Origin of the sequence: Ruegeria spongiae (assembly GCF_023502395.1) — a bacterium.
Taxonomy (GTDB): Bacteria; Pseudomonadota; Alphaproteobacteria; order Rhodobacterales; family Rhodobacteraceae; genus Ruegeria_C; species Ruegeria_C spongiae.
Map to the genome: position 1 here is coordinate 1 of NZ_JAMFMB010000030.1, position 45,470 is coordinate 45,470.

The window sequence follows — 45,470 nt, forward strand, 5'->3', positions numbered from 1 at the left end:
ACGGACATTTTAGGTCTTTGACGTGAGTACAACGTTGATACAATACGATTCCAAGTACTGAGGATATTTCATTGGTCACCATCTCGATCAGACGGGCGGAACCTTCAGAAGCACCTCTCGTCGGGAATCTTGTTCACGACCTGCTCGATGAACTGTCTGATGAGAAAGGCAGTTCGATAGATACCGTCATCGAAGCCGCCGATGAGGCACTGGCAGAGTCAGGCGTCATTGCCTTGATCGCATCCGATGGAGCCAAGGCAATTGGCGTCATGATGCTAAACGAGTGTTTTGCGATTTATGCAGGGGGCAAGTTCGCTGAGATATCTGAACTATACGTGCGTCCTGAATACCGCTCCAAGGGGGTAGCCGTCGACTTCTTGGAACATGCGCAATCCCTGGCAATTGACCGTGGTTGGCGGCGGTTAGAAGTTGGTGCTCCTGATCAACCCAGATGGCACCGCACGCTTGGATTTTATCTTCGAAATGGGTTTGAGGAAGTCGGTCCGAGACTTCGGAAGTTGCTGAGTTAGTTTCAGAGCCTCTCAACCCAAGTGCATTTTCGATGCTGATTGCGGACATTGGTGCACGGCGCAGAAACCGTCATACTGGGCTCGAAACCAGCCATCCATTGCTTTTTCCTGAAAGCAGGCTTTCACTGGAGATCGATTGGGTCAATCCGCTCTAACGCTGCAGGATCAGCGCACCGTTTGTGATCTGGACGCTGGGCAAGCGTTGCAGATACTCCATCCCCAGCAGCGACCGGTCCATCTCGCCTTCATTGACCCAGGCGGTCAGGTTGCTTTCGGTGAAGCCGTCCAGCCCGATGGTCTCGATCTCGACCGGGGCGGTGCGCACCTCGCCATTGGCGGTCATGGCGCGGCCGAAATAGTTCAGCGCGCTGGTGTCGATGCCCACCCGCTCGGCGTCGCGATGGCTCAGCACCACCTGGCTGGCGCCGGTATCGACCAGAAAATCCACCGGTTTGTCGTTGACCATCAGTTGCAGGTAATAATGCCCGTCCGGCGCGCGGGGCACTGAGATGCCGCTGTCGCTGACGCTCATGCGCAGGCCCGGATCGACGCTGCCGCGGATGTCCTCCCACAGCCCGTAGGCCGCGATCACGCCGATGAAGATGAACGCCCATGCCGCGATCTGTTGCAGTGTCTTGTTCATGCCCTGCCGGTTCTGGGTGAAGAACCAGAACAGCAAGACCGCCCCGAGCAGGGACAAATAAGCAAGCCGGGCAATGTTGTCGCCGTCCATACGCGCCACCTAAATCACTGATACGGGATCGATATAGGCGCTCAGCCCGCGAAACCAAAGTCCCGCAGACCATCGAGGATGAACTGCACCGCTAGGGCGGCCAGCAACATGCCCAACAGCCGCGTGACCACGTTCAACCCGGTCTTGCCCAACAGCCGCCCCAAAAGGTGGGAATTGAGGTTGAACACCAGCAGGATCGCCATCACCGCCAGCATCACCGCGATCACGGTCGCCAGCCCCTCTATCCCCGGGTTCTGCCCGGCCAGAAGGATGATCGAGGCGATGGCCCCGGGCCCCGCGATCAGTGGAATGGCGAGGGGAAAGATCGAGGGGTCGGGGTGTTCCTCTTCCTCGGCGCTGTTTTCGCGCCGTTTGGTGCGCCGTTCGAACAGCATGTCCATGGCGGTCAGAAACAGCAGCGCCCCACCTGCCACGCGGAAGGCCGACATCGAAATGCCCACAAAGCCCAGCAGCGCCTCGCCAAAGGCCGCGAACAGGATCAGGATCAGCGTTGCGGTGATGCAGGCACGGATCGCAATGCGCCGCTTGGTCTGCAGATCCATCTCATGGGTGATCGCCAGAAAGATCGAGGTTTGCGCGGGCGGGTCGATCACCACAAAAAGTGTGGTGAAGGCCGAGATCAGAAAAGCCGTGTCCATCATATCGCCTCTGCCGCTTCGAGTTTTTCCTGCGCTTTCAACCACATGGCCTCAGCTCGATCCATCGCCTCGGCGACTTCGGCGTATTTGCGGTTCCACACACTCAGATCGCCGGTCCTGCCGTCTTCGTAAAGCGCCGGATCGGCCAGTCTCGCGGCCAGTTTGTCTTGCATGTCGCTCAGCTTGCCAACCCGCTCTTCGCATTTGCGCACGTCCGAGCGCAGCGCCAGCAGCCGCTCGCGCGAGGGGCGTTTGGGCTTGGCGGCGCGGGGCTCTTTCGAGGTGGGTCTTTCGCGGGCCAGCAGCATGGTGCGATAGGCGTCCAGATCGCCCTCGAAGGGTTTGACCGTGCCGTCCGAGACCAGCCAGAGCCGGTCCGCCACCAGCCCCAGCAGGTGCATGTCGTGGCTGACCAGAATGACCGCGCCGGTATAGGCCGTGAGCGCCTCGACCAGCGCCTCGCGGCTTTCGATGTCCAGGTGGTTGGTGGGCTCGTCGAGGATCAGCATATGCGGCGCATCCAGCGTGGCCAGCAGCAGGCTGAGCCGCGCCTTCTGCCCGCCCGAAAGCCGCCCCACCAGGGTTTCCGCCTGATCGGCGTTCAGGCCAAAGCCCGACAGCCGCGCGCGCCATTTTCCGGGCGCTTCATTGGGGCGCAACCGGCGCAGGTGATCCAGCGGGGTTTCATCCACGCGCAGCTCATCCACCTGATGCTGGGCGAAGTACCCCACCCGCAGCTTGCCCGCCCGCGTGGTCTTGCCCGCCATCAGCGGCAACCGGTCGGCCAGCAGTTTCGACAGCGTCGATTTGCCCTGACCGTTCTTGCCCAGAAGCGCGATCCGGTCGTCCTGATCAATGCGCAGGTCCAGCCGCTTCAGCACCTCGGTCTCGCCATATCCCGTGACGCCGCCTTCGAGGGTGACAATGGGGGGCGACAATTCCTCGGGTTCGGGGAAGGTGAAGGCGCGCAGCGCGGCCTCCTGCGGGGTCGAGATCAGCTGAATCCGCTCGATCATCTTCAGTCGCGACTGCGCCTGCACCGCCTTGGAGGCTTTGTAACGGAACCGGTCCACGAAGCTTTGCAGATGGGCGATACGGGCCTTGGCCTTGGTATTCTCGGCCTGTGCTGCCGCCAGCTTCTCGGCGCGGCGTTCGGCGAATTTGTCGTATGGCACCGCGTAATAGCTGAGCTTGCGGTCCTCCAGATGCAGGATCGCGCCCACCGCGCGGTTCAACAGGCCCCGGTCGTGGCTGATGATGATGACCGTATGGGGGTATCTCGCCAGATAGCTTTCCAGCCACAGCGCGCCTTCGAGGTCGAGGTAGTTGGTCGGTTCATCCAGCAGCAGCAGGTCGGGCTGGGCAAAGAGGACAGCGGCCAGCGCCACCCGCATCCGCCAGCCGCCCGAGAAATCGGAGCAGGGGCGCAGTTGGTCAGCATCGTCGAATCCCAACCCCTTGAGGATCGAGGCGGCACGCGCCTCGGCCGACCAGGCGTCGATATCGGCCAGCCGTGTCTGGATATCGGCGATGCGCGCGGGGTCGTCGGCGCTCTCGGCCTCGGCCATCAGTGCGCTGCGCTCGGTGTCGGCGGCCAGCACCGTGTCGATCAGCGAGACATCGGAGGAGGGCACCTCCTGCGCAACGCCGCCGATGCGGGCCTGCCGCGGGATCGAGATGGCGCCTGATTCCAGCGCCAGCTCGCCCCGGATCAGCCGGAACAGCGTGGTCTTGCCGGTGCCGTTGCGCCCGACCAGACCGACCTTGTGACCGGTGGGAATGGTGGCGCTGGCGCCGTCAAAAAGCGGCCGTCCCTCGACCGCGTAGGATATGTCTTGGATCCGTAACATGCCCGGCTCTTAACAGAGCCTCCGGCGCGCCGCCAGCACCAAGCTCTGGTCAACATGCGACCCCCGTGCTAGCCGCGAGACATGGCCGAAACCCGTACCCCACCGCATCTGATCACACTGGTCCTTGCGACCGCGATCGGGGTGCTGTCGGTGAACATGTTCCTGCCATCGCTGCCCAACATGAGCGTGGCCTTCGGGGTCGATTACGGGGTGATCAACCTGTCGGTGGCGGGCTATCTGCTGGTCACGGCGGTGATGCAACTGGGGGTCGGGCCGCTGTCGGACAGGTTCGGACGTCGGCCTGCCATGCTGGGGGCCATGGGTATTTTTGCGCTGGCCTCGGTGGGATGTGCGCTGGCCGAGAGCATCGAGGTCTTTCTGGCCTGCCGCATGGTGCAGGGCACGGTTGTGGCCGGGCAGGTGGTCGCGCGCGCCGCCATCCGCGACATGTACCCGCCCAACGAGGCCGCCAGCAAGCTGGGCTATGTGACCATGGCCATGGCGCTGGCACCGATGCTGGGGCCGATGCTGGGCGGCGTGCTGGAGATGGGGTTTGGCTGGCGGGCATCATTCTGGCTCTACTCTGGTATGGGCTTTGGCATCTTGCTGTTGCTCTGGCTCGATTTCGGCGAGACCAATACCACCCAGCCAGCCACTTTTGCGGCGCAGATACGGCAATACCCCGAGTTGTTCGCCTCGCGCAGGTTCTGGGGCTACAGCCTGTGCGCGGCCTTCTCGATCGGCGGGTTCTATGCCTTCATCACCGGCGCGCCTCTGGTGGCGGCGGCCTGGTTCGATCTGAGCCCGGCACTGCTGGGGCTGGGCATCGGTATCATAACCGCAGGCTTCGTGGTCGGCAATTTCGTCACCGGTCTGATCGCCAAACGCACCAAGCTGATCTGGATGATCATCGCCGGGCGGGTGGTTGCGACGGCTGGCCCGCTGCTGGGGTTGATCCTGTTTCTGGCCGGGCAGGGCACCGTTTGGGTCTTTTTCGGCGCGGCGGTGTTTGTGGGCTTTGGCAATGGGTTGACCGTTGCCAACGCCACCGTGGGGCTGATGTCGGTGCGTCCCGCTCTTGCGGGCAGCGCTTCGGGGCTCTCGGGGGCGCTGGTGGTTGTGCTGGGCGCAGTCCTGACCTCGGCCACCGGCATCATGGTGACCCCCGAGACCGCGCCCTTCGCGGTTCTGGGCATGATGCTGGGCTCCAGCGCATTGGGGCTTTTGTCGGCGCTTTACGTGCTGCGCGTCGATCTGCGCGACCCCTTGCCGGACGCGACCTGAGCCTGCGCCCATCATAGCGCTTTTCACGCGCGGTTTCCCGTGTTAGGCGGCGCCCGGAACAATCCGGCGCGCGCCCGCGCCGTCAGAGCAAGGAGAGCCGCACATGGCACTGGAACGCACATTCTCGATCATCAAGCCCGATGCAACCCGCCGCAACCTGACCGGCAAGATCAACGCCAAATTCGAAGACGCAGGCCTGCGCGTCGTCGCACAGAAGCGTATCCACATGACCAAGGAACAGGCAGGCCAGTTCTACGAAGTGCACGCCGAGCGTCCGTTTTATGACGAACTGTGCGAATTCATGTCCTCGGCCCCGGTGGTTGTCCAGGTTCTTGAAGGCGAAGGCGCCATTGCCAAGAACCGCGAAGTGATGGGCGCCACCAACCCCGCCGACGCCGCCCCCGGCACCATCCGCGCCGAGTTCGCGGAATCGGTTGGCGAGAACTCGGTCCACGGCTCGGACGCGCCGGAAACCGCAGCGGTTGAGATCGCCTATTTCTTCTCGGGGATCGAACTGGTCGGCTAACCCCGCTTTTCGATCACCCCAATCGCATCAAGGGCCGCTTCGAAATCGGAGCGGCCCTTGTCGTATGACCCGGCCACCAGCGCATCAAAACGCGTGCGCAATTCGGCTTTTTCCTTGCCCTTGCAATCGTTCCAGGGACGCCCCTGCAAGGCCATGACCAGCACGTAATAGCCGATGAAATGCGGCCGCAATCCCGATTGCAGCAGGCGCGCATAGGCTGCATCTGCGCCCAATTCGCGCAGTTCTTCGGCACTGTGAATACCTGCACGCGCGCAGGATTGCTCGTAAGCGGGGCCAAGGTTGCGGATAGAGGAGATGGGGTTTGACATGGGTCGACCATATTTGGTGATGTCGGTCCTGTCACGTTCGGGTCGCGCCACGAAGAAAGTTCACCAAAAAACCCAGATTTCGCCTCGTTTTTGTTTCACATTATAGGCGAGTTGCGCGTATATGACTTTCGTAAATGTTGAAAAAGACGCTATCAAAAGCGTCGCGGAATATCTGGAGCAATTACTGTAATGGGTAATGCGGTTTACACACTAACCTCAACCGAAGTTTTTGACCCCTGGTTGTCCACCTATCATTGGGACCTCAAGGAAGCGGGGAAAACCTATTCCCAGTGGGCGACACCGACACTGAATGTGCTGGAATACAGCTTTCCCAATGCCTCGAACATGGCGCGAGCGTTTGATTTCGAACCGCAATTTAGCGGCTTGAAACCGACCACCGCAGAGGCGCGGTTGGCCGTTGACAAAACATTTGCCGAAGTAGCCAGTTTCACGAATATCTCGATCACTCAAAGCAACAGCACCAACGCCCCGATTCAAATCGCCATGGACCCATCGTTTGACGGCGGCTATGCGTACTTGCCAGGGAGTTTCCAACTGGCAGGCAATATCGCACTGGGGACGTGGGTGACAAATCCGGTTGCCGGGAACAGGGCGAATTTCGTCATCTTACATGAGATTGGCCATGCAATGGGGCTTCTTCATGGTCACGAACACCGAGACTTTGTCGTAAGCGAACTGGACAGCCATGAATACACCGTCGTGACCTATTCCAACTATGTGGGCGACAGGGAAACCTATTCCTTTGAAACCGGACCGATCGATTGGGCGCAATCTTTCATGCAACTCGATATCGCTGCAATGCAGTTCCTCTATGGTGCGAACTACGCAAGTTCCGGCGAGGTCTGGAGTGGCGACACGACCTATCGTTTCAATCCCAATACCGGTGAAATGTCGATCAACGGCGACGGGCAGGGCGTCCCTGCCGGGAACCGGATCTTTCGCACGATATGGGATGGCGACGGAAACGACACTTACGATCTGAGCAATTATGCGACCCATTTGCGGGTCGATCTGAGTCCCGGGGCGTTTTCGACCTTTTCCAAGGCGCAGCTGGCAGATCTCGATCGGTACTCGAACGATCCGGGCCGAATCGCGGCGGGCAATGTGGCCAATGCCCGGCTGGTTGACGGTGACGCCCGTGCGCTGATTGAAAATGTGGTGGGCGGCGGCGGCAACGATGTGATCGTCGGAAATTCAGCGGCCAATCAATTGGATGGCGGCGCCGGGAATGACGACATGAACGGTGGTGTGGGCAATGACAGGCTAATCGGCGGATTTGGCAACGACCGGCTTTTTGGCGCCGATGATCAAGACTGGTTGTCCGGTGGTGACGGGGCAGACAAACTGCATGGCGGCCTCGGAAACGATACGTTGCTGGGCGGCAGTGACGATGACGTGATCTTTGCCGGCACCGGGAATGACTCGCTTTATGGCGGCAACGGGAACGACCAGGTGTACGGACATCAAGGACGGGATCGCCTACATGGTGGCCTTGGAAACGACACGTTGCTGGCCGGCAGTGACGATGACATGATCTTCGCAGACGGTGGGAATGACTCGCTTTATGGCGGCAACGGGAACGACCGGTTGTACGGACATCAAGGGCTGGATCGCCTACATGGTGGCCTCGGAAACGACACGTTGCTGGGCGGCAGCGACGATGACATGATCTTCGCAGACGGTGGGGATGACACGCTTTATGGCGGCAACGGGAACGACCGGTTGTACGGGCATCAAGGAGGGGATCACTTCCATGGCGGCCTTGGAAACGACACGTTGCTGGGCGGCGACGGTGATGACCTGATGTTCGCAGGCGTTGGCGAGGATGACCTCTTTGGCGGTGCCGGGAATGACCGGCTTGTCGGTCTGCAAGGGCAAGACACTCTCAAAGGAGGAGCAGGGGACGACCTTATCATCGGAGGCCTTGGAGCAGATCAGCTTTATGGTGGCGCAGGGGCGGATCGTTTTCGGTTCAGTTCAGCTTCGGACAGCAACAGCGCAATTGGCGTCGACAAGATCCATGACTTCGTGAGCGGGATTGATGTGATCGAACTGTCCGGTCTGTTCGACGGTCCACCAACGCTGGCCCTCGAAGGGGATTTTGCGCAGGGTGCAGTATCGGTCCGTAGCTTCAGCAACGCAGGTGACACAATTGTCGAGGCCGATATCAACGGTGATGGCGATGCAGATTTCCGGCTGGAGGTTCTGAATTTAGCGCAGTTGTCCGAAGGGGATTTCCTACTGTAACCTACCCAAGGCGGCGCGTTTCGCGCGGTGCGGGAGAGCATGTGGGCTTAGCCAAAACGGATATCGAGAGGTTCAACCTGGCCCGTGCGCCGGTCGGTTTCCTGCGCGATCCGTTTGTCTACTTTGATGCTCTGCTGGCGCATGTGCCGGTTCTGCCGCAACCCGATGGGTCGGTTCTGCTGTGCCGTCACGCAGATCTGGATCGTATCTATCGCGACACGGTGCTTTATTCCTCGGACAAAAAGGCGGCGTTTGGTCCGAAATTCGGTTTGGACTCGCCGCTGTTTGAACATCACACCACCTCATTGGTCTTCTCTGACCCGCCGCTGCATACGCGGGTGCGACGGATCATGACCTCGGCACTGACCCCGCGTGCCATCGCGAAGATGGAGCCGGGGCTGATCGCGACGGTGGATCACCTGCTGGACGGGCTGGTGCGGCAGGGGCAAGTGGACCTGATCGAGGATTTTGCCGCCACGATCCCGATCCAGATCATCGGCAACCTGCTGGACGTCCCGCCAGAGGAACGCGCGCCGCTGCGCGACTGGTCGTTGGCCATTCTGGGCGCGCTGGAACCCAGCCTGACCGGCGATCAATTGGCGCGCGGCCATCAGGCGGTGACGTCCTTCAAGACCTATCTGGCCGACCTTGTCGCGCGGCGCCGGGCCGAACCGGGCGATCCGGAAACGGATGTGCTGACCCGGTTGATCCGGGGCGAGGGGGCGGATGCGCAATTGTCCGAGACGGAATTACTGCAGAATTGCATCTTCATCCTGAATGCCGGGCATGAGACCACGACCAACCTGATCGGCAACGGCCTGGCCCTGTTTCACGATCATCCCGATCAGCGCGCGCGCCTGCTGGCAGAGCCTGATCTGCTGGCCTCTGCCGTTGAAGAGGTGCTGCGCTATCGCTCGCCCAACCAGTTCGGCAATCGCGAGACCACCGCCGAGGTCGAGATAGACGGGCTGGTGATCCCGGCGGGCACCAACCTGCATCTGTGCATCGGCGCTGCCAATCGCGACCCGGCTGTGTTCGAGGACCCGACGCGGTTCGACATTACCCGCAAGCCGAACCGGCATCTGGCCTTTGCGGGCGGCCCGCATGTCTGTGTCGGGCTGACCCTCGCACGGCTTGAAGGGCGGGTGGCGATCGGTCGGTTCCTGCGGCGCTTTCCCGATTATCACCTGTTGCCGGGGCGGGTGCGGGGCGGTCGGATCCGGTTTCGCGGCTATGCGCACCTGCCTGCGGTGACGGGCTGACGGCGCATTAGCGCCCGGAGGCGCGAGAGAAGCTCAATTCGGCAACCAGGCCGGGCTGTGCATTACCCAGCGTCAGCGCGCCGCCATGCAGCCGCGCGATGGCCGCGACCAGCGCCAGGCCCAGACCGGCGTTTTTCTCGGTGCGGCTGGGATCGAGGGTGACGAAGGGCTGCGCCAGCTTGTCCAGATCGACCTCGGGCACACCGGGCCCGGCATCCCGGACGCCCAGCGATACGTGATCGACCCCGTCCGCCACCATGATCGCGATCTGCGACCCCTCCGGCGCATAGCGCAGGGCGTTTTCCAGCAGGTTCGACAAAGCCTGCGCGATCAATGTCCGATGGCCGCGCACCTGCGTGGCGGTCCCGGACTCGGCGATGGTGATCCCCTTGTCCAGGGCGACGGGCTCATAGAACTCCATCACGTCATGGACCAGCTGCGTCAGGTCCAGCGGCTCGAACTCTTCGCGGCCCAGGCCCGCCTCGGCGCGTGAAATCTCGGTCAGTTGCGAGAACACCCGCAGCAGATGGTCGACCTCGCCCATGGCGCGGGATGCATCCCCCTCGCGTTCTGCCGGGGTGCGATCGGGCGAGGTCAGCAACTCGACCCGCTGGCGCAGGCGTGACAGCGGCGAGCGCAGGTCATGGGCGATCGAATTGGTGGTCATGCGCAGATTGCCAATCAGTTGCTCGATCCGGTCCAGCATGTCGTTGAGGGTCGCGGCCATACGCTCGAACTCGTCATCCGAGCCGCGCAACGGTATCCGCCGGGACAGATCGCCCGACATGATCTCGTCGGCGGTGCGGGTGATATCGGCCAACCGCGAGAAGACCAGCCGCGTCAACAGCCATCCGGTCAGCAGGCTGAGCGCGACCGAGGCCAGCAGGGCCAGCCCCACCGATTGCAACAGCACCTGATCGAACTTGCGCGCCTCGGTCGTGTAGCGTCCCACCAGCAGTCTCTCGCCGCGGCGCAGACGGATCGAGGCCGCCGCGACCGGCAGGGTCTGGGTGGTATCGGGGCGTTGCAGGGTCAGTTCGACCCAGCCGCTGCCCGGCTCGACCGCCTCGGGCCAGTGGCTGAGATTGCCGGCCAGAACGCGACCATCGGTGCTGGTCAGCAGATAGATCGCGTCGCGCTCGGCGGCGTTCACGGTTCTGCGGTTGATCGCGGTGATCAGACCGATCATGCCCAGCCGTTCATATTCATCCGCAAGTCCCGCCAGTTCGGCGGTCACCACACTGCGGGTCTCACTCGAGATGGTGCGGTTGGCGTTGACATAGACCAGCGCAAGCACCGCCGCCGTCAGGATGGTGCTGAGCGCGATGCTGACCAGCGCCAGCCGGGTGCGCGCATTGCGAAAGACCGACAGGGGTTCAGCCATCGCGCATGATATACCCCGCGCCGCGCACGGTTTCGATCAGGGGGATGTCCGCCCCTTCATCAATCTGGCGGCGCAGTTTCGAGATATGCACATCCACGATGTTGGTGTTGGGGTCGAAGTGATAGTCCCAGACGCCCTCCAGCAGCATGGTGCGTGAAATGACCCGGTTCTGGCGGCGCAGGAAGAACTCCAGGATCTGGAACTCGCGCGGGGTCAAGGTGACGTCGCGCCCGTCGCGGGTGACCTTGCGCTTGAGCAGGTCCATCTCGAGATCGCGGCAGGTGAGCGTCGCGGTCTCTTCGGTATCCTGCGGGCGGCGCAGCAGTGCCTCGATCCTTGCGTGAAGTTCCTGAAACGAAAACGGCTTGACCAGATAATCATCAGCCCCGGCACGCAGACCCTTGACGCGTTCGTCCACCGCGCTCATGGCGGTGAGCATCAGGACCGGGGTTTGCAAACCCGCGGCGCGGATGGATTTGGTCAGCGACAGCCCGTCGAGACCGGGCATCATCCGGTCGACGATCACCACGTCAAACCCGCCATCGGTCGCGTGGTAAAGCCCCTCGCGCCCGTCTTCGGCGGTTTCGACCGCAAAGCCTTCTTCGGCGAAGCCTTTGGCAACAAAATCACGGGTTTCCGCATCATCTTCGACAATCAATACGCGTCTGCTCATGGGATCAATCCTGTGCTTGGGAAAAAGGTATAGGCCGGGTTTCATCGGATTGCACGCGCCGGGCGCATCTTGTTTGCGCCCGGCAGGACCGGCAGGTCGGGGACAGAAGTGACCCGTCGGACCTAACGCGCTTGCACCTCCCCAGGCAGCGCGTCGTTCTTTGGGTGGATCGTCTTACGCGATCCGCACCGGAACAAAGATCTGGCTGCCCGAGCGGTTGATCAGCAACAGCGCCGGATCAGTCTTTTCCGATTGCAGTGCGCTCATCAACGCCTCGGGCGTTTCGATCTCCTGATCGCCCAGGCGGACGATCACGTCACCGGCGCGCAGTCCCGCTTCGGCCGCAGGGCTGTCCGGGGCCAGCGATTTGATGATGACGCCGTTCACGTCCTCACCGACGCCGATCTCGGCCCGCGCGGCCTGATCCAATGGGGCCACGGTGACACCCAGTTTCGGGTCATCTGCCTTGTCGGTAAGGACATCCGCTGCGCTGGCGCTGTCCTGATGCGCACCCAGCGTGACCGTCATGGTCTGTTCCTTGCCGTCGCGGATCAGGGTGATCTCGCTGGCTTTGCCGCTTTGGGTGCCGCCCACCAGACGGGGCAGGTCCGAGCTGTCATCGACAGCGCTGCCGTTGAAGGTGGTGATGATGTCGCCGGTTTTCAGGATACCCTCTGACGGGCTGCCCTTGACCACATCCGAGACCAGCGCGCCCTGCGCGTCTTCCAGCCCCATCGCGGCGGCGATTTCGGGGTTCACGTTCTGGATCGACACGCCCAGCCAGCCGCGATCCACCTGACCGTCATCGACCAGATCGGCCACGATATCCTCGACGATGTTCGAGGTCACGGCAAAGCCCAGACCAACCGAGCCGCCGGTGGGGGAATAGATGGCCGAGTTCACGCCGACCACTTCGCCCTCCATGTTGAAAAGCGGTCCGCCCGAATTGCCCTTGTTGATCGCGGCATCGGTCTGCAGGAATTCCGCGTAAGGCCCAGCCGAGATGTTGCGGCCCTTGGCCGAGATGATGCCGGTGGTCACGGTCGAGCTCAGCCCGAACGGGTTGCCCACGGCCACCACGTCCTCGCCCACGCGGATGATTTCGCTGTCACCAAATGTCACCGCCTGCAGCGGCTCGTCGACCACGATCTTGAGCACGGCCAGATCGGTCAGCGGGTCGGTCCCGACAACTTCGGCCTCGTATTCACGGTCATCGCTCAGCCGCACAGTGATGCTGTCGGCGTCTTCGACCACATGATGGTTGGTCACGATCAGCCCGTCTTCCTCAAGCACGAACCCCGAGCCGAGACCGCTGCGTGGGCCGGGGGCGGGCATCGGTGTGCCGCCGAACGACCCTTCGGGCAGGTCGAAACGCTTGAAGAATTCATCGAAGCGGGGATCGGTCGCGCCGGGGTTCGGCGCGTTGGCGGGTTGCGGCTGGACCTTCTGCTTGGCCAGAATGGTCACCACCGAGGGCGACACCTCGTCGACCAGATCGGCCAGTACCGCGTCGGCGGCGGCAGGCAGCGCCGCGCCGGTCAGCAGCAGCGCGCTCAGGGCCGAGGCGCCAGCCCATTTCGAAAAGTTGGAAGGTAAGCCGGAATGGCTGCGATCACTCATGGTAGTCTCCTGTATAGGCGCCGGTTCAATCCGGGTCCGCACCTGAAATAGGCAAGGCGCCTTTCGGGATTCTTTTGGAGACATGAAGATTTCTTAATGCGCGTTAAGATTGGCGTCATCCGCCGCCGGTCGGGTCAACCCAATTGCAGCCCTGCCGTTCGCCTGTTGCAGTCCTGCTGCTGCAAGCGCCAGCACGATCAGCGCAGCGACCGCCCGGATCTGCGGCGATTGAAAGTGACGCGCTGGTCACCCGAATCGTGGTGCGTCAGACCCTGATTGTTCCCGTACATGGAAAAATACCTCGCTTTATCAGGTCATTGGTTCGACCGTTTTGGGGGATTGGGGCGAAAAAATGGCATCACTTTGACGTGTACAGTTCGGTTGAGTTGGAAGTGGGGTTGTTCTCGTTACGGCGACAAACGCGCCTCTGGTCTGGCGCATGGTGTGGTACGTGCCAGCCTTGCGAAACAGGCATGAAGGGCAGGTTGTCACTGTGGAGGTCAGGAAACAGTGATCAACCATTGGGCGAGGAGGCCTTGATCAGCGCACGGGTTAACCTCCGTACCTGAGATGTTTGGAAAGAATTTATGTGACATTTTTCCTTTTTTGAATGCGTGCTCTTCGCTATCCATAAAACAGCCCGACTGGGGGGCGGTTTGAGTTGGTCACGGGGGCGACCGCACAAAAACGCATCGAGAGATGCAAGAGGGGGGCGCGACGTCGCGAGCGGTATTTTTCGCCGTGTGACGAGTGCTTGACCGGTATGCCGCGTGGTGTGCCGGGTGTTAATTGGTATCGTTGTGTACCCCCTCTTGTTCGCTTTCGTCGTTGCGTGCGGCGTTGGATCGGGTCGGGCTGTCTTGCGGATGGGCTGAGGTTTCTGAGTGTTGGAGGCCAGCATAACCCATTGCGGAGACGAATATGACGCGCAGTCGCTACAACTCAGGCACGGAACGGATCGCGGGATTGCCGCGTGATGCCTCTGGCTTGGGGGCGTCTTGCGGTCTTGTGGGTAAGGTTTCATCGCAAACAAACAGTTTTGGCCGTATTCGGGGCAACCCGAATGGGGAGGCCGGGGTGTCGCATCGTGCTGGGGGTATTGGCACGGAGCTTGGCACCTCGACCGCCTTTCCGGCGGGGACTGGCAAGAGGTTAAGTGTTTGCGGGGGTATGGAATCCGGGCAAGGGGGCATGCAGCACGGTGTCAATGTATGCACTGACACCAGATATGAAGGACGTGTGACGAGCGACAGTAGGAATGCCGTTTTGAGTGGTGTGGGGACCGTAACGAGTGTCATCGGAGAGGGGGACGGCCTTGCGGCTGTCGCTGGTGACTATGGTGTTCGAGCTGGGGGCGCAACTGACACAACTTTCATTAGACGCCGGGCCGGAGAGGATGTTGACGGGCGGAATGCCCATTCGGCAGCGCTTTCCGGCCCGGTGTCGCAGTTTGCGAGGCCTGGCTGTGTTGTTGGTCAGCCCGTGTGTATCGATGGTTCAGCATAGTGGCTGAGAGTGGCGGGCTGGCGCCTGTATCGCCAGCATCCGTAACCCCGCCCTGAATATGGTTGAGTTGTGAAAGTGAGTATTGTGTGTCCTGTTTTACACCCGGAACCCTGATTGCCACGCCCAAGGGCGAGCGAAAGGTCGAAGAATTGCACGCCGGCGATCGCGTTGTGACGCGTGACAATGGTATCCGGACCCTGTCCTCGACCGGTCGGCGGCGGGTCTGGCCACATCAGATGGCCCACGCCGAACATCTGCAACCCGTGCTGATCCGTGCGGGGGCACTGGATTTTGATCTGCCCGAGCGTGACATGCTGGTCAGTCCGAACCACCGGGTTCTGGTCGCCAACGACCAGACCGCGCTTTATTTCGAAGAACGCGAGGCGCTGGCGGCGGCCAAGCATCTGACCGGGCTGGTCGGGATTTCGCGGGCCGGATTGCCCGAGATCAGCTATATCCATATCGCCTTTGACAGCCATGAGGTGGTGTTGTCGGATGGGACCTGGAGCGAGTGCTTTCAACCCGACGATCCATCCCGCACCGGGGTGGGTGGTGGCAACGCGCAACGCAATGAGCTTTTTGAGCTGTTTCCGGCGCTTAAGACGCGCCAAAGTTCTGTTTCGGTCCGCGAATCCGCTGCGGAAAACGGGGCCGATCTGCGTCTCATGACTTGATCTGAGGCATCACTGGCGGGCCAGCCAGTCGGACCAATCCTTTTCAGTATCCAGATCCCGGCGCGCATTGGTGCCGGGCAAGGGCACGCAAACGGTTCGCGCGGCGTGCAGGCGGGCCACGCTCTGTGCGCCCGCATCTCCGGTCAGCGCAAGGAGGTCGGGAAAAAGTTCGCGGGCGAAGATCACGGGATGGCCGGGTTTTCCGGCCTCGGTCGCACCGCGCCAGATCAGGGTATCAGTTTTTAGATCAACGGCTTGCAAGACATTTTTCAGATCATTTTTGGTAATATCCGGCAGATCAGCCAGTAGGATCATCACCGCAGGCGCGGAAGGTGGCAGCGCAGAGACCGCGCGGCGCAGGCTGGCATTCATCCCTTCTGCCGCGTCGGGTACGGGAACGATATGGGCATCAAGCCCTGCGACCGCGTCGTGGCGCGGATGCGGGGCGGGCGGCAGGGCGACATAAAGCGGCCCGGCACCGCGCGCGCGCCGCGCGGTGCGCCGCAACAGGGGTTCGCCGTCGATAGGGCGCATCAGCTTGTCTGCGCCCCCCATACGGCTTGAGGCCCCGGCGGCCAGCAGGATGATCGGGATCGTACTCATGCCGCCACCATGGCCATCGCGCGCGGCTTTGTCACCCGCGCAGGCGGGTACCGTCAGGATCGAAGAGCGGCTTGTCCAGAACACGCGCCTTGCACATCTGGCCGAGTATCTCGATCTCGACCTCGAGGCCGGGGGCAACACGTTCGCAGGGCAGGAATCCCAAGGCGATGGATGTCTGTGCATGATGCGAATAACCGCCAGAGGTGCAGAACCCGACCACAGCGCCATTCAGCCAGATCGGTTCATAGCCCTGCACATCGGCGTCCAGCGCCGCGACCTCAAACGCGCACAAGCGGCGCGCAGGGCCGGTTTGGCGTTCCGTTTCTGCAGCTGTTCTGCCAATGAAATCAACTTCTTTGCCGAAAGAGATAAACCGGTCCAGCCCGGTTTCCGCCGCCGTGTAATCGGGCGAGAATTCGGCCATCCACGAACCGAAGAACCGGTCCAGCCGCAGGCTCATCATGGCGCGCATCCCGAAGGGTGTGATGCCGTGATCCTGTCCCGCCTGCCACAGCGTCCACCAGAGTTGCCGTTGCGCCATTTGATCGCAATAGATCTCATACCCAAGATCGCCGGTATAGCTGACGCGCTGCACGATGCAGTCCGTCATGCCGATCACCATGGGGCGCACATCGAGAAAACGCAGGCTGCTCACGTCCTCGCGGGTACAGGCGGCAAGAACGTCGCGGGCCCGCGGGCCTGCGATCTGGAACCCGTTGCAGGTATCGCTTATATTCTGGATGGTTACGCCGCTAACTTCGTGCTTTTGAAACCAGCGCATGTGAAAGGCCTGCGCGCCGTATGAGGCGGTCAGCCGGAAGTCGCGCTCATTCAGGCAGGAGATCGTGAAGTCCCCGATCAGCTTGCCGTTCGGGGACAGCATCGGGGTCAGTGACAGGCGGCCGGGCTGTGGAACACGTCCCGCCATGATCCGGTCGAGCCAGGCCCGCGCACCGGCGCCCCTGATCCGGTACTTGCCGAAATTGTGGACCTCGTTGATGCCCACGCCCGCGCGCACGGCGCGCACCTCGCGGGCTGTTGCCTCAAACGCGTCCGAGCGGCGGAAAGACGGGGTTTCATAAGTCGGTTCTGCAACTTGGGCGAAGTAATTCGCCACCTCCAGCCCGTATTGCTGGCCCCAGACCGCGCCGAGATCGCTGAAGATATCATACATCGGCGTGGTGCGGTTGGGGCGCGCGGCGGGCAGTTCCTCGTTCGGATAAGAGACCGAGAAGCGTTTCTGGTAATTCTCGATCACCTTGGGCCGTGTATAGCCGGGGCTGATCCAGTCGCCGAAGCGAGCCACATCCATGGCAAAGACATCGCGTTCCGGCTCGCCCTCGATCATCCATTGCGCCAGCGTCAGACCGACACCGCCGCCCTGGCTGAAACCGGCCATCACACCGCAGGCCGACCAGTAGTTGCGAAGGCCCGGCACCGGCCCGACCAGAGGATTGCCGTCGGGCGCAAAGGTAAACGGCCCGTGGATCACCGATTTCACCCCGGCCTCGGCCAGAACTGGGAAACGTTTATACGCAAATTCAATGCTGTCGGTGATTTTGTCGAAGTTGTCCGGCAATAGCTCATGACCGAATTCCCAGGGCGTGCCATCCACCGCCCAGGGCTTGCAGGGTTGTTCATAAAACCCGATGCACAGGCCCCGGCCTTCCTGCCGCAGATAGCTTTCGCCCGCCGGGTCCATCACATGGGGATGCTCGCCGCCACCATCTATGATCGCTTCGATCTCGGGGATGTTATCTGTGACGATGTATTGATGCTCCATCGGGTGCAGCGGGAAATAGATGCCCGCCATCGCACCAACCTCACGCGCCCACAGGCCACCGGCATTCACCACATGCTCGGCATGGATCGTGCCTTTGTCGGTGACCACGTCCCAGCTGCCATCGGGGCGCTGGTTGGTCTCGCGTACCATGCAGTGGGTCTCGATCGTGGCGCCGCCCATGCGCGCCGCCTTGGCGTAGGCATGGGTGGTGCCCGACGGGTCCAGATGCCCGTCCAGCGGATCATACAGCGCGCCGAGGATACCATCCGTGTTGGTCACGGGGGCGATTTTGGCGATCTCATCGGGTCCGACGATTTCGGTTTCCAGCCCCATGAAGCGGTGCTTGGCCCGTTCGGCCAGCAGCATGTCGAACCGGTCCTGATTGTCGGCCAGGGTCACCCCGCCCACATGGTGCAGCCCGCAGGACATGCCGGTGATCTCTTCGAGTTCCTTGTAGAGCCGTATAGTATAGCCCTGCAGCGCGGCCATGTTGGTGTCGCCGTTGAGCGTATGAAACCCGCCCGCCGCGTGCCATGTGGACCCTGAGGTCAACTCCGAGCGTTCCAGCAGCATCACGTCCGACCAGCCCAGCTTGGTCAGGTGATAGAGGACGGAACATCCGACGACGCCGCCACCGATGACGGCCACTCTGGTGGTGGTTTTCATGCGCTAAACTCCGGTCATTTGGACCAGTTTGGGCGGCGTTGATCTCATGGGCTGTTCGGATTGCGACATCACCGTGTCGCGTCGGTCAGCCCGCGCACCATGAGGTCATCTCGGCCGTTTGCTGTTTCAGCCACAACACGTCGAACCCGGCGATGACCCGGTGGCCGCGTTCGAACAGCGCCGCCGCCTGCGTCGCGTTCAGCGCGGCACCTCCCAGGGGCAGCCCGGCGCGCAGCGCGGCTTCTTCGATGATCTGTTGGGCGCGCAGGTAATCGGGGTGGTCGAACTGGCCGCTGATCCCAAGCGAGGTGGTCAGATCAAACGCGGCCACCACCAGCAGGTCGATCCCGTCGACCGCGCAGATCGCATCGATATTCGCGACCGCTTCGGCGGTTTCGATCAGCAGGCAGCAGACCAGATGATCCTCGATTTCCGCGCGATAGCCGGTCAGGGAGGTGCCCCAGCGGGACTGCGCGATGAACGGACCAAACCCGCGTGTGCCGCGCGGCGGATAGCGCAGGCTGGCAACGGCGGCGCGGGCATCTTCGGCATCGCGGATCAGTGGAAAGACGATCCCCTCGGCCCCCATGTCGAGCACGCGTTTGACCTGCGCGGGGTCATTCTGGGCGACACGGACCATTGGGGCGCACTCAGTCCCGGCAGTGGCCGCGATCATCGCGTGGCATGTGCCATGATCCACCGCGCCATGTTCCATGTCGATCATGACGAAATCCATCCCCGACGCCGCAAGCGCCTGGGTCACGATCGCGGACGGGATGGTGCAGATCGCGGATGTGAGCCGGCGCGCCGGGTCGCTGAGTTTCCGTTTCAGGCTTGGCATAAGGGGTCCTCCTGTCGCCAAACTGACGCAAGCAAACCCGCCTGACCACTGAAATCACATTCGTGGAGGCTCAGCTCGCCAGGCGCAGGGGGCGGATCTTCAGCTCGGTCACCCGGTTGCCTTCGCGCGCGGTGACCTCGAAGCGGAAATCGTGGAACGCAAAGACCTGGCCCACGATAGGGATCATCTGCGCCTCGTGGATAACCAGACCGGCGACGGTATTGGCCTCTTCGTCGGGCAGATGCCAGTCGGTGGCACGGTTCAGGTCGCGGATCGTCATCGCGCCCTCGACCAGATACTGGCCGTCTTCGGCCTTCTGAATCTGGATCTCTTCGTCCAGATCGAACTCGTCGGTGATCTCGCCGACGATCTCCTCCAGAATATCCTCGAGTGTGATCAACCCGCGCAGCGAGCCGTATTCGTCCACCACCAGCGCAAAGTGGCTGCGCATGCGCAGAAATTCCCGCATCTGGTCGTCCAGCGTGGTGGTCTCGGGTACGAAATAGGGATCGTTTGATACTTTCGAGATGTCGAAGTTGCGCAGTTGATCGGCGTCACCACCCGCGCCGCCGACCTGCGCATACATGGCGCGGAACAGGTCCTTGGCATGGACCACGCCAATGATGTTCTCGGGCTCGTCGCGAAAGACGGGCAGGCGGGTATGAGGGCTTTGCAGGCATTGTTCCAGGATCGCCTCGGGCTCGGCGGCGGCGTCGATCATCTCGATATTCGAGCGGTGCAGCATGATTTCCTCGACCGCCCGGTCGTTGAGGTCGAGCGCGCCCAGAATGCGGTCGCGGTCCTCTTTCTCGACGACGCCTTCGGAATGGCCCAGTTGCAGCGCACCGGCGATCTCTTCGCGCACCGCAAGGATGCGACTATCCGGGTCGATCCGCACCCCGAACAGCCGCAGCACCCCGCGCACGAACAGGCGGACCGCGCTGACCATGGGGGCAAACAGCGTCACCACTATGCTGATCGGTCGCGACACCAGCGATGCGGCCTCTTCGGCATTGGTGATCGCATAGGTCTTGGGCAGCACCTCGGCAAAGATCAGCACCAGCAGCGTCATCACCAGCGTCGCCAGTGCCACGCCGCTTTCGCCGAAGATGCGGGTGAATAGCGCGGTGGCCAGCGAGGCAGCCAGAATGTTGACCAGATTGTTGCCCAGCAGGACCGAGCCGATCAGCCGCTCATTGTCATCGGTGATGTTGAGCGCCCGCTGCGCCCCGCGATTGCCCTTGTCGGCCTGCGCCCGCAGCTTGCCGCGCGAGGCTGCGGTCAACGCGGTCTCGGAGCCGGAAAAGAAGCCGGAGAGGATGAGCAGAAACAGGATTGCGCCAGAGGTGATCCAGAATGCGCTGTCGATCACGGAAGGGGTCGGGTCCATTGGTCCTAGACTATCATAGATACATGCCCGTTATGGGCACCATGTTCTGCTCGTTCAAGAGCTTAACGCGGTTTCTTCGACAGGGGGTGGTGATCCAGCACCAGCTCGGCCAGCCGTTCGTCCAGAACATGGGTGTAGATTTCGGTGGTGGCGACGTCTGCGTGGCCCAGAAGCGTCTGGATCGACCGCAGATCGGCGCCATTGGCCAGCAGGTGGGTCGCAAAGGCGTGGCGCAGGGTGTGTGGCGTGACCTTGGCCGGGGACACGCCGCCTGCAACGGCCAGTTCCTTGATCAGCAGATAGAACCGGTGCCGGGTCAGATGCCCCAGCTTGCCGCGCGACGGGAACAGAAAGAGCGAGCGGGGTTTGCCTTTGGTGGCGCCCAAGTCCTCGGCCTCGTCGCGCAGGGTCAGCCAGACGGCGAGCGCGTCGCGGGCGGGAGGGGACAGCGGCACCATGCGTTCCTTGCCGCCCTTGCCCCGGATCAGCAGCATGCGCGGGTCGCCGCGCGCAGCCGACACCGGCAGCGACACCAGTTCGGTCACCCGCATTCCGGTGGCATAGAGCAGCTCCATCAGGCAGGTGTTGCGCACGCGGTCCGCTTTGCCGCGCCCGGTCTCGCGGGCGGCGGCGAGCAACCTGTCGACCTCGACCACCTCCAGCGTCTTGGGCAGCGATTTCTGCCGCCCCGGACCGCGGATCTGAATGGCCGGATTGTCGCTGCGCCAGCCTTCCTCGAAGGCGAAGCGGTAGATTTGCTTGATCGCCGACAGCCGTCGGGCGCGGGTCGCGCGCGACAGGCCCTCGGCATCGCAAGCGATCAGATAGGCCTCGACCTGATCGCGTTCGGCGCGGGCGAAATCGAACTTCTTGCGGATCAGCCAGGCGGAGAAATCCTGCAAGTCGCGGCCATAGGCCAACAATGTGTTGGTGGCGGCCCCCAACTCGGCAGCCTGCGCTTCGAGAAAGCTGGATATCCAGAGGTCCTGTGTCTGCGGTGCTGTCATGGTCATCCCCGATCCAGCAGCATCAGCTGCAGGCCCGCTTGCCGCGCAGTGTCCTCCAGACCCACCGCGCGGAACAACGCGATCGCCGCCGTCAGATCGGCGGGGTTGCCGCTCGCGCCGTCCCCGAACAGGATCATCGCCTCGAGAATGGCCTCACCCAATCGCCCGCCATTGATCATGTCCTGCAACTCGGGGCGCAGCGGCGGTGCGGCGAACCCCTCGGCGATGGCCTGACCCGTGGTGTCGGGCGCGGTCAGGTCACGCGGATTGCCATTGGCGAGCGCGGCCAGAAACAACGAGGCCGCCGCCCCGTCCGAGGCCCGTGGCCGCGCGCCCGCAAGCAGCGCAATTTCCCAGGTCAGACGGGTGGCATCGGGGTCGGTGAACGCGATCTGATCCAGCTGCTCGGAGAACAGCTCGGCAAAGGGCACCTCAAGCTGGACCTCGCGCATGGCGGACCAGGCAGCGGGCAGGGTTTTGGCCACCGCTTCGGGGCTGCCGCTTTGCAGGGCCTTGTCGAACCGCCGCAGGGCATCCACCCGGTCCCAGACCCCACCCGAGGCCGAAGCTTTGCGTTCGGTATAAAGCCCCAGCAGATGGTTCGGTGTCAGCGCGCCGATCCGTGTCAGCCGCTCGGCGGCTTCCAGTTGCGCCTTCCAGCCCGCCACATCGCGCAGATCGGCGGTCGCAAAGGCGCGCGGCATCGGTGCGGTTGGCAACCGCTCGCCGATCGTCTCATAGAGGCGGAAGGTCAGCGGGTCGGGCGCATCGGGCCGGGGCAGGGGTGGTGCGCCCTCGAACAGGTCGGGGCTGAGGAACCGGTCCATCAGGTCTAGCCGGTCAGGTTCAAGCAGCTCAAGTGCGTGGGCGGCCTCCAGCGTCAGGGCGGCGGCTGGCCAGTCGCCGCGGCGCGCCTGACAGAAGATCAGCGCGCCATAGCCGGGCGACAGATGGGGGGCCGAGGCCAGCACCTCGCAACTGCGATCCTCGTCACCGGTCAGCAGTGTCGCGTCGAACCAGCGCCGAAAGCGGTCGGCATTCCGGGTCGCCCCGGCCACCTGCGCCAGATTCTGCGCTGGATCGGTCGCGCCCAGATACAGCAGCCGGTCAAGCCGGGCGAGCAGCAGGATTTCTTCGGCTCCGGTGCCCGCAGGGGCCGTCGCCTCGGTCAGCAAGAGCGAATAGAGCAGCTTCTGCATCGCCGGCGAGTTGCGCACCGGCACCTGCGCGATCAGTTGCGCCAGCCGCGCCGGATCGCTGCCGCGCCACAAATCCACTGGCAGGCCGGTCACCGCAGACGGCACCAGCCCGATGGCCGGGCTGGGCGCATCCAGTGGCCGCACCGCGATCTCAGGTTGCCGTCCCACAGTGGTCACCGGCGGTTCCATCAAAACCGTGCCCGGAAGCGTCACCGGGGGCGGGTCATTCAGCCACTCGATCGCGGACAGTGGATGTTGCGCCGATGCCAACACCGGCAGCGCGGCAAGGAGCAGCGCAAGTCTAGTTCGCATCCAGTGTCACCGGTTGTCGCACCTCGCTCTGCGGGGCGCTGAAATCCACACCGAAGAACGGGCCAAGATAGGCATATCCAATCAACCCGAGGAAACACAGGCAGATCACGTATAGCAAAAATTTAATCAGACGGCCCATAGCTGCAACTGCCTCTTTTCGTCGTTTTGCCCCAAGTTATAGCTAGCCTTTTTCACAAGATCACGTCATTCAAGGGCAAATGAGCGAAATTGAGCACAACCTGGCCAAATCTCCTTCGCATGGCGTATGGCGGCTGCACAAGACGGTGGTTATGGTCGGCATGATGGGAGCCGGGAAAACCGCTGTGGGCCGGGCGCTTGCGCAGCGTCTTGCGGTCCCCTTCCTGGACAGCGACGCCGAGATCGAATCAGCTGCAAACATGACAATACCCGAAATTTTCGCCCGTGACGGCGAGCCGTTCTTTCGCAGCAAGGAAAGCCAGGTGATCAGCCGGCTTCTGGAGGAAGAGCGCGGGATACTCTCGACCGGTGGCGGTGCGTTCCTGTCCGAATCCAACCGCGCGATAATTTCCGCGCGCGGTGTGTCGGTCTGGCTGAATGCCGAGCTTGGCGTGTTGTGGAACCGGGTGAAACACAAGGACACCCGCCCGCTGCTGCGCACCGACGATCCGCATGCGACGCTGGCCGCACTTTATCAGGCGCGGGTGCCGCTTTATGCCAAGTCGGATCTGAGTGTGGTGTCGGATGGCGAGGCCGCGATCGAACAGATGGTGGACCGGGTGATCGGGGTGCTTGAGACCCGGCCCGACGTGTTGGAACGGAACTGAATGCAAGAAACGGTGTATGTGGACCTGGGCGACAGGTCTTATGATGTTGTGATCGGCCCGGATCTGCTGGCCGAGGCAGGCGTGCGGATCGCGCCGATGCTGCGGCGACCGCGGGTGGCGGTTGTCTCGGATGAACAGGTGGCGGCACTGCATCTTGCAGGGCTGCGCGCCGGTTTGGCCGCAGCGGGGATCGAGATGGTCTCGCTGGAACTGCCCGCCGGAGAGGCTACCAAAAGCTGGCCGCATTTCGAACGCACGGTGGAATGGCTGCTGGGTGAGAAGGTCGAGCGCAACGATCTGGTCGTGGCCCTTGGCGGCGGTGTGATCGGCGATCTGGTGGGTTTTGCGGCAGCGGTGCTGCGCCGGGGCGTGCGCTTCGTGCAGATTCCAACCTCGCTGCTGGCGCAGGTGGACAGTTCGGTGGGCGGCAAAACCGGCATCAACGCGCCGCAGGGCAAGAACCTGATCGGCGCTTTTCATCAACCCTCGCTGGTGCTGGCCGATACGTCGGTGCTGCAGACTCTGACCCCGCGCGATTTCATCGCCGGTTATGGTGAGGTGGTAAAGTATGGCCTGCTGGGCGATGCGGCGTTCTTCGACTGGCTCGAGGTGAACGGACTGGCGCTGTCGGCGGGCGACATGGGTGCACGGGTGCAGGCAGTGACCCGCTCGGTACAGATGAAGGCCGATATCGTGTCCCGGGACGAGACTGAACAGGGCGACCGTGCGCTGCTCAACCTCGGCCACACCTTCTGCCACGCGCTGGAGGCGGCCACCGGCTATTCCGACCGTCTGCTGCATGGCGAGGGCGTTGCCATCGGCTGCGCGCTGGCCTTTGAGCTGTCGGCGCGGTTGGGGCTGTGCCCGCAGGAGGAGCCCAGCCGGGTCCGCGCGCATCTCAAGGCGATGGGAATGAAGACCGATCTGGTCGATATTCCCGGCGAGTTGCCCGGGGCCGAGGCGTTGCTGGAGCTGATGGCGCAGGACAAGAAAGTGATCGACGGTCAATTGCGGTTCATTCTGGCGCGTGGTATCGGGCAAGCCTTTGTCACCTCGGACGTGCCCGCCGATGCGGTGTATCAAGTGCTTGAAGATGCACTTGCAAGCCGTTGAAAATATTCAACGTCCCCGGATCACCATCAACTCGCCCACATTCTCGCGGGTGATATAGCCCAGCATGATGCCGTTGCTGGCGCAGACGGCAACCGCCGGGGCGCCTTCATGCAGTGCGGCCAGCACGGTGTCCAGCTTGGCGGTCAGGGCAACGCGGGGGATGTCCTGCTCCATCACCGAGCTTGCCGGGGTCGTGCGGGGCTGATCACTGGCCAGCGCCGCAAAGAGGCCCGCGCGGGTCACGAAACCCAGCAGCGCGCCCGACGTATCCACCACCGGAAATTCATGCTGCGTGGTGCGGATCACCGCCTGGGCTGCGGAATTCAGGGTATCTTCGGGTGTCAGTTTCTCGAAGCTGGTGATCATCGCATCGCGTGCCACCAACCGGCGCGAGATCGCACGCATGGCGACATCCTGGCTTTCCGCACCGGCCGCAAAAAACACGAAGACCGCAATCAGCACCAGAACCGGGCTGCCCGTGCTGAGCCCATAAAACCCCAGAGCAATGGCCAGACCCTGACCGGTGAGCGCCGCCACCCGCGTGGCCTTTGCCCGGTCCATCCACAGGCTGAGAGCGGCGCGGAACACCCGCCCGCCATCCATCGGAAAAGCCGGGAGCATGTTGAACACCGCAAGAAACAGGTTCACCAAAGCCAGACGGCTCCAGAAATCGGAACCAAGACTCTCGACACCGCTGAGCGTGTCAGGCCCGATCCGCGCGCCCAGCACGAACAGCAGCGCGCAGATCACCACATTCACTGCCGGCCCGGCCAGGGCCACTGCGATCTCTTCGCCCGGTTTTTCGGGCATCCGCTCCAGCCGGGCCAGACCGCCGATCGGCAACAGGGTGATGTCGGGGGTGCGGATGCCAAAGCGGCGCGCCATCAGCGCATGGCCGAACTCATGGGCCACAACACAGGCGAACAGCGCCAGCACGAAGAGTATGTTCCAGGCGGCGCCAAATGCGCCGCCGCTGCCATAAGCCGAAAACCCGACCCAGGCGATCAGCAGAAAGAACGTGACATGGACCCTGAGTTCCGATCCCAGCAGACGGCCTATCGGGAAGGACCATGTCACCTTTGTCGGGTCCTAGAACGGAATCTCGTCATCGTCGATCCCGCCCGAGGCCGGGGCAGGGGCGCTGCCGCCGCCACCGCGCGAGTCGCCATAGCCGCCGCCCTGCGGTCCGCTGTCATAGCCGCCCTGACCACCGCCATAGCTGCCACCACCACCGCCGCCGCCGCCTTCACCGCGGCCGTCCAGCATGGTCAGTGTCGAACCAAAGCCCTGCAGCACAACCTCGGTCGAATAGCGGTCCTGACCGGATTGATCCTGCCATTTACGGGTCTGCAACTGGCCTTCGATATACACTTTCGAGCCTTTGCGCAGGTATTGCTCGGCAACGCGGACCAGACCTTCGTTGAAGATCGCGACCGAGTGCCACTCGGTCCGCTCGCGCCGTTCGCCGGTATTGCGGTCTTTCCAGTTCTCCGAGGTGGCAATGCGCAGGTTGCAGACCTTGCCGCCGTTCTGGAATGATCGAACTTCGGGATCGCGGCCCAGATTTCCGATAAGAATGACTTTGTTGACCGAGCCTGCCATGGCTTTCCCCATCTGTTGTTTTGTCTTGGTGTCGCGAATCTGCGCGATCCGTCGCGGAGACCCTATACGGAGCGCAGCAGGCTTGGAACACCATATGCAGGGGTCGCGGACATCCAAGGTCACACCCTCGGGTGGCGCGGGGCGGATGCCTTCCAATTTCTCTGGGAATATGTATAGTCCCGCGTCGAGGTGTAGGTGACGGGCAGTGAGTATGCGCAGGTTTTTTTCGGGGCTTGTTGTTGTGTGTGTTGCGGTGTCGGCTGTGCCGGCGGCGGCGGACATGTTCGGAACCAAGAACCGCAGGGACCTGTTCAAGAACCAGGCGAAATTCCTCGATACACGCGGGGCCAGCCAGTACGAGAATTCGGTGCGTCTGCGACCGCCTTCGGCGCATAAAAGCTTCAATCAGCGCTATACCGGCAATTACCGGGGCCAGTACACCGCCATGGCACGGGATGCCGCGCGGCGCCACAATGTACCCGAAGAGCTGTTTCTGCGTCTGGTGCAGCAGGAAAGCAACTGGAACCCGCGCGCCAAGTCGCACAAGGGGGCGCTGGGGCTGGCTCAGCTTATGCCAGCGACCGCACGGTCCTTGGGCGTGAACCCGCATGATCCTTACGAAAACCTCGATGGCGGCGCGCGTTATCTGTCGATCCAGTTCCGCGAGTTCAAATCCTGGCGTCTGGCGCTGGCTGCCTATAATGCGGGGCCGAAAGCAGTTCAGAAGCATGGTGGGGTGCCACCGTACAAAGAAACCAAGAATTACGTGAAAAAGATCTGGGGCGGGTGACGCAGGTTTGCGTTGAATCAAATCCTGATTGATTTTATCTGGTATACCGAAGCCAAATTCTTATCGCTTCGGAGACCTTATCCTCATGCGACCGATTCTTATCGCCGTGATCTTTGGCCTGACCGCCGGGACGGTTCATGCCGAGCCGCAGACCAGTCTGGAAGCGCTGGGAGAGGCGCTGTTTTTTGACACCAACCTGTCGGCCAACCGCACCATGTCCTGCGCCAGCTGCCACGACCCGATGTCGGGATTCGCCGATCCGCGCGAAACCGATCTGGGCCGGGCGGTGTCGCTGGGCGATGACGGGCACTCGCTGGGCGACCGGAACGCGCCGACCGCCTCTTATGCCGCGCTGGTGCCGGGCCTGCACCGCACCAAGGATGGCGTCTGGGCCGGGGGGTTGTTCTGGGACGGGCGTGCAGCCACGCTGGAGGATCAGGCTGGAGGGCCGCCGCTGAACCCGATCGAGATGGGTATGCCCGACAAGGCCGCAGTCGTCGCGCGGTTGCAGGAGAACCCCGATTACGTCACCGCCATGCAGAGCCTGTTCGACGCGGCGGTGTTTGACGATGCGGAACAGGCCTATGCAGCCATGACCTCGGCCATTGCCGCGTTCGAGCGCACCGAGGTCTTCGCGCCGTTTGACAGCAAATATGACCGGTTTCTCAAGGGCGAATACCAGCTTACCCAGGAAGAGGAACTGGGCCGTCTGCTGTTCTTCTCGCAGCAATTCAGCAACTGCAACCAATGCCACCAGCTCAAGCGCAGCGAGATCGACCCAGGCGAGATCTTTACCAATCACGAATATCACAATATCGGCGTGCCCACCCACGCGGCGGTGCGCGCCCGTAACGGCGTACCGGCTGATCTGGCCGATGCCGGGCTGCTGGCCAATCCGGCGATTGACGATCCGGCGCAGGAGGGCAAGTTCCGGGTGCCCACCTTGCGCAATGTCGCGGTGACCGGGCCTTATATGCACAATGGAGTCTTTGAGGATCTGCGCACCGTTGTGCTGTTCTACAACAAATTCAACACCAAGGCCGCCGCCCGTCAGATCAACCCGGAAACCGGCGCGCCCTGGCGTGACCCGGAAGTGGCGCGAACCCTGTCGGTCAAGGAGCTGACCGACGCACCTGCACTGGACGATCAGCGCATTGATGCGCTGGTGGCGTTCCTGAAAACCCTGACCGATGCGCGGTACGAATATCTGATCGGATTTGAGGATGGCATGCAGTGCGGCAGTACCTGCGCGCTTCCGTCGCCGTAGAAGGATGGCGGTTTCAGAGTTGCGCCGCGGAGGGTAGCGCGGGCCGGGCAACGGGATTGGCGGCGCGCTGTTCGATCCATTCAAAGACGAGGTTGGGACCCCGTCGCGTGCTGGAGCGATCGCGCGACATGACATAACCGGCATTGCTGACCACAACATCCTCGGTGGCCTGCACCAGCAGGTTTTGCCGGCACAGCCCGTCCACCAGCCCCAGCCATCCCAGCGCAACGCCGTCCCCGGCAATCGCTGATTGGGTGACCATGTCGTAATTGTTGAAACTGATATAGTTCTTGGACCGCGCGCCCGAGATGCCCAGCCCGTCAAACCATCCCTGCCATGTCTGCCAATGCGCCGATGGCGGTTTGGACAGGCTGAGCAACTGCAGGTCCAGCAAATCCGCAGCAGCGGGGATCGGTCCGTTCCGGGCCAGAAAATTCGGGCTGCAGACGGCAGCAACTCGCTCGCGCAGCAGCGCCACCTGTCCTTTGCCGATCGTGCTGAAGGACTGGACATGGATATTGATATCCCAATCCTCGGCGCTTTTGTCAGGCGGGGATTGCGAGGCCAGAATCTGGATCTCGATCTCGTCGCCCAGTTCGTTGCGCAGTTCCGATAATTGCGGCAGCAGCCAGAAGGTCGCGAAGGCAAAATCCGACGAGATGCGCACGCGCGGTTTCGACTTGCGCTCCAGCAAGGCGGCGACCGAGTCGCCCATCTGCGTCATGGCAGGTCGAACCACTTTCAGCAGGCGCGCCCCTTCGTTGGTCAGGGTGACGCCGCGATGCTCGCGCTTGAACAGGGCGACGCCCAGCTCAACCTCCAGCCCCTTGATCTTCTGCGATATGGCAGATTGCGTCACCCCCAGCGCCTCGGCCGCGCCAGAGAGGTTTCCGAACCGCGCGACCAGCTCGAACGCATGCAGCGCGACGAGCGAATGGCCAAGTTTCCTATTAACCCTGCTAATGTCAGTCATAAACAATTTACTACTGCAAAAGCACACCCGACTGTTAATAAAATTCGCTAAGGTAAAAAAATTGCGTAAACTCTGTTACGTGAATAATAAAACTGCGAACAGAACAGGGAAGTTACATGTCAATCAAACCACCCTTAACAGACCTGCCCATCGGTGTTGCCGATGAAGGGTTCTATCGGGGCTTCAGCCACATCGTCACCATTTCGTCCAAGCTGGCGATTGGTGGGCTTGTGGTCTGGGCCATTGCGTTTCCGGAACAGTCGGGTGCGGTCCTGAATTCGATCAACGCGTTCATTCTCTCATCATTTGGCGCCTGGTATATCTGGACCGTGGCGCTGTTCATCATCTGCTGTATTGCCTTTGCGCTTTGGCCAACAGCGGGCCGATTGAAACTCGGACTCGATACCGATGAGCCGGAGTTTTCAAATTTCTCCTGGTTTTCCATGATGTTCGGGGCCGGGATCGGGGTGGGGATGCTCACCTGGGCCGTTGCTGAACCGATGTATCACTGGACCAATAACCCAGAGGTCATTCAGGGCATCACCGAGGGCAGTACGGACGGCAATGTCAGAATGGCTTATAAATGGTCATTCCTGCATTGGGGGCTTGGGGCCTGGGCATGCTATGCGATTGCCGGACTGGCGCTTGGTTTCTTTGCCTATCGTCGCGGCCTGCCGCTGACCATGCGGTCGTCGCTGACGCCGCTCTTTGGTGCGCGCCTGTCCGGTTCGCTGGGCCATGTCGTGGACATCGTCGCCGTGGTCGCGACCATTCTGGGTGTTGCGCAGACGCTGGGCTTTGGCGTCGAGCAGTTTGTTGCGGGCCTGACCCGGATCGGGATCGGCGGCCTGACCAATGCCGAAGGCACGGCCAACACCACCGGTGTGCTGATCGCCATCGTGGTCATCATGGCCGCCTCGACCGCCTCGGCGCTGTCGGGGGTTGGCAAGGGCATCAAGTGGCTGTCCAACATCAACATGGTGCTCAGCATTGCGCTGCTTACGTTTTTCCTGATCTTCGGCTCGACCTTCTTCGGGCTGCAGGCGCTGTTCCTGGGATTGTGGGATTACATAATCGCATTGCCGGACATGATGTTCCGTGTCTGGTCGGGTGACGGCAATCCCGACAGCATCGCCTCGAAGCTGGAAGGCTGGCAGGGCGGCTGGTCGGTGTTCTACTGGGCCTGGTGGATCGCGTTTGCACCGTTCGTGGGGCTGTTCCTGGCGCGTATCTCGAAGGGCCGGACCATTCGCGAGTTTGTGCTGGGCGCGATGTTCGTGCCGTCGCTGATGTGCTTTGTCTGGTTCACATGGGCCGGTGGCACCGCAATCAATCTGGAGATCAACGGCGCCGAGGGCATCATCAAGGGCGCGCCGGATGGCGACAAGATCTTTGCCATGGTGCAATACATGCTGACGCCGTTCCTCGGCTGGGCCATGTCGGTGATGATCGTTGTCCTGCTGATGACCTATCTGGTGACCACCGCGGACAGCGCCGTGCTGATCGTGAACACCATCAATGCTGCGGGCGACGAAGGCCCGAAAGCCCGCCCCCATATCATCTTCTGGGGCTTTGCGCTGGGGGCTGTGGTGACCGCGCTGTTGCTGGTTGGGGGCCTCAAGGCGATCCAGACTGCGATGGTGATCGGGGCCTTGCCGTTCTCGGTCGTGATGGTGTTGCAGTGTATTGCGCTGATCAAGGCGATCTACAATGACGGCAAACGCGAAAAGGCGGGGATTCCCACCACCGTGGCACAGGAACCGGCGGAGTAGGCGTCAAGACCAAACCGTCGCCGCCGAGTCCTGACAGCGGCGACGATCAAAGGGCTGGGCCGGTTGGCTCAGCCCTTTCTTTTTCGGGGCAAGTGGCTATTCGGCGGCGATCTTGATGACCGGCTGCATCCGGGCCAGTACCTCGTCGGACAGGTGGCATTTGATCTGATGCCCGTCCGCCAGAGTCTTGACCGGTGGCACGTCCTTGTCGCAAAGGCCGCCACTGACCTCGGTTTTCCAGCGGCAGCGGGTCTGGAACGGACAGCCCGATGGCGGGTTCATCGCCGAAGGGATGTCACCCTCCAGCACGATATGCTCTTTCTCGATCGAGGTGTCGGCGATCGGCACCGCGCTCAGCAGCGCCTCGGTATAGGGGTGATAGGGCGGGCTGAACACCTGATCGGTCGAGCCCAGTTCCACCACATGACCCAGATACATCACCATCACCCGGTCGCTGAGATAGCGCACGATGGACAGGTCATGGCTGATGAACAGCAGCGTGGTCTTATGCTCGCGCTGGATCTCCATCAGCAGGTCTGTCACCGCCGCCTGCACCGACACGTCCAGCGCCGAGACCGGCTCATCCGCGACCACGATCCTTGCGTCCCCGGCAAAGGCGCGGGCGATGCCCACACGCTGTTTCTGCCCGCCCGAAAGTTGTCGAGGCATGCGGTCGGCAAAGGCGCGCGGCAGTTTCACCAGATCAAGCAGTTCCAGCATGCGTTTCTTGCGCTCGGCTTCCGAATTGCCGATCCCGAATATCTCCAGCGCCCGGATGATCTGCCGCCCCACGGTCATCGACGGGTTGAGCGTGTCGAACGGGTTCTGGAACACCATCTGCACCTCGGACACGGTTTTGGTGTCGCGCTCTTCGATGGGCACGCCTTCGATATTGCGGTTGTCCAGCAGGATCTGCCCGTCGGTGGCTGTCTCAAGCCCCATCAGCACCTTGGCAAAGGTGGACTTGCCGCAGCCGGATTCGCCCACAATCGCCAGCGTCTCGGATTCGCGGGCCTCGAAACTGAGCGTCTCGTTGGCCTTGACCACCTTCTTTTCGCCGCCGCCGAACAGGGCATTGGCCGCGACCTCATAGTATTTCTTGAGGTTGTCCATCTTCAGGACGACTTTGCCGATCTCGCCCTTTTCCTTCTGCTCAGCCAGGGTGATCGGCGCGTTCCAGTCGATCTCCTTGTATTTCAGGCAGCGCGTGTGGTGCCGGTCATTGCCGGGCACCGCTTCCATCACGATGTCCTGTTTGTCGCAGCGGCCTTCCTCGAAATAGTCGCAGCGCGGGCCGAAATTGCAGCCCGGCGGGCGTTCATGGGGCAGGGGGAAGTTGCCCGGAATGGCCACCAGCGGACGCGCGTTCTTGTCCGCGCCCGGTAGCGGGATCGAGCGGAACAGCGCCTGCGTATAGGGGTGCTGCATCTCGTCGAAGACATCCTTGATCGAGCCGCGCTCGACCGCTTCGCCGGAATACATCACGCAGAGCCGGTCGCAGGTTTCCAGCACCAGCCCCAGATTGTGGCTGATGAACAGCATCGAGGTGCCGTATTTCTTGCCCAGATCACGGACCAGTTCGACCACCGCCGCCTCGACCGTCACATCCAGCGCGGTTGTCGGCTCATCCAGGATCAACAGCGCGGGTTTCGACATCAGCGCCATGGCGATGACGATCCGCTGCTGCTGCCCGCCCGAAAGCTGGTGCGGAAAGGAATTCAGCATCCGCTCGGGGTCGGGCAGGCGCACATCGGTGACCACCTCAAGCGCGCGGGCACGGGCCTCTTTCTCGCTGACGCCCTCGTGGATCATCGGCACTTCCATCAGCTGTTTGCCGATTTTCATGGCCGGATTCAGCGAGGCCATCGGTTCCTGATAGATCATCGCGATCTCGTTGCCGCGAATGTCGCGCAACTCCTCTGCGCTCATCTCGGCCAGATCGCGGCCCTTGAACTTGATCGTGCCGCCGACGACACGGCCGTTCTTGCCCAGATCCTGCATCACGCCCAGCGCCACGGTGGATTTGCCGCACCCGGATTCGCCCACCAGCCCGACCGCCTCGCCGGGCTGCACCGTGACCGAGAAATCCATCACCGCCGGTATTTCCCGCAACCGGGTGAAGAAGGAAATCGACAGCTTGTCGATCTCCAGAATGGGCCCGTCATATTCCGCCAGTTTGCTCATCTTGTCATCTCCTCGCGAGAGTCAGGGCGTCCCCTTCATCTAGCTAAAATCGGTTGCAGGCCGGGGGCTGCCCCCGGCCTCGATCACATCAGTCCTTCAGGCTCTCTTCGCGCAGCCCGTCCGCCAGCAGGTTCAGTCCAAGAACTATGGTCAGCAGCGCCAGCGCGGGCGGTAATGCGGGATGCAGATAGACCGAGAGCAGCTTGCGCCCCTCGTTGATGGTCGAGCCCCAATCCGGGCTTTCCGGTGGCAGGCCCAGGCCGAAGAAGCCCAATGTCCCCAGAAGGATCGTGGTGTAGCCGATGCGCAGGCAGAAATCGACGATCAGCGGCCCGCGCGCGTTGGGCAGGATCTCCCACAGCATGATGTACCAGGGGCCTTCGCCGCGGGTCTGGGCGGCGGCCACATAGTCACGTGTCTTGATGTCCAGCGTCAGGCCACGCACGATGCGGAACACCGTGGGCGAGTTGACGAAGACCACCGAGACGAACACCACCAGCACACCGCCGGGAATGTCGAACAGATCCAGAATGCCGGGGATGCCCGGTATCCAATAGGTGTCGGTCGCGACAATCGCGCCGTCATTGGAGATCAGCGACAGGTACAGCCAGATCGCAACCCCAAGCACACCGATCAGAAGCGGTGTCCGGAACTTCGGCTGCGTGTAGAACCGCGAGTTGAGCAGTACGGCCAGAAACACGATGGGAAACACGAACAGCACCGTCGCCATGTAGTTGGGGACGCCGGTTGCCACGATCTCGGGCGTGACCAGCAGGTAGAACAGCAGGATCACAGGGAAGGCCAGGATCAGGTTCGACAGGAAGGACAGGAGCGTATCCAGCCGCCCGCCATAATAGCCTGCGGGCAGGCCCAGCGTGATCCCGACCATGAAGGCAAAGACAGTGGCCAGCGGCGCGATCTGCACCACGATCCAGGCCCCTTTGACCATGCGGCTGAACACGTCGCGCGCCAGATTGTCGCCGCCCAGCAGATACCAGGCATACTGGCCTTCTTCCGCGCCGGAGATCGGCGTTCCCGGTGGCTTGTTCTTCATGCCAGAGACCTGCGACAGCGCATCCTGCGTCACGATCAGATCCATGGCGCCGAAGATGCCGGTAAAGACCCAGAACATGACAAGGCCAAAGCCGATCATGCCGATGGGACTGTCATAAAGCTTGCCATAAAGCCCCAGCCGCCGCTTGAACGCCATCGAGACGGCAAACAGCAGGATCAGCGCAACCCAGACCGAGGTGAACTGATAAAACATGCGGGCAATGATTCCGAATGTTGTGAGAGGTTCCATGCTCAATTTCCTCTCTTAAGCAATTCGAATACGCGGGTTCAGATAGACATAGCCGATATCCGATATCAGCTGTGTCACCAGCACCACAATGACCGACACCACCGACACCGCCAGCAGAAGCTGGATGTCGTTATTGCCCGCCGCCTGCACCAGCACCCAACCGAAACCCTTGTAGTTGAAGAGCGTCTCGACAATCACCACGCCGTTCAGCAGCCACGGGAACTGCAGCATGATGACGGTGAAAGGGGCGATCAGCGCGTTGCGCAGCGCGTGTTTCATCACGATGTTGGGAAAGCTGACGCCTTTCAGCCGCGCGGTGCGGATATACTGCGCCGTCATCACCTCGGTCATCGAGGCGCGGGTCATCCGGGCGATATAGCCCATGCCATAAAGCGAGATGGTCAGGACCGGCAGAAAGAAATTCTCGAACGTGGCGTGTTCCATCGCCGAGGTTGCGGTGCCCTTGAACCATTTCAGCCCAACGGCAGACGAGGCAAAGACCGCGATGAAGATCACGCCGGACACATATTCCGGTGTTGCCGTCGTGGTGATCGCGAAGGTCGACAGGGTCCGGTCGGTTTTCGATCCCTCCTTCATGCCCGCCAGAATGCCCAGCAACAGCGCTGACGGGACCATCAGCAGCATCACCCAGAACATCAGCTTGCCGGTCAGCGCCAGCCGGGTCGAGACGACGCCGGCGACCTCGTCCTTGAAGACGGTGGAATAGCCCCAGAACCCTTGCAGGATGCCGCAGAATTTGGGCGATTCCTCTGCCGTCTTGCCGGGCAGGATGCACCGGCCCTGAACGCTGCCATCTTCATTGGTATGCCGGTAAGAGGGCAGAACACCCAGCCATTCACCGTATTTGATTGGTATCGGCTGTAGATATCCGCCCTTTTCCAGAAAACTGCTGACCTGCTCATCCGACATCCGGAAATTGCCCTGCGTCTTGGCGAGCTTTTCCAGGTTGGGGTAGAGGTTGGTCAGAAAGAAGACGAGGAATGTCAGGCATAATGCGGTCAAGATCATGACGCCGACACGCTTTAAAATGAATAGTCCCATAGGTGCCCCTGTTGGTGGCCGGTGCGAGGCTATTCAGGCCTCGCGCATCGCTGTTTTTTGTTCGCCGCTGATGGACGAAAAAGCCGCGCCCGGGGGCGCGGCCTGTTTGGTTTTTGCGTTTAGCCGATCAGGCCGAACTTGTAGATTTGCGGCAGATCGGCGATGTGCTTTTCGACGCCTACCATATTGTCGCGGTGATGGCGCATCGCCGTCCGCCAGTAAGGCTGGATGACGACGCCTTCGTCGATCATGATGCCTTGTAGCTTGCCCATCACCTCGCGGCGCTTGTCCACATCCGCGATCGAGTTCGCCTCTGCCAGCAGCGCATCGAATTCCGCGTTCGAAAACCCGGTTTCGTTCCACGCTTCGCCGCTTTTATAAGCCAATGCCAGAACCTGGGTACCCAGCGGGCGGTGGTTCCAGTTTGTCGATGAGAAGGCGTATTTGTCCCAGTCGTTCCAGAAGGTCGACCCCGGCAGCACCGTATGCTGCGCCTTGATCCCGGCATCGTTGAGCTGGGCAACAACAGCCGCAGTTGTGTTGCGGCGCCAGTCATCATCGATCGATTTGACCTCGTGTTCGTAATCGCCCAATCCGGCCTCATCCATCAGGGCCTTGGCCCGTTCCGGGTCGAAGGGCAGACGTTTGACGGTGGAATCAAACTCGGGATGCATCGGGCCCACATGGCAATTGTCAGCCGGGATGCCGTAACCCGCCATGCCAAGTTCGAGGCAAACCTCGTTGTCCACGGCCATGGCAATCGCCTGTCGCACCCGCCGGTCGGCGTAGATTTTGTTGCCATCGGCGTCTTCGGCCAGCTGGTTGGTGCGGATGACGATGGTAAAGCCCGACGGGATTTCCGAGCGGGTCAGGCCGAGACCGTCGAAAATGTCGACAAACTCGCCCACCGATTCCCAGTTCATGTCGATCTCTTCGGCCTCATAAGCCGCCAGGAACGCCGCGGGATCGGTGCCGTAGTCGATGAACTCGATCCGGTCGATATAGCCACCCTTGCCGGCAGCATATCCCCACCAGTCATGGTCTTCGTTGCGGACCAGAACACCTTTGACGCCAACTTCGTGGCTTTCGGGAAGCATGAAGCCGGTGCCGATCGGATTGTCCAGCATGCTGTCCGGGTCGTGGCTGCTGTGCACGATCGCTGCCGGATAGTCCGACATGCCGGGAATGATGGTGATGTCGGGGCTGCTGCTCTTGAGCTTTACCGTGTGGGTATCAACGACCGTGATCGCGCCCTCGGCGGCTTTCTTGGTCTCGGGATCAACCAGTGAGGACATGCGCGAGGCCATCGAGTTGCCCTCGACCGAGCCGTCGCACCACATGGTGATGTTGCGGGCCACGTCCTCGGCGGTGAAGTCCTCGCCGTTGTTCCATTTCACGCCCTGACGCACATTCAGAGTGTGCTCGGTCGCATCGTCATTGGTTTCCCAGCTTTCAAGCAGCATCGGCTTGAACGAGCCGTCATTGTTGTACTCGACCAGATATTCCAGCCAGCCAGCGGTGAAGGTCGCGATCTGGTTCCAGTCATAGGTGCGCGGGTCTTTCAGGCCCCGCACTTCCATCTGGAAGCGGATCGTGCCGCCTTTTTCGGGCTCCTGGGCCTGTGCGGGCGAGGCCAGCCCGATCATGCCGTAGGCCGTGGGTACGGCAACACCCAGGGCGGTGACCCGCGCCATGAATTCGCGCCGGCTGAGCTTGCCATCGCGATATTCCTCGGCGTGCATCTCGGCCGCCGGGTGCACCGGTTTTCCGGTCAATGTCTTGTTGGTCATTTAATTCTCCCCGTAAGTGAGTTTGTTTTTGATTGTGATCGGGAACGGCTGCGCCGGAGGTTATCCTGTGGCGCGCCACAGGCGCGATGGTCCTTTCAAGTTCCCCATGCCAATATACGGCAACAGAAAATCCCGGGCGTCAACGATTGGTTTCGCCTTTTCGAGGATCAAAAACGACATCGTGATGATTTAAAAACGACTTTCGGGCAAAGCTCGGCTTGGAGGACCTGCAGGCTGGGCTTATGCCGCACTGCGGCGGATCGCCGACGGGGCAAGGCCGGTATGGTGCTGCATGAAGCGGGTGAAATAGGCCGCGCTGCTGAAGCCGAGGTCTTTGGCGATATGGCTGGCGGGGCGATTGCTCTGGACCAGGGCGGCGCGCGCTTCGTGCAGAACCCGGCCGGTCAGCAGGGCCGCCGCCGTGCGCCCGGTCTGCGATTTGCAGACCCGGGTCAGGTGGGTCGGCGTCACGCCCAGCGCTGCGGCATGGTCGGCCATGCTTGCGCCGGTGGCATGGGCGTGGACCAGCCGGTCGAAATAGCGGCGCGCCAGCCGTCGTGCGGCGCTGGCGCGGGTTGGGGCGGGCTCGGTCTCGATCACGCGCTGCAACCAGATCGCGGCCAGTTCGCAATAGGCCAGAACCGCCTTTGAGTTCAGGCTCTTGCCGTTATCCTGTTCGCGGGTGATCGCGTCCAGCAACCCGGCCAGTTCGTTCTGCGTTGTGACATCGCGTACCCGCAGATGCACCGGGCGGTCGGGCAGCGAGGGTGCGCTGCCAACCGGCAACACCAATGCCTGCCCAAAACACTGCCGTCCCAGGTCAATGGCCAGTAGCTGCCGTGCGGGGACAAAAATGGCGTTATGCGTTCCGATGCCCGCGCGCGCGCCATCAAACAGCGCCACGCCCTGACCGCGGGTGACCCAGAGCAGCAGATGGTCCGCCCGGTCATGGGGCAGTTCCAGTTGCCAGCGCCCGAGCGGCGCAAGCTGCGGCAGGCTCAGCAGCCGCACGTCATTTGCCTGATTGGGTCCGCTCGTCATAGGTTGGGTCCGGTAGGAAACACTCTGTTCGCGCCATTTACACCATGAAAGCGATGGCCGGACAACCAGCCGCGCCGATCAAAGGTCGGGCCGCAGCCTGTGCCACCCCGCCATCCGCGCCCGGAACCACGTGCGCTGACGTTTGGCGAATTGCCGCGTCGCGATGGTGGCGTGCTCGCGGGCGGTCTCAAGCTCAATGTCGCCGTTGAGATAGGCGATGATCTCGGGCACGCCGATGGCCTTGCAGGAGGGCAGGGCGGCATCGTAGCGGTCGCGCATTGCCGCCACCTCCTCAAGCGCGCCACCTGCCAGCATTGCGTCAAAGCGACGGTTGATGCGGCCCAGCAGCCAGTCGCGGTCGTTTTCCATCACGATCGGCACGGTCTGGCTGAGCGGCAGGATCGGCGCAGAGGTCTCGGCCTGCCAGTCAGCCAGCGGGCGGCCCGTGGCGCGCAGTACCTCCCAGGCGCGCTGGACCCGCGCGCGGTTTTGCCGGTCGATTCCCTGCGTGGTACCTGAATCCAGCCCGGCCAGAAGTGCCGCAAGGGGCAAGGCATCGCCTTCGGCGCGAATCTCGGGCGGTGTTGGCGGGATGTCGGCGAAACCTTCGGTCAGCGACCTGAAATAGAGCCCGGTGCCTCCAACGATGATCGGGCGCTGCGGGCCGGTCAGCAGCGGTGTCACCTCGCGTAACCAGTGACCCGCCGAATAGGCCACGTCATAGGGGACGTGACCATAAAGCAGGTGCGGCGCGCGCGCTTCTTCCTCGGGTGAGGGGCGCGCGGTGATCACGCGCCAGCAGTCATAGACCTGGCTGGCATCAGCGTTGACGATGGCACCGCCATGGCTTTCGGCGATCTGCAGCGCCAGTTCGGACTTGCCCGAGGCGGTTGGACCGGCGATCAGAACCGGCAGATCCTCGGGGATGTCAGGCAGTTGCGCGGCAAGCCTCATGTGACGGCCCACCCGTGCGGCAAATTCCTGACTGTCTGGTGCCTGACCCGCATTGAACCTCGCTGCGTTTTGCTTCATTTTGCGCCGCAATTAAACTGGTGCCGCAGCGGAGCGCAACATGACCTCTCTTTCCCCCGAATTCGTGACGCAAGCCAAATACAATCGGGTGATGCTGAAAATATCCGGCGAAGCGCTGATGGGGGATCAGGGGTTCGGCCTGCATCCGCCCACCGTGCAGCGCATCGCCGAAGAGGTCAAATCGGTTCACGACATGGGCGTCGAGATCTGCATGGTCATCGGCGGCGGCAATATCTTCCGGGGTCTGCAGGGCTCGGCCCAGGGGATGGAGCGCACCACCGCCGACTATATGGGCATGCTGGCCACGGTGATGAACGCGCTGGGAATGCAATCGGCGCTGGAAGAGCTGGGCGTGTTCACCCGGGTGATCTCGGCCATTCCGATGGATCAGGTTTGCGAGCCCTACATTCGCCGCCGCGCGGTGCGCCACCTTGAGAAAAAGCGGGTCTGCATCTTTGCCGCCGGTACCGGCAACCCCTATTTCACCACCGATACGGCGGCAGCGCTGCGCGCCAGCGAGATGGCCTGCGAGGCGATCTTCATGGGCAAGCAGGTGGACGGTATCTATGACAGCGATCCCAAGACCAACCCCGATGCCAAACGCTTTGACCGGATCACCTATAACGAGGTGCTGACCAAGAACCTCAAGGTGATGGACGCCTCGGCCATTGCGCTGACGCGGGACAACAACATGCCGCTGATTGTGTTCTCGCTGGACGAGCCGGGCGGGTTCCGGGGCATTCTGGCGGGTGAGGGCACTTATACCAAGGTGATGGGCTGAGCCACCTCGTAAATGACTCGAACGCGCCAGCCTGTCGACGGGCGCTATTCCTGTTCACCCGGAGGTAACCCCGCCGGGAAAACGAGCATGGCCAGACCGGGGGCTGTGCCCCGGTCGCGGGTTTTTTCAGGCGTTGCCCGGCGCGGCCCGTTGCAGCATGCCGAACAGATCGCGCGGATCATCCGGGTCGGCGAGCAGGTCAAGCGCATGATAAAGCCCGGTGGCCTCCAACTGATCGCGCACATAGCGCAGTGCCGAGAAATCCTCGATCGCGAAGCCAACGCTGTCAAAGAGCGTGATCTGGCGCTCTGACGTGCGGCCCGCAGCGGTGCCGGTGATGACCTGCCAGAGCTCGGTGACCGGGTAATCTTCGGGCAGTTGCTGGATTTCACCTTCGATCCGGGTTTGCGGCGGGTATTCCACAAAGATGTCGGAGCGCTGCAGGATGCCTGCGGCCAACTCGGTCTTGCCGGGGCAATCGCCGCCGATGGCGTTGATATGCACGCCGCTGCCGACCATGTTGTCGCTGAGGATCGTGGCGTTTTGCTTGTCTGCGGTGCAGGTGGTCAGAATCTGCGCGCCCTCGATGGCCTCTTCGGGTGTCTTGCAGATCACGACCTTGATATCCTGCGCCGCGAGGTTTGCGGCGCATTTCTCGGTCGCGGCCAGGTCGATGTCATAGAGCCGGACCGACTTCAGCCCGCAGATCGCCTTCATCGCCAGGGTCTGAAACTCGGACTGCGCCCCGTTGCCGATCATCGCCATCGTGTCGGCGCCTTTCGGGGCCAGATGTTTCGCCACCATGGCCGAGGTGGCAGCAGTGCGCAGGGCGGTGAGCATGGTCATCTCGCTCAGCAGCATCGGATAGCCCGTTTCGACATTCGCCAGCAGGCCGAATGCGGTGACGGTCTGCAAGCCTTCCTTGGTGTTCTTGGGGTGGCCGTTGACGTATTTGAACCCGTACATCTCGCCGTCGGAGGTGGGCATCAACTCGATCACGCCAACCTCGGAATGGCTGGCGACGCGGGGGGTCTTGTCGAACAGCTCCCAGCGGTGGAAATCGTCCTCGATATACCCGGCGATGCCGGACATCATCTCTTCCACGCCGATATGGTGGATGAGTTGCATCATGTGGTCGACAGAGACAAACGGCACGAGTGCCTTTTCTGAGGGCGCCTTGTCGGAGGGTTTCATGCGGCGATCCTTTCGGGGCGGCGGGTCAGGTGGATGCCGGCAAGCATGCAGCGCACCGATCCTCCCGCGGTTTCGATTGTTGGAATGGCAAGCGGCAGCGGCTTAGCCGAGCGCTCGATGATGGTCAGTTGATCGGGGCGCAGCGCCTGATAGGCGCGCGCCGACATTGCCAGCACACGAGTTCGTCCGGTCAGCTCGATGGCGTTTCCGGCAAAATTGGCGACCTGATCATGGGTCAGGTCGATCACCACGCGCCCGTTCTCTGCCAGCCGGTCGGCAACGGTCTGACGTCGTTCGGGGTCGGGGATCATGTCGAGGCAAATCAGCGCGTAGTCAGTGCCGATCCCCATCAGAACATTGGTATGATAGATCGCGGTGCCCTGCGCATCTGTCGCGTCAAAGCTGATCGGTTCATAATTGAAATGCGCGCAGAACCGTTCCAGCAGCACCGGATCGGCGCGGTTCGACCGGGCCACATAGGCAATGCGCCCGATATGATCCAGCACCATGGCACCGGTTCCCTCAAGCGCCAGCCCATCCTGTTCCAGCCCGCTATAGTCGATCACGTCCGAGACGCGGTAGTCACGCTTGAGCATCTCGATCACATCCGCGCGCCGTTCACGGCGGCGGTTCTCGGCGTACATCGGATACAGCGCCACATGCCCGCCGGTATGGGTGGAAAACCAGTTGTTCGGAAACACGCTGTCGGGCGTGTCGCCGTCGCCGAAATCGTCAAACGCATGTACCGTCACGCCTGCCGCCCGCAGGGTTCCGGCGGCGGTGTCGAACTCGGCGCGGGCACGGGTTGAAACGTCCTCCGCCAGAGCCTGCGTCTGAAACGCATTGTCGGCGCTGGTTTCGGGGTTCGGGTGAAACGCGTGCGGCCGGATCATCACGACCGAGGAGGGGGCCTGTATGATGCTCACGAGAAGCTCCTCGTGGGGCGGTCAAAGACGCGGCGGCCCAGTGCCGAGGCGGTGAGATCGACCATCAGATGGGCGGTGCGCCCGCGCTCGTCCAGAAACGGGTTCAACTCGACCAGATCCAGCGAGGTCATCAACCCGCTGTCGCTGATCATCTCCATCACCAGATGTCCCTCGCGCATGGTGGCGCCGCCCGGCACCGTGGTGCCAACTGCGGGCGCGATCGAGGGGTCCAGGAAATCCACGTCAAGCGACACATGCAACAGACCGTTCTGGCTGGCCACGTGCTGCAGGAACGCAGCCAGCGGGCGGGCAATGCCATGTTCGTCGATCTGGCGCATGTCGTGAAAGCGGATGTCCGAGTTCTGCAGCGCCTCGCGCTCCGCCGTGTCGACCGAGCGCAACCCGATGATGCAGATGTTTTCCTCGGGCACAGGGTTGGTGATCACCGGAAACCCGGTGAACCCGCCGCGCCCGGTCACATAACCCAGCGGCGTGCCATGCAGATTGCCCGATCCGGTAGTATCAGGCGTATGGAAATCGCTATGGGCGTCTAGCCAGAGCACAAAAAGCGGGCGATCGACCGAGGCCGCATGGTTCGCCATTCCGGCCACGCTGCCCAGCGCCAGCGCATGATCGCCACCCAGAAAGATCGGCAGCCCGCGTTGCGCGGCCTCCTGACCGGTCCGGATCAGCCGGTTTGTCCAGCCGATGGTCCGGTTGGGTTGGTGCAGATGGGTATCGTCGGGTTCCGCCGCATGAGTGGCCGGGCTCAGGTTGCCCATATCCTCGACCGTGTGGCCCAGATCGCTCAATGCCTGCGCCAGCCCGGCGGTGCGGTAGGAATCGGGGCCCATCAGGCACCCGGTGCGCCGCTTGCCGCTATCCACGGGCGCGCCGATCAGAATACATTTTCGGGACATCATCATTCGCCTGTCGTTTCAGTCTGCGTCCAGAATCTGTGCAAATTGTGTTGCAATCCAGAGGTAAAATTGGTCGATTGGGAGGATAGATGGTCGAAATGGATACACAAGATGGACAAAACGGATGAGCGGTTGGTGTCTGCCCTGCGTCGCGACGCGCGGGCGTCATTGTCTGATCTGGCGCTGCAACTCAGCCTGTCGCGCACCACGGTGCGTGCCCGGATCGAGCGGCTGATCCAACGCGGTGACATCCTGGGGTTTTCGGTGGTGCTGAAAGAGGACACGGCGCAGGACCCGGTGCGCGGGCTGATGATGATCGGGATCGAGGGACGCGGCGCGCAGCGGATCACCCGCCAGTTGCAGGGGCTGACCGAGGTGCGGGCGATCCATTCGACCAACGGGCGCTGGGATCTAATCGTCGAGCTTGGCACCGAAACGCTGGAGGCGCTGGATCGGGCGCTGGCGCGAATACGCAGTTTCGAAGGGGTGCAGACCAGCGAAACCAGTCTGCTTCTGTCGACCAAGAAAACGGTCTGATCACTTCCGCCCGGCGCGGGCTGCAGAGAGCCAGACGCAGATCTGGAACACCGAAAACAGCGCATTCCAGTTCGCCATGGTCAGGCCCAGAAAGAAGGGCTGCAGCGCGTCGCACATCACCAGCGGGGCCAGATCGGCACCTCCGGGCAGCAATGCGTCGCCGCTCATCCCGGCCAGACTGTCTCCGCTGCCGGTGCAACTTGCCGGGCCTTCCCACCACTTGCGCTCGACACCGGAGTGATAGATCGCGATGCCACCGGTGGTGGCCGAGGCCGCAGCCCCCAGAAGGGGAAAGATCGGACCGGGGATCGCCAGCGCGCACAGCCCCGCGACGATGGCGGCAAAATGCGGCCAGCGCTGCCACAGGCACATGGCGCAGGGCTCCCACCCGAAGATCTGCGAGATATAGGCCCCGACAAGCAGCGCGGTCGAGGTGGCAGTCGCTGTCAGAACCAGCCTGTTTCGACGTGTCACAGGAACCTCACAAGGACAAAGCCGCCAATCAGCAGCGCGATAAACAGGGTGAACATGAGACCAAGACGCTTTTCGATGAAATCGCGTATGGGCGCACCGAATTTCCACAAAAGCCCGGCCACGACAAAGAAGCGAATACCGCGCGCCAGGATCGAGGTGGCGATGAACGTGCCCAGCGGCATGCCGGTCCAGCCCGACATGATGGTGATGACCTTGTAGGGGAACGGGGTGACGCCAGCGGTCAGGACGGCCCAGAACCCGAAATCGTTGAAACGGGTGTTGAACGCGTCCATCGCCTGCGCCTTGCCCATGGCCGCCAGCACGGGCTGTCCAATGGCTTCATAGAAAAACGCCCCGATCGCATATCCCAGCAACCCGCCAAGCACCGAAGCAACCAGCGCAACGGTGGCAATCAGAAAGGCGCGCGACGGCGCGGCGAGGATCATCGGGATCATCAGCACATCGGGCGGGATCGGAAAGACCGAGCTTTCCACAAACGCAACCCCGGCCAGCGCCCAGAGCGCATGCGGGTGTTCGGCAAGACGCATGGTCCTGTCATAGAGATTTCTCAGCATCGGAATGTTGTGCTCACTGCCTCTTGGTCGGGTCCGGCAAAGCACGACATGCGGGTCAGGTCAACCGGTGAGGCCCGATTGGCACAGTCGCAGGTGTGGAAGGGTCCGGTCATCCTTCGTAAGTCGAGCCTGCGGAAACACCAAGAGACTTATGGGATCTGGTAGATGCCAGAGGGATAATACCGGGCTCAATACTCGCGTGAAACCTCGCATATGCAGGTGGACTCAT

At 62.1% G+C, this 45,470-nt stretch carries 41 protein-coding genes; 13 read left to right on the plus strand and 28 right to left on the minus strand.

Annotation, left to right across the window (positions count from 1 at the left end):
- Nucleotides 1-71 precede the first annotated feature (71 nt).
- Nucleotides 72-530 (plus strand): GNAT family N-acetyltransferase, encoded by a 459-nt coding sequence (locus M3P21_RS18370; protein WP_249712350.1) that lies wholly within the window; start codon nucleotides 72-74, stop codon nucleotides 528-530.
- A 151-nt stretch (nucleotides 531-681) separates the two neighbouring features.
- Here M3P21_RS18370 and M3P21_RS18375 read toward each other — a convergent pair whose 3' ends face one another.
- From M3P21_RS18375 to M3P21_RS18385, 3 genes are read right to left on the minus strand one after another with little or no spacing between them, the layout of a single operon-like run.
- Nucleotides 682-1,263: a retropepsin-like aspartic protease family protein gene (locus M3P21_RS18375; RefSeq protein ID WP_249712352.1), complete on the minus strand. Its 582-nt coding sequence runs from the start codon at nucleotides 1,261-1,263 to the stop codon at nucleotides 682-684.
- A gap of 41 nt (nucleotides 1,264-1,304) precedes the next feature.
- Nucleotides 1,305-1,925 carry a MarC family protein gene (locus M3P21_RS18380; protein WP_249712354.1) on the minus strand — a complete coding sequence of 207 codons (621 nt, stop codon included), beginning with the start codon at nucleotides 1,923-1,925 and terminating at the stop codon, nucleotides 1,305-1,307.
- Nucleotides 1,922-3,772: an ABC-F family ATP-binding cassette domain-containing protein gene (locus tag M3P21_RS18385; protein ID WP_249712356.1), complete on the minus strand. Its 1,851-nt coding sequence runs from the start codon at nucleotides 3,770-3,772 to the stop codon at nucleotides 1,922-1,924. The genes M3P21_RS18380 and M3P21_RS18385 overlap by 4 nt, the downstream gene beginning before the upstream one ends.
- Before the next feature lie 81 nt (nucleotides 3,773-3,853).
- Between M3P21_RS18385 and M3P21_RS18390 the strand changes: the two genes are divergently transcribed.
- Together M3P21_RS18390 and ndk are read left to right on the plus strand one after the other, a co-directional pair.
- Nucleotides 3,854-5,056, plus strand: coding sequence for a multidrug effflux MFS transporter (locus tag M3P21_RS18390; protein ID WP_249712358.1), 1,203 nt, complete (start codon nucleotides 3,854-3,856; stop codon nucleotides 5,054-5,056).
- Nucleotides 5,057-5,159: 103 nt separating this feature from the next.
- A complete protein-coding gene (gene ndk, locus M3P21_RS18395; protein WP_249712360.1) occupies nucleotides 5,160-5,582 on the plus strand; it encodes a nucleoside-diphosphate kinase in 423 nt (140 codons plus the stop codon).
- Here the strand turns inward: ndk and M3P21_RS18400 are convergent.
- Complete coding sequence (locus tag M3P21_RS18400; protein WP_249712361.1) at nucleotides 5,579-5,911, minus strand: TfoX/Sxy family protein; 333 nt, start codon at nucleotides 5,909-5,911, stop codon at nucleotides 5,579-5,581. The two genes, ndk and M3P21_RS18400, sit on opposite strands and share 4 nt — an antisense overlap.
- 189 nt (nucleotides 5,912-6,100) lie before the next feature.
- On the opposite strand from M3P21_RS18400, the gene M3P21_RS18405 reads away from it, so the two are divergent.
- Both M3P21_RS18405 and M3P21_RS18410 read left to right on the plus strand, forming a co-directional pair.
- A complete protein-coding gene (locus M3P21_RS18405) occupies nucleotides 6,101-8,179 on the plus strand; it encodes a M10 family metallopeptidase C-terminal domain-containing protein (protein ID WP_249712363.1) in 2,079 nt (692 codons plus the stop codon).
- A gap of 41 nt (nucleotides 8,180-8,220) precedes the next feature.
- Complete coding sequence (locus M3P21_RS18410; RefSeq protein ID WP_249712366.1) at nucleotides 8,221-9,441, plus strand: cytochrome P450; 1,221 nt, start codon at nucleotides 8,221-8,223, stop codon at nucleotides 9,439-9,441.
- A gap of 7 nt (nucleotides 9,442-9,448) precedes the next feature.
- Here the strand turns inward: M3P21_RS18410 and M3P21_RS18415 are convergent, their stop codons facing one another.
- The 3 genes from M3P21_RS18415 to M3P21_RS18425 form a co-directional block, all read right to left on the minus strand.
- Nucleotides 9,449-10,825, minus strand: a complete 1,377-nt coding sequence (locus M3P21_RS18415; RefSeq protein WP_249712368.1) for a sensor histidine kinase — start codon at nucleotides 10,823-10,825, stop codon at nucleotides 9,449-9,451.
- Nucleotides 10,818-11,498, minus strand: a complete 681-nt coding sequence (locus M3P21_RS18420; RefSeq protein WP_249712370.1) for a response regulator transcription factor — start codon at nucleotides 11,496-11,498, stop codon at nucleotides 10,818-10,820. Before M3P21_RS18420 ends, M3P21_RS18415 begins: the two co-directional genes overlap by 8 nt.
- Before the next feature lie 174 nt (nucleotides 11,499-11,672).
- Nucleotides 11,673-13,118 (minus strand): Do family serine endopeptidase, encoded by a 1,446-nt coding sequence (locus M3P21_RS18425; protein ID WP_249712371.1) that lies wholly within the window; start codon nucleotides 13,116-13,118, stop codon nucleotides 11,673-11,675.
- Nucleotides 13,119-14,710: 1,592 nt separating this feature from the next.
- On the opposite strand from M3P21_RS18425, the gene M3P21_RS18430 reads away from it, so the two are divergent.
- Nucleotides 14,711-15,298, plus strand: coding sequence for a Hint domain-containing protein (locus tag M3P21_RS18430; protein ID WP_249712373.1), 588 nt, complete (start codon nucleotides 14,711-14,713; stop codon nucleotides 15,296-15,298).
- A gap of 9 nt (nucleotides 15,299-15,307) precedes the next feature.
- Here M3P21_RS18430 and M3P21_RS18435 read toward each other — a convergent pair whose 3' ends face one another.
- The 7 genes from M3P21_RS18435 to M3P21_RS18465 form a co-directional block, all read right to left on the minus strand.
- Complete coding sequence (locus M3P21_RS18435) at nucleotides 15,308-15,901, minus strand: nucleotidyltransferase family protein (protein WP_249712428.1); 594 nt, start codon at nucleotides 15,899-15,901, stop codon at nucleotides 15,308-15,310.
- A 31-nt stretch (nucleotides 15,902-15,932) separates the two neighbouring features.
- Nucleotides 15,933-18,350: a GcvT family protein gene (locus tag M3P21_RS18440; protein WP_249712375.1), complete on the minus strand. Its 2,418-nt coding sequence runs from the start codon at nucleotides 18,348-18,350 to the stop codon at nucleotides 15,933-15,935.
- Nucleotides 18,351-18,435: 85 nt separating this feature from the next.
- Nucleotides 18,436-19,191, minus strand: a complete 756-nt coding sequence (locus tag M3P21_RS18445) for an HpcH/HpaI aldolase family protein (RefSeq protein ID WP_249712377.1) — start codon at nucleotides 19,189-19,191, stop codon at nucleotides 18,436-18,438.
- 70 nt (nucleotides 19,192-19,261) lie between these two features.
- Nucleotides 19,262-20,581 (minus strand): HlyC/CorC family transporter, encoded by a 1,320-nt coding sequence (locus M3P21_RS18450; RefSeq protein ID WP_249712379.1) that lies wholly within the window; start codon nucleotides 20,579-20,581, stop codon nucleotides 19,262-19,264.
- Nucleotides 20,582-20,643: 62 nt separating this feature from the next.
- Entirely contained in the window at nucleotides 20,644-21,588 is a 945-nt protein-coding gene (locus M3P21_RS18455; protein ID WP_249712431.1) for a tyrosine recombinase, read from the minus strand.
- 2 nt (nucleotides 21,589-21,590) lie between these two features.
- The gene (locus M3P21_RS18460; RefSeq protein WP_249712382.1) at nucleotides 21,591-23,099 is read right to left on the minus strand and encodes a hypothetical protein; all 1,509 of its coding nucleotides are present in this window, start codon (nucleotides 23,097-23,099) and stop codon (nucleotides 21,591-21,593) included.
- A complete protein-coding gene (locus tag M3P21_RS18465) occupies nucleotides 23,089-23,238 on the minus strand; it encodes a hypothetical protein (protein ID WP_249712384.1) in 150 nt (49 codons plus the stop codon). Before M3P21_RS18465 ends, M3P21_RS18460 begins: the two co-directional genes overlap by 11 nt.
- A gap of 79 nt (nucleotides 23,239-23,317) precedes the next feature.
- Here M3P21_RS18465 and M3P21_RS18470 point away from each other — a divergent pair, with 79 nt between their 5' ends.
- The gene (locus M3P21_RS18470; RefSeq protein ID WP_249712387.1) at nucleotides 23,318-23,905 is read left to right on the plus strand and encodes a shikimate kinase; all 588 of its coding nucleotides are present in this window, start codon (nucleotides 23,318-23,320) and stop codon (nucleotides 23,903-23,905) included.
- Nucleotides 23,906-25,018, plus strand: a complete 1,113-nt coding sequence (aroB, locus tag M3P21_RS18475) for a 3-dehydroquinate synthase (protein WP_249712389.1) — start codon at nucleotides 23,906-23,908, stop codon at nucleotides 25,016-25,018.
- A gap of 6 nt (nucleotides 25,019-25,024) precedes the next feature.
- Here aroB and M3P21_RS18480 read toward each other — a convergent pair whose 3' ends face one another.
- Together M3P21_RS18480 and ssb are read right to left on the minus strand one after the other, a co-directional pair.
- Nucleotides 25,025-26,095, minus strand: coding sequence for a site-2 protease family protein (locus tag M3P21_RS18480; protein WP_249712390.1), 1,071 nt, complete (start codon nucleotides 26,093-26,095; stop codon nucleotides 25,025-25,027).
- A gap of 12 nt (nucleotides 26,096-26,107) precedes the next feature.
- Complete coding sequence (gene ssb / locus M3P21_RS18485; protein ID WP_249712392.1) at nucleotides 26,108-26,620, minus strand: single-stranded DNA-binding protein; 513 nt, start codon at nucleotides 26,618-26,620, stop codon at nucleotides 26,108-26,110.
- 211 nt (nucleotides 26,621-26,831) lie between these two features.
- Here ssb and M3P21_RS18490 point away from each other — a divergent pair, with 211 nt between their 5' ends.
- Nucleotides 26,832-27,410 carry a lytic transglycosylase domain-containing protein gene (locus tag M3P21_RS18490; RefSeq protein WP_249712394.1) on the plus strand — a complete coding sequence of 193 codons (579 nt, stop codon included), beginning with the start codon at nucleotides 26,832-26,834 and terminating at the stop codon, nucleotides 27,408-27,410.
- An 85-nt stretch (nucleotides 27,411-27,495) separates the two neighbouring features.
- The gene (locus M3P21_RS18495; protein ID WP_249712396.1) at nucleotides 27,496-28,677 is read left to right on the plus strand and encodes a cytochrome-c peroxidase; all 1,182 of its coding nucleotides are present in this window, start codon (nucleotides 27,496-27,498) and stop codon (nucleotides 28,675-28,677) included.
- Nucleotides 28,678-28,690: 13 nt separating this feature from the next.
- Here M3P21_RS18495 and M3P21_RS18500 read toward each other — a convergent pair whose 3' ends face one another.
- Complete coding sequence (locus tag M3P21_RS18500; protein ID WP_249712398.1) at nucleotides 28,691-29,650, minus strand: LysR family transcriptional regulator; 960 nt, start codon at nucleotides 29,648-29,650, stop codon at nucleotides 28,691-28,693.
- A gap of 116 nt (nucleotides 29,651-29,766) precedes the next feature.
- Here M3P21_RS18500 and M3P21_RS18505 point away from each other — a divergent pair, with 116 nt between their 5' ends.
- Complete coding sequence (locus M3P21_RS18505) at nucleotides 29,767-31,422, plus strand: BCCT family transporter (protein ID WP_249712400.1); 1,656 nt, start codon at nucleotides 29,767-29,769, stop codon at nucleotides 31,420-31,422.
- Nucleotides 31,423-31,518: 96 nt separating this feature from the next.
- Here M3P21_RS18505 and M3P21_RS18510 read toward each other — a convergent pair whose 3' ends face one another.
- The 6 genes from M3P21_RS18510 to miaA all read right to left on the minus strand — a co-directional run bounded on the left by M3P21_RS18510 (nucleotide 31,519) and on the right by miaA (nucleotide 39,756).
- Nucleotides 31,519-33,606 carry a dipeptide ABC transporter ATP-binding protein gene (locus M3P21_RS18510; protein ID WP_249712401.1) on the minus strand — a complete coding sequence of 696 codons (2,088 nt, stop codon included), beginning with the start codon at nucleotides 33,604-33,606 and terminating at the stop codon, nucleotides 31,519-31,521.
- Between the two features lie 88 nt (nucleotides 33,607-33,694).
- Nucleotides 33,695-34,909, minus strand: a complete 1,215-nt coding sequence (locus M3P21_RS18515; RefSeq protein ID WP_249712404.1) for an ABC transporter permease — start codon at nucleotides 34,907-34,909, stop codon at nucleotides 33,695-33,697.
- Between the two features lie 15 nt (nucleotides 34,910-34,924).
- Entirely contained in the window at nucleotides 34,925-35,971 is a 1,047-nt protein-coding gene (locus tag M3P21_RS18520; RefSeq protein WP_249712406.1) for an ABC transporter permease, read from the minus strand.
- A gap of 119 nt (nucleotides 35,972-36,090) precedes the next feature.
- Nucleotides 36,091-37,761: an ABC transporter substrate-binding protein gene (locus M3P21_RS18525; RefSeq protein ID WP_249712409.1), complete on the minus strand. Its 1,671-nt coding sequence runs from the start codon at nucleotides 37,759-37,761 to the stop codon at nucleotides 36,091-36,093.
- Between the two features lie 240 nt (nucleotides 37,762-38,001).
- On the minus strand, nucleotides 38,002-38,802 hold the full coding sequence (locus M3P21_RS18530; protein WP_249712411.1) for an AraC family transcriptional regulator: 801 nt from the start codon (nucleotides 38,800-38,802) through the stop codon (nucleotides 38,002-38,004).
- Nucleotides 38,803-38,880: 78 nt separating this feature from the next.
- On the minus strand, nucleotides 38,881-39,756 hold the full coding sequence (gene miaA, locus M3P21_RS18535) for a tRNA (adenosine(37)-N6)-dimethylallyltransferase MiaA (protein ID WP_249712432.1): 876 nt from the start codon (nucleotides 39,754-39,756) through the stop codon (nucleotides 38,881-38,883).
- A gap of 118 nt (nucleotides 39,757-39,874) precedes the next feature.
- On the opposite strand from miaA, the gene pyrH reads away from it, so the two are divergent.
- Nucleotides 39,875-40,615, plus strand: coding sequence for a UMP kinase (gene pyrH / locus M3P21_RS18540; RefSeq protein ID WP_249712413.1), 741 nt, complete (start codon nucleotides 39,875-39,877; stop codon nucleotides 40,613-40,615).
- Nucleotides 40,616-40,741: 126 nt separating this feature from the next.
- Here pyrH and ocd read toward each other — a convergent pair whose 3' ends face one another.
- From ocd to rocF, 3 genes are read right to left on the minus strand one after another with little or no spacing between them, the layout of a single operon-like run.
- On the minus strand, nucleotides 40,742-41,809 hold the full coding sequence (gene ocd / locus M3P21_RS18545; RefSeq protein WP_249712415.1) for an ornithine cyclodeaminase: 1,068 nt from the start codon (nucleotides 41,807-41,809) through the stop codon (nucleotides 40,742-40,744).
- Nucleotides 41,806-42,735 (minus strand): citrulline utilization hydrolase CtlX, encoded by a 930-nt coding sequence (gene ctlX, locus M3P21_RS18550; protein ID WP_249712418.1) that lies wholly within the window; start codon nucleotides 42,733-42,735, stop codon nucleotides 41,806-41,808. The genes ocd and ctlX overlap by 4 nt, the downstream gene beginning before the upstream one ends.
- On the minus strand, nucleotides 42,732-43,658 hold the full coding sequence (rocF, locus tag M3P21_RS18555) for an arginase (RefSeq protein ID WP_249712433.1): 927 nt from the start codon (nucleotides 43,656-43,658) through the stop codon (nucleotides 42,732-42,734). The genes ctlX and rocF overlap by 4 nt, the downstream gene beginning before the upstream one ends.
- Before the next feature lie 108 nt (nucleotides 43,659-43,766).
- Here rocF and M3P21_RS18560 point away from each other — a divergent pair, with 108 nt between their 5' ends.
- Nucleotides 43,767-44,192, plus strand: coding sequence for an Lrp/AsnC family transcriptional regulator (locus M3P21_RS18560; protein ID WP_249712421.1), 426 nt, complete (start codon nucleotides 43,767-43,769; stop codon nucleotides 44,190-44,192).
- On the opposite strand, the gene M3P21_RS18565 is transcribed toward M3P21_RS18560, so the two are convergent.
- On the minus strand, nucleotides 44,193-44,666 hold the full coding sequence (locus M3P21_RS18565) for a disulfide bond formation protein B (protein ID WP_249712424.1): 474 nt from the start codon (nucleotides 44,664-44,666) through the stop codon (nucleotides 44,193-44,195).
- Nucleotides 44,663-45,241: a YqaA family protein gene (locus M3P21_RS18570; protein ID WP_249712426.1), complete on the minus strand. Its 579-nt coding sequence runs from the start codon at nucleotides 45,239-45,241 to the stop codon at nucleotides 44,663-44,665. Before M3P21_RS18570 ends, M3P21_RS18565 begins: the two co-directional genes overlap by 4 nt.
- Nucleotides 45,242-45,470: the final 229 nt, after the last annotated feature.

What these genes read in the sequence shown, in the direction of transcription:
- M3P21_RS18375 (WP_249712352.1), bottom strand. Translation starts at nt 1,263, where the DNA reads ATGGACGGCGACAACATTGCCCGGCTTGCTTATTTGTCCCTGCTCGGG.
- M3P21_RS18380 (WP_249712354.1), bottom strand. Translation starts at nt 1,925, where the DNA reads ATGATGGACACGGCTTTTCTGATCTCGGCCTTCACCACACTTTTTGTG.
- M3P21_RS18385 (WP_249712356.1), bottom strand. Translation starts at nt 3,772, where the DNA reads ATGTTACGGATCCAAGACATATCCTACGCGGTCGAGGGACGGCCGCTT.
- M3P21_RS18390 (WP_249712358.1), top strand. Translation starts at nt 3,854, where the DNA reads ATGGCCGAAACCCGTACCCCACCGCATCTGATCACACTGGTCCTTGCG.
- ndk (WP_249712360.1), top strand. Translation starts at nt 5,160, where the DNA reads ATGGCACTGGAACGCACATTCTCGATCATCAAGCCCGATGCAACCCGC.
- M3P21_RS18400 (WP_249712361.1), bottom strand. Translation starts at nt 5,911, where the DNA reads ATGTCAAACCCCATCTCCTCTATCCGCAACCTTGGCCCCGCTTACGAG.
- M3P21_RS18405 (WP_249712363.1), top strand. Translation starts at nt 6,101, where the DNA reads ATGGGTAATGCGGTTTACACACTAACCTCAACCGAAGTTTTTGACCCC.
- M3P21_RS18415 (WP_249712368.1), bottom strand. Translation starts at nt 10,825, where the DNA reads ATGGCTGAACCCCTGTCGGTCTTTCGCAATGCGCGCACCCGGCTGGCG.
- M3P21_RS18420 (WP_249712370.1), bottom strand. Translation starts at nt 11,498, where the DNA reads ATGAGCAGACGCGTATTGATTGTCGAAGATGATGCGGAAACCCGTGAT.
- M3P21_RS18425 (WP_249712371.1), bottom strand. Translation starts at nt 13,118, where the DNA reads ATGAGTGATCGCAGCCATTCCGGCTTACCTTCCAACTTTTCGAAATGG.
- M3P21_RS18435 (WP_249712428.1), bottom strand. Translation starts at nt 15,901, where the DNA reads ATGAGTACGATCCCGATCATCCTGCTGGCCGCCGGGGCCTCAAGCCGT.
- M3P21_RS18440 (WP_249712375.1), bottom strand. Translation starts at nt 18,350, where the DNA reads ATGAAAACCACCACCAGAGTGGCCGTCATCGGTGGCGGCGTCGTCGGA.
- M3P21_RS18445 (WP_249712377.1), bottom strand. Translation starts at nt 19,191, where the DNA reads ATGCCAAGCCTGAAACGGAAACTCAGCGACCCGGCGCGCCGGCTCACA.
- M3P21_RS18450 (WP_249712379.1), bottom strand. Translation starts at nt 20,581, where the DNA reads ATGGACCCGACCCCTTCCGTGATCGACAGCGCATTCTGGATCACCTCT.
- M3P21_RS18455 (WP_249712431.1), bottom strand. Translation starts at nt 21,588, where the DNA reads ATGACAGCACCGCAGACACAGGACCTCTGGATATCCAGCTTTCTCGAA.
- M3P21_RS18460 (WP_249712382.1), bottom strand. Translation starts at nt 23,099, where the DNA reads ATGCGAACTAGACTTGCGCTGCTCCTTGCCGCGCTGCCGGTGTTGGCA.
- M3P21_RS18465 (WP_249712384.1), bottom strand. Translation starts at nt 23,238, where the DNA reads ATGGGCCGTCTGATTAAATTTTTGCTATACGTGATCTGCCTGTGTTTC.
- M3P21_RS18470 (WP_249712387.1), top strand. Translation starts at nt 23,318, where the DNA reads ATGAGCGAAATTGAGCACAACCTGGCCAAATCTCCTTCGCATGGCGTA.
- aroB (WP_249712389.1), top strand. Translation starts at nt 23,906, where the DNA reads ATGCAAGAAACGGTGTATGTGGACCTGGGCGACAGGTCTTATGATGTT.
- ssb (WP_249712392.1), bottom strand. Translation starts at nt 26,620, where the DNA reads ATGGCAGGCTCGGTCAACAAAGTCATTCTTATCGGAAATCTGGGCCGC.
- M3P21_RS18490 (WP_249712394.1), top strand. Translation starts at nt 26,832, where the DNA reads ATGCGCAGGTTTTTTTCGGGGCTTGTTGTTGTGTGTGTTGCGGTGTCG.
- M3P21_RS18495 (WP_249712396.1), top strand. Translation starts at nt 27,496, where the DNA reads ATGCGACCGATTCTTATCGCCGTGATCTTTGGCCTGACCGCCGGGACG.
- M3P21_RS18500 (WP_249712398.1), bottom strand. Translation starts at nt 29,650, where the DNA reads ATGACTGACATTAGCAGGGTTAATAGGAAACTTGGCCATTCGCTCGTC.
- M3P21_RS18505 (WP_249712400.1), top strand. Translation starts at nt 29,767, where the DNA reads ATGTCAATCAAACCACCCTTAACAGACCTGCCCATCGGTGTTGCCGAT.
- M3P21_RS18510 (WP_249712401.1), bottom strand. Translation starts at nt 33,606, where the DNA reads ATGAGCAAACTGGCGGAATATGACGGGCCCATTCTGGAGATCGACAAG.
- M3P21_RS18515 (WP_249712404.1), bottom strand. Translation starts at nt 34,909, where the DNA reads ATGGAACCTCTCACAACATTCGGAATCATTGCCCGCATGTTTTATCAG.
- M3P21_RS18520 (WP_249712406.1), bottom strand. Translation starts at nt 35,971, where the DNA reads ATGGGACTATTCATTTTAAAGCGTGTCGGCGTCATGATCTTGACCGCA.
- M3P21_RS18525 (WP_249712409.1), bottom strand. Translation starts at nt 37,761, where the DNA reads ATGACCAACAAGACATTGACCGGAAAACCGGTGCACCCGGCGGCCGAG.
- M3P21_RS18530 (WP_249712411.1), bottom strand. Translation starts at nt 38,802, where the DNA reads ATGACGAGCGGACCCAATCAGGCAAATGACGTGCGGCTGCTGAGCCTG.
- miaA (WP_249712432.1), bottom strand. Translation starts at nt 39,756, where the DNA reads ATGAGGCTTGCCGCGCAACTGCCTGACATCCCCGAGGATCTGCCGGTT.
- pyrH (WP_249712413.1), top strand. Translation starts at nt 39,875, where the DNA reads ATGACCTCTCTTTCCCCCGAATTCGTGACGCAAGCCAAATACAATCGG.
- ocd (WP_249712415.1), bottom strand. Translation starts at nt 41,809, where the DNA reads ATGAAACCCTCCGACAAGGCGCCCTCAGAAAAGGCACTCGTGCCGTTT.
- rocF (WP_249712433.1), bottom strand. Translation starts at nt 43,658, where the DNA reads ATGATGTCCCGAAAATGTATTCTGATCGGCGCGCCCGTGGATAGCGGC.
- M3P21_RS18560 (WP_249712421.1), top strand. Translation starts at nt 43,767, where the DNA reads ATGGACAAAACGGATGAGCGGTTGGTGTCTGCCCTGCGTCGCGACGCG.
- M3P21_RS18570 (WP_249712426.1), bottom strand. Translation starts at nt 45,241, where the DNA reads ATGCTGAGAAATCTCTATGACAGGACCATGCGTCTTGCCGAACACCCG.